This window comes from Mucilaginibacter rubeus (genome assembly GCF_014643835.1).
GTDB classification, from domain to species: domain Bacteria; phylum Bacteroidota; class Bacteroidia; order Sphingobacteriales; family Sphingobacteriaceae; genus Mucilaginibacter; species Mucilaginibacter rubeus.
In genome coordinates, this window is record NZ_BMKD01000009.1 from 1 (window position 1) to 57,671 (window position 57,671).

The following is a 57,671-nucleotide window of genomic DNA, read 5'->3' on the forward strand; positions in this document are numbered from 1 at the left end:
TTTTCAATCTTTTTTTCCTTTACTTTTCTATCCTTTTAATGTACTAACCCGCTAACTCACTTCCTCGTTTGCGGGCTGCAAAGGTAGCCACTTTTACGCCTTCTCCAAATTATTTCTACCTATTTTCTCCTATCTTCCTCTAACTCCCTATTTTTCAATAAGAAAAAGTTTAAAACTCTCGTTTAAAAACTTTCCTACGCTCTTTATTTCTACTCCTACCCGCTTCCAAACTATCGTTTACCATTTGTTTATACTATATATAATAAGCCACTCCGAGCCAAAAACAACTCTAATAGGTATACCCTATCTTTCTATTATTACATAGTGCAACGCTTTTATACTAATAATACACGCTCAAACTATGGATACACTGACATTGGAGCTCCATTACTATATATACATTATTAGTTTGGGTTAGACGGGAAGTAAATATTAACGAAAGCGCGTTACTAACGTAGTATCCACGTTATGGATTGAAGCGGATACCAGCCTGTGAGCGTAATGCCTGCAGGTGTATGAGCGGATAGCACGGCCAAAGGCAAAGCCCAAATCTTATTTAATAGTAAAGCTGAAATCAAGCAACATTCACTACCACCAGCATGATGCTTAACCAAACTGCAGTTGTGTGCCGCCGGCGCACCAAAATATTTTTTTCGCTGCAAACCTTTTGCACCTCTGGTGCAGCCGGCCGATTCTTTAATTTATATACTTTTATTTTCTGTTATTTACTAAAGCTGGCCGTATCACCATCCAATGTCATTATCAAATTACTTAGAGAGATTTATAAGTAAAACCTTTTGTTCTGTATATGGCTTGGTGTCGCCATTTAATATTATTGAAACACGAAGCATTCGCAATCAATCTCACTGAATACATCATTAACATCGCCCAGACCATATAGCTTTCCGCTTAATGAAACTTTCAAAAACCGACCTTCATCATATAAGAAACAACCATTTTAATCCTATTAGTTTAGCAAGTACACCACATCAAAACCCGCAATAGTTAAAAGATGTTAAATACGCTTTATATATAGGCATCGAGCCAAAGCGTCGTTATATATTAGCAGCTAAATAAAAATTGATTGATTTATATTATTAACTATCTTTGCAGAATGTTTAAAAAGCAACTAACGTTATTAGCCAGTGTTTTAGCTATCGTAATTATTACGCTTGGCAGTTGTAAAAGCAAATACGAAAAGTTAAAAGCCAGTAACGATTACGCTAAAAAATACCAGGAAGCTATTAAGTACTATAATAAAAAGGACTATAACAAAGCTTTAGGTTTATTTGAGGTATTGGTGGAGCGATACCGTGGCCGTGAAGGGGCAGAAGACCTCTTTTATTACTACGCGTTTACGTATTACAAACAAAAAGATTATACATCGGCAAGATATCATTTTAAAACGTTCGCCGATACCTATCCTTCAAGCCCAAGGGCTGAGGAATGCCGCTTTTTCTCTGCTTATTGCTACTACCTTGATTCGCCGATATATTCGCTTGACCAGGACAATACGTTAAAAGCTATCGACGCTTTGCAGTTGTTTATTAACCTTTATCCCAAAAGCGACCGTGTAGCCGAGGCCAGCAAGCTGATCCAGAACCTGCGTGACAAACTGGAAACCAAAGCTTATGCCAACGCCAAACTTTATTTAACCATCAGCGATTATCAATCGGCAGTAATTGCGTTCAACAATGCACTGCGCGACTATCCTGATACCAAATATGGCGAAGAAATGGAATACCTTATTGTTAAAGCGCAATATCAGTATGCTTATCATAGCTTTGAAACCAAACAGGAAGACCGTTTTAACCAGGCTATAGCTTATGCCGACCAGTTTGCCGAAAAATATCCGAACAGTAAATACCTGCACGAAACTCAGGCATATGTAAAAGACAGCCAGCAGGGCATAAAACAGGCGCAGCGTTTAATTGCCGAAGCAATGAGCAATGAAAAAACCGCTAAGAAACTTTTAAAGAAAGATACTGTAACAACAACATCGCCATCTGAAAAAAATCAGCCGCAAAAAATACCATATTAATTAAGATATATTAAAGAGTTTAAATTAAGATATGACAGCTAACAACAGTAATAAACCAGCAGCAGCCAGCAGCACTGTAACCCGCGATTTACGCGAGCTGGATACCAAAACAGAGAACATCTATGAGTCGCTTGTGATTATGTCAAAAAGGGCAAACCAGATCTCAAACAACATTAAAGAAGAGCTTCACCAGAAACTTTCTGAATTTGCATCATCAAATGATAACCTTGAAGAAGTGTTTGAGAACCGTGAGCAAATTGAAATTTCAAAATACTACGAAAAATTGCCTAAACCGTCATTAGTTGCCGTTCAGGAATTTTTAGATGGTAAAGTATACTACCGTAACCCAACTAAAGAAGTTTAGTCTCCCGGCTCCTAAAAAAGCAGCTTCGGAAATTTATTTATATCGTGAAAAACTCCCCTATCGGGAGTTTTTTCTATTTTAGCCTATATTTATCCTTTCGCCTATTGGCGGATCTGAGCTTATGCTTAAAGACAAAAACATTGTTTTAGGAGTTTGCGGCAGTATTGCAGCCTACAAATCGGCACTGCTGGTTAGGCTGCTGGTTAAAGCAGGCGCTAACGTTAAAGTGGTGATGACTGCCGATGCCGCCAACTTTATTACACCGCTTACACTCTCAACGCTTTCAAAAAACCCGGCGCTGGTTGATTATTTTAAGGCTGATACCGGCGAATGGAACAACCATGTTGAACTTGGGCTTTGGGCTGATATGATGGTTATTGCCCCCGCCACGGCCAACACCCTTGCTAAAATGGCTAACGGCCTTTGCGATAACCTGCTTAGCGCGGTATATCTTTCGGCCAAGTGCCCTGTTTATTTTGCTCCGGCTATGGACCTGGATATGTGGCTGCACCCGGCGACCCGCCAAAACGTAAGCAGGCTGCAATCATTTGATAACATCATGATTCCGCCCGGTAACGGCGAACTTGCCAGCGGTTTGCATGGTGAAGGCCGGATGGCCGAACCTGAAGAAATTGTTGCTTTCCTGGAAGCTGAATCAAAAAAAAAACTCCGTTTAGCCGGTCATAAAATACTAGTAACCGCCGGGCCAACTTATGAAGCTATAGACCCTGTACGGTTTATCGGCAACCATTCGTCGGGCAAAATGGGGTTTGCTATCGCAGATGAACTGGCCTTGATGGGGGCCGAAGTTACTTTAGTGACCGGTCCTACTGCGCAAATCAGCAAGCAGCAAAATATAAAACGGGTTAATGTTATTTCGGCGGCACAAATGTTAGAGGCCTGCTTAACCGCTTATGGCGATGCGAAGGCTTGCATTATGAGCGCTGCCGTTGCCGATTATACCCCGGCTGATGTTGCCACTCAAAAGATCAAGAAAAGAGACGACGATCTCCGCATAGAATTGAAGAAAACCACTGATATATTAAAAACTCTTGGCGAGGCTAAGCGCGAAGGACAAATATTGGTTGGTTTTGCTTTGGAAACCAACGATGAGGAAATGAACGCGATAACCAAGCTGCAAAAGAAAAATCTCGACTTTATTGTACTAAATTCGCTCAATGACGCGGGTGCCGGTTTTGCAGGCGATACCAATAAAATAACCATTATTGATCGTGAGCTTAAGAAAACTACTTTCGACCTGAAAAGCAAGGAAGCGGTAGCCCGCGATATTTGCAATAGAGTTGCCCAACTGATAAACGGATGAAAAAATTGCTGCTTTGTACTTTGCTGATGTTTCTTTGCTGCCGAACTGTAGCCCAGGACCTGAATGCACGTATACAAGTGTTATCGCCCAAGATACAGGTTGCGAATAAGCGCGTTTTTCAAACGTTGGAAACTGCCATGAAGGATTTCCTGAACGGCCGCAAATGGAGTGCTGATCCAATTTTGCCGCAGGAGAGAATAGATTGCAATTTTGTGCTGAACATTACCAACTGGGATGGCAGCAGTAATTTTACCGGCGAACTGCAGGTACAATCATCCCGGCCGGTTTATGGCACATCATACACCTCCACCCTGTTAAATCTTAATGATAAAGATATTAGCTTTAGTTATACCGAGGGTCAGACCATTGACTATACCGATCAAAATTTTCAGGGAAATTTAAGTTCGATCATGGCTTTTTACGCCAACATTATTATCGGCCTTGATTATGACACGTTTTCAAAGTTTGGAGGCACGCCATATTTTTTAGCTGCACAGACCATCGTAACCAATGCGCAAACATCATCATACGGTGGTTGGAAAGCCTTTGATGGCAATGTAAACCGCTACTGGTTATCCGAAAACCTGAATAATAAACTATATAATCCGCTGCGCAGCTTTTTGTATGATTATCACCGCAACGGCCTCGATCTGATGGCCGATAATGTGAGCAAAGGTCGCAAAGCTATTGATGCCCTGCTACCTTTACTACAGCAAATAGACCGGCAACGTGTGGGCGCGATGCTTCCGCTTATATTTTACACAGCAAAAAGTGATGAACTGGTTTCCATTTATAGCAAGGCCGATAACCAGGAACGGTTAACCGCCATGAACCTATTTTTAAAGCTCGACCCTGCGAATGGGAATAAATATCAAACGTTGCAGAAATAATCCTTACTGTTAGTTTGAAAACAAATAAGAAGTTGAGGAACGGCAAAGTAATCCCTACTTACAAGAGCAGGCTTTTTAGTTTGGCTTATTGATAATTACAATTTGTAAGTCGCTGATTATTGAGCGTGTTATTTCGATTAACTTTATAACATGGGCGTTGCCTGCGGCCCGGGCTTTCCGTTGCAAGTCCTCCCGTTCCCATTGCAAAAGCCTCCGCACACTGCGGGCTTTTCACTGCAATCTAACGCGCCCCCGCACAGGCCCGCAACTGTAAGCAGGACAATCGTTGTCCATGCCCTCCGACAAAGAATCAACAAAATGGATACCCCATTTTGTTACGGCTTAATAATCCGCCAGCACTATCAGCTTATCACAAATAGGCGTAATCCTTTCTTTACCATTCAAAAAACCAAGCCCCACTACAAAGGAAAAACCGGCAACTATACCGCCCATTTCCCTGATAAGCTCGCTGGCCGCAGTTACTGTACCACCGGTAGCCAGCAAATCGTCATGAAGTAATATATGTTGACCGGGTTCAAAGGCATCGGTATGCAGCTCGATGGTGGCGGTGCCGTACTCCAGCTTATAAGCTTTTTGTTTTATAGTGAAAGGCAGCTTACCTGCTTTGCGCACGGGTACAAACGGCACCCCTAATTTGGTTGCAAGCGTAAGCCCAAACAAGAAGCCCCTGCTTTCGATACCGGCCACCGCATCAATCCGGGTTCCCTGCAATTGTTCAACAAAAGCATCGATGATGCTTTCGCATAATCCCGGGTCTTTCAGTATGGGCGTGATATCTTTAAAAACAATTCCCGGTTTCGGGAAATCGGGAATATCCCTTATGGCTGCTTTAATTTGCTGGGCTATCATTTGAAAACTAAATAAGGCCCAATTTTACGCAAAATTCCGTCATTAAGTATTGCAATATTTTTCAGGTCGTTCAGGGCACTATAGTTACCGTGCTCATCGCGATAAGCTACAATAGCATCCATTTGTTTGTAGCTGAGATAGGGGAAGCGCTTAAGTTCATTAAAGGTAGCCGTATTGATGTTCACCTTAATGATATGTTTGCCATCAACCGCAATACCGGTTTCAATCTGGCCGTACTTTTCCTTATCAATGCCATAAACCTCCTTCAACTGTTCTTTATTGTAAAACCCGCCTATCCGCTCCCGGTAATGGACAATACGCCGGGCAAATGCGGGGCCTATTCCCCTGATCATGGTAAGCCTCGCTGAATCAGCCGTGTTGATCTCTATCACTTCGCCTGGTTTGGCTTTATTTGTGTGATAAGCAGGGCCATCGGGCAGGTTAATATACGGCTCAAGGCGTTTGTACGCCGCCGGGCTGATGCTGTACATTTTTTTTACATCGCCTTTAGTTAAAAACCTCCCGCCCTTTTCTTCATAATGCTTAATTACCTGTGCCTGGTGCTCAGTAAGACCAAGTTTTACCCAACCTGCAAGGGGTAAGTTATTGGGATTAAATTGAAAGAGTGTAGCAGAACGGACATTGCGATTACCCGCAAAAACTTCATCCTTTGCCGGGAGATCGCCCGTTTTATCGGAATCGGTTATCGCTTTATTAAAAGCCTTAAAATTTATTATATTATCTTTGTGGTTTGCCTGAAACATATAGGGGGCCAGCAAAACTATTGCAATTAAAATAATCAACACTACCATTCCGTTCCACTCTTTTTTTGTGACAGACAGGTAGTTTTTAATTTGCGGCCTCATTTATGATATGTTCCAGGCGTTAAATTAAATAAAAATTTAGGATATTTATTTGTTAAAACATACTGCTATAAAAAACAATGAAAGTTATAACCACCGAAGAGTTTGCCAAAGCCACCAAACTGGATAAGTTGAAAATGCCGGGCCTGGCCGCTTTATTGATGGAGCTAATGAAAATAAACCAGGTTAATGACCTGTTTGCCCAGGCACAGCCCAAGCAAGGCCCCGACTTTGTTGATGCCATATTAGAAGGTTGTGGTATTGATGTTGAGTTTGATGAGCGTGAGCTCCGCAACATACCTAAAGACGGAGCCTTTATAGCTATTGCCAATCACCCTTACGGAGGTATTGAGGGTATGGTGTTATTAAAAATCCTGTGCATGGCCCGCCCCGATTCAAAGCTGATGGCCAACTTCCTGCTTAAAAAAATCCCCAACCTTGCCGACTATTTTATAGCGGTAAACCCTTTTGAAAATGTTGAACATTCATCAAGCATAAGCGGCCTAAAAAACACCCTTGAGCTGTTAAACCAAGGCACCCCGATAGGTATTTTCCCGGCCGGCGAGGTATCAACCTTTAAGGTAGAACAAAAACAGGTGACCGACCGTATGTGGCACCCGGTTGTAGGTAAGATCATTGCCAAAGCCAAAGTCCCGGTGGTGCCTATTTATTTCCACGGCAATAATGGCCTGTTATTTAACTTTCTTAGCTTGCTGCACCCTACCCTGCGTACGGCAAAATTACCGTCAGAGTTATTTAACAAACATGGGCATACTATTAAGCTGCGCATTGGGAAACCCATTAATGTGACCGATATCCCCGACTATACCAACAGTGCCAAACTGCTCAACTTTTTACGCGCCCGTACCTATGCTTTAGGCACAGGTTTGGAAGAGGAAAAAAAGATCTTCAACCCGCGAAACCTGTTTAAAATTAAACGCGAAGCCGAAGAGGTTTCTCCTGAAATAGATAGCGCCATTCTTGAGAAAGAAATTGAACCGCTGCGCGAAACCTATAAAGTTTGGACTGAGAAGAACTACGAGGTGTTCATCGTTCCGACGTCAACCATCCCTAATGTGATACGGGAAATAGGCAGGCTACGCGAGATCACTTTCCGCGAGGTTGGTGAAGGTACAAACAAAGCTATCGACCTTGATGAATATGATATTTATTATCATCACCTGTTCATCTGGGATTTTGAAGCCAAACGGATTGTAGGCGCTTACCGCATTGGTTTGGGCGACGAGATATTTTACAGCGTAGGCAAAAAGGGCTTTTACGTAAATGAGCTGTTTAAACTTAAAACCCAGTTTATACCAGTGTTACGCCGCAGCCTTGAACTGGGCCGCTCATGGATCCGCAAAGAATACCAGACTAAACCGCTTCCGCTGTTTTTACTTTGGAAAGGCATCCTTAAATTCCTGATAGATAACCCCAGGTACCGCTACCTGATAGGCCCGGTAAGTATCAGTAACTCCTTTTCTAAGTTTTCCAAATCGCTTATTGTCGATTATATTAACCGCAACCACTTTGACCATGAAATGGCGCAGTATGTTAAACCACGCAAAAAATTCAAGGTTGATTTTGCCAAAATTGATACCGACCTGCTTATGGCCGGTGAAGACAGCTTTAAAGGTCTCGACAACCTGATATCGGAAGTAGAAACCCGCAATATGAAAGTACCTGTACTGCTCCGTCAATACATTGCCCTTAACGCTAAGATCATCAGCTTCAACATCGACCCTAAATTTGCCGACTGCCTTGACGGTTTCCTGGTACTCGATCTTGAAAAAGTACCGCAGGATATACTGGATAAGCTTGGTAAAAACTTGTAGTAGCCAAATTTACATCAAACCTATTAATGCCGTTTCAGATTTTGCAGCGGCATTTTTTGTGTTCCAGTGGTAATGCGAGTTATCTGAGGCAACCAAACTGCCATCCCAGTTTACTGTTTACAGGCTAAAGATGTCTTCAGGTAACGAAAAACGAGGGCGCAAAAATAATCCGCATCCTCGTTTCTTTATTTCCAATCGAGATACTGTACCCCATCGTAATCAGCAAGGATTTTATTGTTATCAGGTACGTCATCTTTCAGATAAGTAGCCACTATTTGATGCTTATCCTGATCGTTATCAATACCCCAAAGCAGATACTGCACCTTACTATTATAAACAGGTGTACTATACCGTGAGCTGGTAGCGCCCATTTTTACAGTAGAATAAGCACTTAGCCCATCAAACAAATAAACTTTGTCCAGATCATCAGTTCCGGAATGAAGCTCTCTGAAACCAAGCATCATATCATTACCGTTGGCGGCGAAATTGATATATGCCATCGGGAAATCGTTATTATCGTCTTTAAATATCTTCATTGTACCGCCGTTGGCGGGCTTAATCACAACTTCATATTGGTCAAGCGCCGAAAAGTTGTACTTTTTCAATATATAAGCAAAATCACCTTTATCAGAAATCGCTGCCGATATAAAATCATAGTATCCACCCTCGTAGGTTATGGAAGGCACCTTTAAAGCCGGGCCATAAAAAACTATATCTTCGCCATTTACTATGTATAATGTTTTATCATCTACACTCCAATCAAAATTTCGCACGTCCTTATAATTCGTCAGTGCAGTTATAACCTTACCTGTCCGGTCGATTATTTCTATTACACTTCCGCTGCTTAAGTATGCGAATTTGGTATGATCATGTGAGCTTTTTACAAATTTTTTGCCCCCGCCCGAATTTGTTATGCGCAGCGCCTTACCCGGAAAATCAGCTACAAAATAAACTTCATTATTGTATATAAACGCAACGTTTTGCACCGCGGGGTGCCTCACGCTGTCTATTTGCTTGGCTTGGTCTACAGTAATGTAGGGATAAGGACCTTTTTGGCAGCTGTTAACTGCATACATTGCAAAAAAAACCAGTATATAATATATTTTTTTTAATACTTAAAACTTAAAGATTATGCCCGAACCAATTGTGAATGATGAATAAATCGTGCCCACCCTATCATTCCATCTTTTTTTTCCGGTAGTGGCAAATACGTTATAGGCCCCCTGCAAATTCAATTGAAGATCATCGCTGAGATCAATTGCAAGGCCCAGCTTTGGAGCGATATAGATCTCCTGCTCGCCGTCTATTACCGTTGTGGCGTCGCGCAAAGCATCAACCGAATGCAAGCTGAATTTTGTTATGTACAAACCAAAGTTAAAGCCTCCAAAACATTTAAAACCTTCGGCTACTTCAATATTATAGGCTCCCCCAATGTACCCCATGTAACTCCTGAAATCAGAATAAGTGATCGTTCCATAATCGTTATCCCCAACAGCATAATAAAAAACATCCTGCTTAGGCTTGTAGATGCGGTAACCAATACCAGCGGTGATGGTGAAATCATCTTCAAATTTGTAATAGTTTAAACCATAATTAATTGCCGGTTTATAAGTGTACTGCAAATTACCAACCGGGGCATCATAGGCTATATTAACACCGATGCCACTTGTCGGATCATCATAGTTATCCCTAAAAAAACGCTGTGCTTTTGCATCGCCGCAGCTAATTAACAAAAAAATAAAAGACATGAATACACCGCGACATACCGCCGCGGTAATAGAAAGCCGGGAATCCCCGCTAAGAATAATATACATTACGTTGTGATAAAGTTTGGTGCAAAGAAACAACATTTGCAACTAATTGCATTGCCGCAAATGAATATAATATTTAATAAAAAAAGCGCCCTGCCGGATACCGACAAGGCGCTTTGTAATTTTTTGCTATAACTGTATTTTGTTTTACAATTACCAGCTGTAGCGTACACCAAACTGCATTTGCCAGCGTGAAGCGAACAAATCAACAGAATATGGTATACCAGGGTTAGTGAAGTTGTAAGTTGGGTATGATGCAACATTACCGTTTTTAACAAAAGCAGGGCCGCCGGATGCTCCAGGCAGTTTGCTTACTGGTGTTAAACCAACACTTGCTGAAGAGTTGAATGTGTTTGCTGAGAAGTAATATTGTCCCCAGCTCTTATTCAATAAATTGGTAAGATTGATGATGTCATAAGTAAATGTGATCATCTGTTTGTGTTTACCATTACCAAATTTAAAGTCCTGAGTAAAGCGGAAATCTAATTGATTATTCCAAGGTGTAAAGGCAGCGTTACGTTCAGTGAATTTACCACGACGTGAGCTTAAATATTTATCAGCATCGATGTACGCATCGAAATTGGCTGCTTGTTGAGCAGCTGTTTCGACAACCTGACCTGAGCTAACTTTATCGGCCATTAATTTAATTGTTTCGCCTTTGTTTGGAATGTAAGCTAAGCTTAATTGCTGACCTGTTCCATCGATAGCGCTTGGATATGTATCCCAGGTGTATGGGTTACCGCTTTGCGCACTGAAGAAGAAAGTGAAATTGGCTGTATAATTATGACCGGCATCCCAATCATGCTTAAAGTTTACGTTTGATACGATGCGATGACGAATGTCAAAGTTTGAGTTGGCTAAACCTGGGCTATTAGGATTTAAAGCCTGGTTTAATTGCCAGTTTGATTCCATTGAGTTACGGATACCATTGGTAACATCTTTCGAGTGACCATAAGTATATGCAACCGAGAAGTTTAATGCATTTTGCGGATCAAACTGGGTAAATTTAGCAACCTGTGCAGTTGCGCTGTAACGATAACCTTCGCTGGTGTTTGATAACAAATAAGCGTTGGTGTATTTCGAATTTATTTTTTGATTGATAAATATCGGTTGCAAATGCTGAGTATCGTAAGGATAATAAGTTACACTATCCTTAGTATTTGTCTGCTGAAATTTCAAGTCATGGATAACTTTGGTATAAATACCTTCGGCAGTAAATTTCCATTGGTTATCAGTAGTATAATCAACAGCTAAACTGCTTCTCCATACCTGCGGCATTTTGAAATTGTTATCGATCATATCCACCTGTGTAGCACCAGCAGATGACGGATCAAAATTCTGGAAAGCGGCATTTTGATTTACATAACCTAAACCGCCGTTTGGAGAAGATTTTACAGGGTTTGTAAGAGGTGCCTGGGTTGATTTATCATAAGCACCATAAGTAGCACCGTTATTATAAAACGCGTAGCCAAACCATGCAAACGGGACACGACCGGTAAAGAAACCGCTACCACCGCGCAAAATAACGCTTTGATCGCCGTTGGCGTCATAGTTAAATGATACACGTGGGTTCCACTCTATATTACCCAGGTAATTTTGTTTGATGTCTTTAGGTTTGGTATACGTATATGTGGTACCATAGTTTGGATCAACCGGAGCATTAGTTGTTTTACTGCTCAAAGGTTGTTTATTTGGCACGTCAGCATAATCAGCACGTAAGGCTACAGTTAATTTGAAATTGTCAGTTAACTGGATCTCATCCTGACCATATAAGCTAAACAGGTTAACTTTAAATTTAGCAGATGGATTGTTTAAGATATAATCGCGTGTGTTATCTGTGTAATTATAGTTAACACGTACGCGCGATGGAGCGTTGGCAATAAAATCGTCAATTTTCTTATATGCAACACGACCATTCCAGGCGTTAACAAAATTATAAGTGATATTATAAAATTCGTTGTGCGTACCAAAAGTAAAGGTATGCTTGCCTTTTGTCCAGGTTAAGTTATCAGTAAACTCAGCTGTTTTTTGGTGCATATCAAAAATAGCGGCTTCACGATCTGTACCCATAAATATGGTTGTACCTGGCGTACGGCCGGTAATTTCGATCTGTGGTAATGAAGGATCTCTGTTAGGATCTCGGTAATCATGAACTGCAGAATAACCAAGAACCAAACTATTGCTCAAGTCACCGTTAAACCTTGATTTCAACTCTGCAACAGTTGAAGTTGAGTTGTTATGTGAAGTATAGTCAATACCACTGAAGCGGAAGTTTTGCTGATCACGCTCTAAGTTAGTAGCTTTTGAGCTGATGGTATTGTTACGGATAGTTAACTGGTTGTGATCATCGATATTCCAATCCAAACGGTTAAAGAATTTGTTCGAATTTGAGAAGATCGTAGTGTTGTTATAAGTACCAGGATCAATACCCTTTGGATGCGCGGCATCAGTAGTGTATTTTATGAATGCTTCTGTAAGCTTGTCGCCATCCTCTTTGCTAAGAATATTTGGAGATCCGTTTTTATCCAAACCACGGATAACAGGATCCTGCCTGCGGGCAATTTCTTCGTTAGTGAAGAAGAATAATTTGTTTTTAATGATAGGGAAACCTAAACGGATACCGGCCTGGTAATCATGAAAATCGTTAAGCTTTGATCCGTCGCCACCTAACGCAGCTTTGGCATTGTTAGCGCCAACCATGAATGAGCCACGACCATAACCATAAACAGCACCGCTAAAATCATTTGTACCGCTGCGGGTTACAGCATTGATACTACCGCCTAATACGTTACCGATTTTAATATCATAAGGGGCAACATACACCTGGATGTCCTGGATAGCATCAAGAGAAATAGGACTTGTACGGGTACTGCTGCCTACCTGGCCTGACGCATTGTTCTGACCACCTAATGATGGGCTGAAACCGATCGCGTCGTTATTGATAGCACCGTCAAGTGTTACGTTGTTATAACGGTAGTTGGTACCCTGGAATGAGTTATTGTTACTTTGAGGGGTATTCCTGGTTAAATCCTGCAAGCTGCGGTTAATTGAGGGAGCAGTACGGATTTGGTTTTGACCAATGCGGGTACTTGCACCTGTTTTAGCCGGACCAGCAGATGCTTTTACTTTAACTTCCTGCAGGGTTGTAGTTGCATCCTGCAATACAAAGTTTAAAGTAGCATTACCTAACTGAAGGGTAAGATCGCTTTTTTCGTCTTTTTTATAACCGATAAAAGTAGCGGTTACCGTGTAAGGGCCACCCGGGTTAATGTTATTAACCGAGAAACGGCCCTCGCCGTTGGTTTGTGCACCATACCTGGTACCTGTGCTGGTATTAAGTACAGTAATGGTTACACCCGGAAGAGTGGTACCTTTTTGATCTGTAACTTTACCGGTAAGTACCGAGGTGGTGATCTGAGCGTTTGCAACGCCCCCAACCCCAATAATTATTAGTGTTAAAATAATAAAGTAGAGCTTTTTCATTTGTGAATTTTTATTGCACAAAATTGCCCTACCAATGTTAATTCTACATTAACATCAGATTATTATATTAACAACTACTTAATGATTTCTTCTTTACCTGACACAGACACCCGAAAGCCAATCGAAAAATACTGATTATCAACAAAATACCAAATCAAATGCGCCGAATTATTAAGTTTTTATTTATCCACTATCGGAGATAAATTACACAATTATGTTCGTCACAGCTAAAAAATGTCCCTATTATATAGTATTTAAAGGGCAACGGTAATGAGCATTTTAACAAATACTTAATACGTAAATACTAAAATCAACTTTTGATTCTCAATTTATTAAGCAATTGGTTCAGCAAGTATGCGGGCGCTACGGCTAATGATTTAATGTTGAGTCCGTTTGCTGCAAACTGCGACTCACGGCTATTGCCGATAAGTAACGCGCTTGCAGAAGGAATAAACGCAGAAACACATAATAGCCACATAATGGGCCCTCCCGCTTGCTGCCACGCTACAAGTTCCATTATACCGTAACTAAACCCTAATAAAATAAATAAGATGAAGTAAGATATAATTGGCGATAGCTTTAAATAGAAGTAGATGGCAATAGCTATAACAAAGGAAGCCCAGTTAAAATAGCCATTGTAGACTCCTAAAAAGCCTAAATGAGGAAAAGGAATAGCCCAGATCAACCCAAAGAGACTAAATGCCAATGTTGGGATACAGACATAGTGTATGATTTTGTTAACCCTATCCTGGTGAGCTTCTTCATATTCCCTGAAATAACGATCAACAGGGCGTTCATCAATATTTGCAGTAGTTTTAACTGCTGCCTTCTGTTTGGTATTTGCTTTTGCTGCCACGTTGTAAAAATAAAAAACCCCTTCGGTTTTGTGCCGAAAGGGTTTCGTTTAATTTTTATAATGATTACTTGGCAAATGCTACCGAACGGGTTTCCCTGATAACGGTAACTTTGATTTGACCAGGATAAGTCATTTCTGTCTGGATCCTGTTTGAAATATCAGCAGCCAAAACTTCTGATTGCGCGTCGCTGATCTTTTCGCTCTCTACCACAACACGTAACTCACGGCCGGCCTGTATAGCGAACGTTTTTTCGACACCCGGATATGACAATGCCAGTTCTTCCAGTTCTTTCAAACGTTTGATGTAGCTTTCAACAACCTCGCGGCGTGCACCAGGACGTGCGCCTGATATAGCATCACAAGCCTGGATTATCGGCGATAACATTGAGGTCATCTCAATTTCATCATGGTGGGCACCTATAGCATTGCAAACTTCAGGGTGTTCCTTATATTTTTCGGCCAGTTGCATACCCAAAATAGCGTGCGGCAGTTCAGGGTTATCATCAGGTACTTTACCAATATCATGCAGCAAGCCGGCACGTTTTGCCATTTTAACATTCAAGCCAAGTTCGGCAGCCATGGTAGCACAGAAGTTGGCAACCTCACGTGAGTGCTGTAACAGGTTTTGCCCATAGGATGACCGGTAACGCATACGGCCAACCATCCGGATCAGTTCAGGGTGTAAACCATGAATACCCAAATCAATTACAGTACGCTCACCTATCTCAACAATTTCTTCTTCTATCTGCTTTTTGGTTTTGGCAACTACCTCTTCAATACGTGCCGGGTGGATACGACCATCAGTAACCAAACGATGCATAGCCAAACGGGCAATTTCGCGCCTTACAGGGTCAAAACCTGAAAGGATGATAGCCTCGGGGGTATCATCAACAATGATTTCGATACCTGTTGCGGCTTCCAGTGCACGGATATTACGCCCTTCACGGCCAATGATCCGGCCTTTGATCTCGTCGTTTTCAATATTGAAAATAGACACTGTGTTTTCGATAGCGCTTTCGGTAGCAGTACGCTGAATGGTTTGGATAACTATTTTCTTAGCCTCTTTAGTAGCAGTAAGCTTAGCCTCGTCAACAATATCCTTGATCTGGATCATCGCTTTGGTACGGGCTTCCTCGCGCAGGGTATCAACCAATTGGTTTTTGGCATCTTCGGCTGATAGGCCGGCAATGGTTTCCAACTGTTGAATGTGCTGGTTTTTAAGGTGCTCTACCTCGTCTTGCTTTTTAACAACTATTTCAGTTTGTTTTTCAAGATTTTTGCGGGTGTTATCAAGTTCGCTCTCCTTGCGGTTAACATTTTCCAGGCGCTGATTTAATGATTGCTCTTTTTGTTTAACACTATTTTCGCGCTGATTTACCGCATTGTTTTTATTATTTACTTCCTGCTCATGCTCAGCTTTCATTTGTAAAAACTTCTCTTTAGCTTCAAGCAATTTGTTTTTTTTCAGGATCTCGGCATTGTTTTCAGCGTCTTTTAAGATCTTTTTCACTTTATTCTGAGCCGATGTTTCCTGGTCTTTAAAAAGCTTTAATAATAGGAAGCGACCTATGAGCACGCCAATGATGGCGCCTGCCAGCAGGCCGATGATGACGTATAGTAATATGTCCATTTTAGGTTTGGTGGTGTTATATATGTATGTAAATAAAAAAACCGCAACTAATTTTTAAGTATCATGTATTTAAAACCTCATTCCGGATATTGGGGACCATGGGTTGGTTAACGTTAATCGCAACTAACGCATGCCTCTTGATCCGCTTAATATTGAAGCGTTAAGTTTTTAATAGTGAAACCTAAAATTTAACTGCGGTTAAATCTTAATATGCTCTTGTATATTTATGTAAAGAACGTTTATTACTTCGAAAAAAATTCGGTCAACAAATGATCTAAATGATAAACTTTTTCAGTCACCTCTGTATCCTCAACGGTAACTTTCTTTTCTGCCTTCAATGATGACGTTGCGTAATGCAGCACACACATTGAAAGTAAATCCTGCTTATCCCTAACCGCATAATTTTCCTGATATTCTTTTATCCGGTCGTTGATCAGCTTAGCCGCCCTGCGTATTATTTCTTCTTCCTCCATGTTAACCTTTAAGGGGTAAACACGGTCAGCAATATTTATTTTTATTGAGATTTCTCCCATTTGAGCTTTTCACTTTTTGTACTATTTTTTCAATAATACAATACACTTATCTATTTCTTGCACAAAGTCGTTAATTTTTTGCTTAATGTCAACACTTTTTTCATTTGTTTCAGAAAAAGACTTGGCAACTTTAACAACTTTTAATTTTTCTTCCAGTTCTTTTGTCTTGGCCTTACTGGCGTTCAGAGCTACCGTAAGTGCCTCACTTTCCAGTTTTAAAAGGTCATTTTCCTCCTGCAAAGCAGCGCACAGTTCAATCAGGCGCTCGGTTTTATCTACAATTTTATTTAACTGCTCTGCTAATGAGGCCATGTTTGGTTATTGGTTGATTAAGTTGATTGAGTGAATGGTTAAACTACCAGATCAACCACTCACCCAATCAACCATTCACTATTTTCTAATTTCTGCTCCGGCTTCTTTTCCTAAATTATAAATTAATTTCTGCATAATAGAATCAATTGCCTTATCTGTTAACGTTTTTTCCAGATCCTGGATGATAAAACTCAAAGCATATGATTTTTTACCTGCAGGCAGCTTATCACCCTGGTAAACATCAAACACATCAACTTCCTTCAGCAATTTACGCTCGGTACGCTGGGCAATTTGCTTTAACTGGCCAAATGATACGCTTTGGTCTATTAACATAGAAAGATCGCGCCTAACAGCCGGAAATTTTGAAACCTCCTGGTAAACGATCTTATTTTTACGGATAGCTGCCAGCACAAGGTCGAAATTAAAATCAGCATAAAATACCTCTTTGTCAACATCCGCCTTTTTTAAAGAAGCTGCAGCTACCGACCCAAATTTCACCAATTGCTTACCATTTAACATGTATTGAATGCCAAACGACATTTTTTTACACGTTGCATCCTCAACTGTAAAGTTGCTGATGCCCAGGCGCTGCAAAACACCATCAACCACAGCCTTGATATTATAGAATGATACCGGTTTTGATTTCTGGTTCCATTGCTCGGCAGTATTAGCACCGGTGATCAAAATACTGAAACGCTGGGTTTCGGTGTACTTATCATCTTTAACACTGTACACCTTTCCAAACTCGTAAAATTTCAAATCTGAGCTACGGCGATTCTGATTATAGGCTATAGCTTCCAAACCAGAATACAGCAGGGTTTGACGCATTACATCCAGATCGCTGCTCAGTGGGTTCAGAATCTTAACGGCAGTATCCAGGTTATCCGAATAGGCAGATTTTGTAAGTGAGTTAGCCAGGATCTCGTTAAAACCATTCGCGCTCAGCAAATCAGATAACTGGTTTTGAACGGTATCTTTCTCCGGACGAATGGAGTTATTTAGGGATGCCCTGATCTGTGTAGGGATCTCGATGTTGTTATAACCATAGATCCTCAGGATCTCTTCAACCACATCCACATCGCGGGTAACATCCACACGATATGGAGGCACTTGTAACGATAATGAATCCGCAGTTTCATTCACTATCTTGATATCAAGTGCCGTGATAATACCTTTGATCTCATCATGGCCAATCTTTTTACCAATCAGCTTATCAATGGTATTGTAGGTGATTTCCACAGCAAAGGGAGCAACCGGTGCTGGGTAATGATCGGAGATTTCTGACGATATCTCACCACCTGCCACCTGCTGAATCAACAATGCAGCACGTTTCAATGCAAAAACGGTCATGTCCGGATCGGTACCACGCTCAAACCTGAATGAAGCATCGGTTTTTAAACCATGCCTTTTTGAAGTTTTACGAACAGATACAGAATTGAAATAGGCACTCTCCAGGAAGATATTTTTGGTTGATTCTTTAACACCTGATTTAGCACCGCCAAATACACCTGCTATGCACATTGGCTCTTCGGCATTGCCAATCATCAGGTCATCGGCAGATAGTTTCCTGTCAACATCATCCAAAGTTTTAAATATAGTGCCTTCAGCATAGTTTTTCACCAACACTTTACCGCCGGTTATTTCATCGGCATCAAAAGCATGTAAGGGCTGACCAAGCTCATGCAGTACATAGTTGGTAACATCCACAATGTTATTGATAGCACGGATGCCAATAACAGCCAAACGCTCCTTTAACCATTGTGGCGACTCTTTAACCTCAACACCGCTGATGGTTAAGCCAGAATAGCGCGGTGAAGCTTGCTCGTTCTCCACTACAACCTTTATAGTACGGCTTGTATTATCAACTTTAAACGCACTTACATCGGGCTTATTGATACCAATTTTCAGGAAAGCGGCAATATCCCTTGCAGTACCTAAATGCGAAGCCGCATCGGCACGGTTAGGGGTTAAGCCTATCTCGTACATGTAATCGTCGTTCAGCTTAAAGTATTCGTTAGCAGGAGTACCTACAGGAGCATCATCCGGCAATAGCATAATACCGGCATGACTGGTTCCTAAACCTATCTCATCCTCGGCACAGATCATCCCGTGAGATTCTTCGCCCCTGATCTTTGATTTTTTGATGGCAAAAGGTTCTCCGCTGGTTGGATAAACTGTAGAGCCAACCACCGCCACTACTACTTTTTGCCCGGCGGCTACGTTAGCAGCACCGCAAACAATCTGCAGGTCTTCTGCCCCGCCTATATCAACTTTGGTAACATGCAGGTGATCAGAATTGGCATGATCAACACACTCTTTCACATAGCCAATTACCAGGCCTTCCAGTCCGCCGGGAACAGCCTGTACCTTTTCCAGGCTTTCAACTTCCAAACCGGTACCGGTAAGGATGATGGAAATTTCCTGGGGCGTTTTATCAGTATCAATAAATTCTTTAAGCCAGTTATAAGATATTTTCATTATTCCGAAATGATAATCGGCAAAGATACGATTTAGGCTGAAAGGTTAAAGGCGAAAGGTAAAAGGTATTTTATTTAAAAATTAATCTAATTTGAAGATTTGAAAATGTTAGGTCAATTTCAAATCGCCTCATTTTCAAATCTTAAAATCGAAACTACATCAACCCTTCATCGGCCAAACTTAAGTAGCCGGCATCGGTAATGATTAAATGATCAAACACGCCCATGTCCAGCATCCGGCCGGCGGCGCTTATTTTTTTAGTGAGCTGGATATCTTCGTTACTGGGTTTCAGGTTACCCGATGGGTGGTTATGCACCAGAATGAGCCCGCTGGCCTGGTATTGCAGGGCTGAATAAAAGATGATCTTCGGATCGCATACCGTAGCCGACAAACCTCCTTTACTGATCAGCTCCTTCCCTAATACTTTGTTGGAACGGCCTAATAGTATGATCCAGAATTCCTCGTGGTTCAGGTCCATCAAATGGCGGCGCATAATATTGTACCCATCCCTGCTCGACGTGATCACCTCAATGGCACCTGATTCAAATTCATTACGACGGCGGCCGATCTCCAGCGCAGCAATAATAGATATAGCTTTGGCTTCCCCTATTCCTTTAAACTTGGATAATTCGGCTATGGAAGCCTTACCAAGCTTGTTCAGGTCGTTATCATAATGGCGCAGGATGCGCTTACTCAGTTCAACCGCGGTTTCGGTGCGGCTGCCCGAGCCGATAAGGATGGCGATCAGCTCGGCATCGGTAAGGGCGCGGCGCCCTTGTCCGCTTAGTTTTTCACGCGGGCGATCTTCCTCAGCCCATGATTTAATACTGATCTTGCTTTCGTAGTTTTCCACGGCATTAAAGTATGAAAAAGCGCCAAACAAAAAAAGGGACAGCGTTGGTACACTATCCCCTTCGGTATATTTTAAAAGCTGAGATTAGCTTAAGCCGTTAACAAATTTAGTAAGCTTTGATTTATTGTTCGAAGCTTTGTTTTTGTGAATAACGTTCTTTTTAGCTAAACGGTCAAGCATTGAAATCACTTTACCCAACAGTGCAGAAGCATCGGCTTTGGTAGTAGTGTTTCTTAATTTCTTAATAGCGTTCCTGGTTGTTTTAGCCTGGTACCTGTTGCGCAGACGCTTCGCAGCGTTTGCCCTGATTCTTTTTAATGATGATTTATGATTTGCCATCTCGTATAGCTTGTTATTCTTTTCTACTTATTTTAAGGACTGCAAATATAGAGCGATTAAATTTAATATGCAAGTGGTTTTTTGATTTATATTTCAGGATGATTAGGTTGATAATGTGATTGATTACCTGAACCCTTAAGACGTGAAGACCTCTCAAATTAACAAGCTGTTAACCCCGCATTCACGAAGTGTTTATACAACACAATGATTTTTGCTGCGTTACTATTAATTAAAACTATTGCGTTTATGGTTACCAACAGCACCACCAGGTTCAGCAACCGGGTTGAAGATTATGTAAAATACCGTCCCGGCTATCCCGACGAACTTGTTAAGTTTTTACATGACGCTTACGGCTTAACACAGGATAAGCTCATTGCCGATATTGGTGCAGGTACAGGGATCTCTACCGCATTGTTCCTGAAAAAAGGCTACCGGGTAATTGCCATTGAACCAAATTTGGAGATGCGCGAAAAAGCTATTGAACTGCTCGGCTCATATAACGGTTTTATCCCTCAAAACGGCACTGCAGAAAATACCGGCATCGAGAGTAATAGCATTAATGCCATTATAGCCGGACAGGCTTTTCATTGGTTTGAGGCCGTAAAAACCTGTGCTGAATTTAAAAGGGTCCTGAAACCGGATGGCATTGTTGCCCTCATCTGGAATGAAAGAAAAACAACATCGGCCTTTGAACAGGAATATGATGAACTCATTGTAAAACATGCCCGCGATTACGTAAAGGTTGATCATCGCAATATCGATACCGAACATATCGCTGCTTTCTTTAAGCCGCAACCCATTCAACTGGAAATATTCGCCAATAAACAGGTATTTGATTTTGAAGGATTAAAAGGCAGGCTGCTGTCATCATCATACATGCCTGCACGTGGCGATGAGGGGTACGGGCCAATGATTAACGATTTGCATGCACTTTTTGATAAATTTCAGCAGGATGGCGTTATCGTTATTAATTACGATACGAAGGTTTATTCGGGGAAACTGTAAGATCAACATTATTTCGTATCGGTGAAACAATTGCACGCGGGTATTATCTAATTAGCAAACACAGTGGCTTATTAATACTACTTAAACATGATATACTGGATCATTATTATAATACTGCTGCCTTTTATATTTATTTTAATAAGCCATTTAAAAAGCAAAGCCCAACAAAAAAAGAAACTTACCGAAATAAAAGAACGCTGGGGCAAACCCATAATTACAAGCAGAAATTTCAAACCGATCAGCACCTACCTTACAGCTTATGGCGGCTCAAGCGGGATCTCTGCCGATACGGCCACCGACCTTGACATCGACAGCGTATTTGAATTTATTGACCGTACCAATTCAAAACCCGGGCAACAATATCTATATAAGCAATTAAACTCCCCGCAAATTTCAGAAGCGTATTTTGAAACGCTTGAACAGCGGATCGGCAATGTCACCGTCGATAAAGAATTGAGAGAGGCGGCCGAGCTTAAATTATCTGAGTTAGGGAACAATGATGCCTACTACTTACCGGAGCTTTTTAAGAAACCGCATCATTCCATGTTTCCGGCAATTGGCAATTTTTATATCAGCATAGCGCCGTTTTTGATCATTGGAGTGGCATTTAGCCTTTTTATTGTTCCTAACCAGTTTATGCTCTTGCTATTGCTGATATTAATGATAGCCAATGTAGTAATTCATTACAGCAATAAGACCCAAATGCTGAACTACACACATTCGCTACCGCAGCTGTTGGTTTTATTCAAGGTATCAAATTGGCTTAAGAACCACAACCTGCTCAGGGATAATGAAAATACCCGCCTCAGTATGGTTAATATGGGCAAACTCAAAAATTCGTTAAATTATATCACCCTGCAAAATAAAGCCGCTATTGACCCTACCGATATTTACTACCTGGTTACCGAATGGCTGAAAATGTTCCTGCTTATTGAGCCGCTGGTATTTATAAAATCCATCACCAAGGTAAACAAATACCTTAGTGACATTAAAGTTGTTTATGAAGCGGTGGCTGAGGTTGATGTTGCCATTTCCATCCAATCGGTACGTGATGGCGCGGCTCATTATTGCAAACCTCAACTTACAACCGGCAATACTCATATCATTATTAAAAATCTTTATCACCCGCTTATTGAAAACTGCGTGTCAAATTCTATCGCTATAGATAATACACAAGGCATTTTGGTAACTGGTTCCAACATGTCGGGTAAAACCACTTTTATCAGGGCTATTGCTATAAACGCTTTGCTATCGCAAACCATTAACACCAGTTTTGCTACAGTATACCAGGCTCCTCCGCTCAAAATATTTACCAGCATTGATATGACCGACGATTTGGGCGATAATAAAAGCTATTTCCAGGCCGAGGCATTAGCTGTTAAAAATATAGTGGCACAAACCATTGCCAGCAAACCCATAAACAGCCTCGTAATCATTGATGAAATTTTCAGGGGTACAAATACCATTGAACGGATAGCCGCCGCGAAAGCCGTACTAAGCTACTTTATCCACAATCAAAGCTTCGTTTTTGTATCTACACACGATCTGGAACTGGCCGAATTACTGGGCAGCGATTACAAAGTTTTCTCTTTTGAGGAAGTGATTGGTGATGACCGCTTGGTATTTGATTATAAAATTAAAGAGGGATTGCTCAAAAACCGAAATGGCATCGCTGTTTTAAAAGGCGTCGGCTTCCCGGAGAGTATTATTGATGAAGCCAATAAGGTAAGCAGCCAATTAAGGGAGAAGTATAATTTAAAACTCCCCCTTTAATTGCATCTTTGCCTCATGAACCGCCGCATAATTTTAAGCATAACTGGTACCTGTTTAATCATGTTATGCTCATCATGGGGATTCTTTGCACATTATCGTATTAACCGGCTGGCGGTTTTCACGCTACCTAAGGCCATGGCAGATTTTTACAGATGCAATATCGATTATATAACCGAACATGCCGTTAGCGCCGACAAACGCCGCTATGTTGACTCATCAGAAGCGCCACGCCATTTCTTTGATGCCGACCGTTACGGCAAAAAACCCTTTGAGGCTATGCCTAAAAAATGGAAGGATGCCGTTGCCAAATACTCAAAAGATACCATCATTAAATACGGCACTGTTCCCTGGACCATTCAGTACCAGTATTACAGGCTGGTACGGGCTTTGAAAGCCCATGATACAACGGCTATCCTTAATGCATCTGCCTATTTAGGGCATTATATTGCCGATGCACACGTACCGCTGCACCTAACCCAAAACTACAACGGCCAGCTTACGGGGCAAACCGGCATCCATGCCCTTTGGGAAAGCCGCCTGCCCGAGTTATTTGCCAATCATTATAATTACTACGTTGGCAAGGCCCGGTATATTGAAAACCCGTTGAACGAAGCATTCCGTATATGCAAGGCTACTTACAAAACCGTTGATACGGTTTTACGCTTTGAGCGCATACTGAACAAAACCTACCCGCAGGACAAAAAGTACGCGTTGGTACAGCATGGCAAAAAGCAAATTACCGATTACTCCGTGGCCTATAGCCTGACTTATCACAAAATGCTGAAGGGGATGGTGGCAAGGCAAATGCGGGCATCTATTCTTTCCGTGGGTAGTTTCTGGTACTCGGCCTGGGTTGATGCAGGGCAGCCCGACCTGAACAAGCTTATCGCACAGCCTTTAAGCATCGAACAAAAGGCAAAGCTTCGGCAAGAAGAAATGCTTTACCGATCAGGCAAAGCATTAATAATAAAATAGTTAACGATCAAACCCGGCAGCCTTCCCCTGCCTTCTTTATATTCTCCGTATCAGCTCCACGAAAACAGCGAAAGGGCTAACACCAGTTATCACCTTTCTTATCTGAAACAATCGTAACATGGCAGCATAATCAATCATTAGAAATTGCTGCCTCATCTGCTTCATTTCCCGTTATCATTGGTATTTATACGCAATTTTTCCATTAGGTATTTATACGCTATTACCCGGTTTACAACCCTCCTAACTTAGTTAAATCAATCAGGAAGTTGATTTGACCTCCCCTTTTAGCCACAAGCCCTAAACCTAATAGAGAATTAAATAAACAGGAGGCCATATCGAGTGACTGGCATTTTATATCACTGAATATTTACATCTATAAACTATCATCTTATGGCAAATTTAACTTTAGCACCACGATGGGCATCAAGTGTGCTGCAACTTGGAAACACCGCTTATGTAGATTGCGGTACACCAACCGTACTAAACAATTTAACCTCCTTTACCCTGGAGGCCTGGGTAAACGTGTCGAGCCTTAACGGATTTCAATCCGTAGTTGGCAATGTTGACAATGCGGTTGGCGGACAATACCAATTATTTCTTGAATCGGGTTATGTTTACGCCTATGTAGGCATCGCACCGTATCTGATCAAATCAACTTTACCCATCACTGTCGACGAATGGCACCACCTGGCCTCTGTATTTGATGGTACAACTTCCAGTTTATCGCTTTATGTTGATGGCGTGGCTGTTGCGCAAAGCACCTTTTCGGGAACGCTGCCTGCAAGCGGTACCAATATGCTGCTGGGGGCTGTAATGCAGCAGAGTAGCCCGATCTGGTACCTACAGGGCCAGCTTGGAAGGATTATGATCTGGAATAGCGTGCGCGACGCTGAAGATATCCTTAATGATTCGGTACAAGTAAATAATTATAGCGCTGTCCAAAATCCCAACCTTATATTTTACAGCGACTTTTCGGAAATGCCGGGGGTAGACAGTTCCGGAAATAATATAGCCCTTAATTTCAAAAACAATGTACAATACGCGTTCAATGTTCCATCTGTTGTACTGGGAGCGGATGGTTATGTTGATTGCGGCTCCTTTCCCGAATACAGCATTCCCGGAAACGCCCCTTATACCATTGAAGGCTGGTTCTTCCCGGGCAGCAGCAGCAACGGTATCCTGTTAAGTTATGGCCTGGACGGCGCATGGGAATACAAAGTAAGCTATCAAAACAACCAGGTTATAGGCCAGCGTAACAGCGACAGTATTTCTTTAGCATCAGCAGCCTCGGTTTTGCCGCTAAGCTATTATCATTTTGCACTAAGTTATGATAGCGATGTTAAAGCCCTTAGCTTGTACGTAAACGGTAACCTTCAGGCTATCGATTATTTTCCTTCGCCGGTTACCGCGGTTCCAAACGGGCATGTACTCGTAGGCGCCCAATATGATTCGAACGGAAATATCATCGACAACTTCGGCGGTTCTATCCAAAACCTGCGCATCTGGAATGTATGTTTGGAACAATCAGAAATTGTTCAATGGATGTACAATGACGTGATAACCGATAACCGTTTAATTTCAAATTTTGATTTCACCGTTAACCCGCCGATAGATACAACCGACAAATCAACCCTTGAACTGGATAACGGTGCTGTGCAGCAACTCCAAACCGTAAACGTTTTAACCACCGAGCAGATTGCGCTTTTGGGCATCCCACAATCCATCAACGCTATTTACCTAAATCAAAACGTAGAAACGCCTGTACCGCCGCCTACTGATATCCTATTTGCCAGTCAGCCCAAAGTTTTTACCGAAGATCATAAAGAGGAAAGCTGGGCACAATTCGAAGATTGGTTCGGCAGTAAAAACGGAGGCCCGGCAACAGAAGGCTTTCGCCAGCAGTTTGATAACGCTTATGAAAAAGCCCGGCAAATGTTCGACGAAAATGCCAACCTGTCCCGCGTTTTTACCCGCACCGATACCAATGGCATAACCCGTATTATTTACCATGGTGTAAAGGCAGACATGCTCGTTTACGAAGGGGCTATAGGCGCCGAATCAGACTGTACGCTCTGGTGGATCCAATTCATCTTTGCGCTTACTGTAGGTTTCCTTCAGGCTGTGGGGCTGGCACCTACCACCGGCAATATCGCCACGCGTATTTATAATCTGCTCCGTGCAAATCAAACGGTAATGAATGCCATGAGCTCAATGGCCGGAAAAGCAATCAGCGCCACAGCCGCTATTGGTTTTGTAGGTGTAATATATCAGCAGGGACTCATGTGGACCATTATCAAGTTTGTGCTGACATCCGCAGGATGGTATGCCTTATTCTGGATCCTTCGTAAAGTAATAGCCATAGTAACAGGCCTGGAAGCAGCCGCCATACTTGCCGGTTTTATTGTATGGGCTACTCAGCTTACCATACTTTCACTTAAATACAATACCGCATGCGGTCAGCTTCTCCAATCAACTAATGTTTCACCTTCTTTTAATTCATAAAGCCATGCCAACTTCAACACCTGTTGTCGCTATACCTGTGGTAGACACTTCATATAGCATGACAACTTCAAATTATGTCGCAATCACAGTCATCGATACCAAAGCTTTCCTGAACAATGCGCTCCCTGGCGATTATATTGGCGTGGCATCCTACGACACCAACGGAAGAGTAACCTATAACCTGGCACAGGTTGATCAAAACCTTACCGTACCGGTTACAGCAGCTGCAGCTGTACAAAACCTAAGTTTCACCGGAAGCTGCACCAATATGGGAGGAGGGCTTCAAACCGCTGTAAATATGCTTTCAAGTGCTCCTGCCGGTGTAAATAAAGGCCTGGTGCTGCTTTCTGACGGTTATCAAAACTGCGGCACCAATCCCCTGCCATTACCTGCCGGCACCCCTCCCGTATATTCATGTGCAATGGGGCCGGCGTCTGACCAAAACTTAATGCAGCAAATTGCAACCCAGAGCGGCGGCCAGTATTATTATGCCCCCTATGTTTTCAATATGATGCAAATTTACAACCAGATCAGGGCGCAAACTCCTGATGCACAATTACTTGCAAACGGATACAAAGTAGCCCAGGCCTATGACTACCTGCTGATTCCGGCCACCGTATCTGCAGGCAACGACCTCGGGCAGTTTTCGGTTGTATGGAGTGATCCTAATTATACGTTCACAAACGGCCAGCCCGGACTTAATCAATTAAGTGTAACACTTGTAACGCCGGCCGGCGTGGTAATTACACCAATGCCTACCTTACAGGGAGGGGCCTATGTGGTATTTAACATTCCTAACCCGGCGGTAGGCCTATGGTATATCCAGATCATGTATGGCGGTACAACCCCGCAGGGCCTGACAGGCGGTGCCTTTGAATACGCACCTTCAGGCAATGCCGCTCCGCTTCAGCTTACAGTTGATGCCCCTGCTGTTGTACGCAAAGGACAGCCTATTACTTATCATGCACATTTAACGGATGATGGAAAGCCGATAACCGGACAACAAATACGTGCTTTGGTTACCCGTCCCAAACTAAGTCAGAATAGCGCAATTAAAGCTTATGCATCAGACCTTAAAAACATAAAGCTGCCTGAAGAAACAATGGACACTATACAACATCCCGATTTGGCGAAGCTCGATCTGCTTTACAGGCAGCGGTTGACGGAGGAGGACCTTTTGCCGCACATAAAGGGCGGGAGTATCCTGTCAGCGGCAAAGCAAGGTGGGTACGCCGGTACTATACATGAAACGCACGAGGCCGGAAGTTACACCATCGAACTTGAAGTAACCGGATTTTCAGACAAATCCAAAACGCCGTTTTCCAGAAGTCGTCGCTTTAATGTAGTGGTTACCGATGGCGATTGAATAAACCACCATCCTGTTTAATAAACAAAAAGCCTGTGTCGGAATTATATCCTGCACAGGCTTTTGATATTTGAAAATGCTGAACAGGCTTTTATTGCCCCTCAGAAACTTTGGCGCTACGGCCTTTTATAGCGGCAAAAATGGGTGGCAATATCGAGATGAGAATGATGATCACTCCTACCAGCGAAAAGTTTTTAGCTATCACCGGTACCTGCCCTAATTTGTAACCCGCAAACAGGAACACAATGATCCATGATGCACCGCCGACGATGTTATAAAGGCTATACTTTAAAAAAGGCATCCTGCCAACACCGGCCACAAAAGGTGCGATAGTGCGGATAATAGGCATAAAACGGCTAAAAATCACCGCCTTGCCGCCGTGTTTATCAAAAAAAGCTTTGGTTTTAAGATAGTATTCGAGCTTTAGGATCTTATTTTCCTCTTTAAAAACTTTAGGGCCTAAATAGTTGCCTAAAAGATAATTGACGGTATTGCCGATAAAGGCAGCGGCAATTAATATGATGCCCAGCAGCCAGATATCCAAACCCGAACTACCACTGGCTATTAACGCGCCAGCCGCAAACAACAGTGAATCGCCTGGTAAAAAAGGGGTTACTACAAAACCTGTTTCGGCAAATATGATCAGGAAAAGGATCAGGTAGGTCCATCCCTGGTAAGCGCTGGTTATTTGTACCAGGTGCTTATCAATATGCAGTATAAAGTCGATTATGCTTTTTATTACTTCCACAGGCTAAAATTTTGCCCAAAAATATAAATATTAAACAAAACGCAGCTACTGAAGTGTCTTACTAAGCAGATTATTAGTAAGTACCCCCGCGCCAAAGGCCAATGAGTCGGCGCTGCCAACAATACCTTTAGTATAAATAGTATAGGCGCGGCCGTCCTGTATAGTTACATTTTGCAGGGTTGTTTCAATTGTCGTGGGCGTTCGGGTAGTGGTAATGGTAAAGTTATAATTACCGGCAGTAAGTTCAACGTATTTAGATACCTTGTTAAAGGTAGTACCTCTAACCACAAGGGTGTCATTAGCCCGCAGATCCAGGGCTGATGTATTGGGTGAAGTATGTACAAACCTCACCTTTCCTTTCCCTATGGCTGGCAAACCGGTACTATCAGATAGTATAAATGAACTGACAAACGAACTATCCTTTCTGAAGCCGGTTATAAACATCGTGTATTTCCTGTTGGCTTTAAGCGTAGTATCAAATTGCAGCAAAATAACCGGCGCCGCAGTAGCTGTACGTAACTGTAACGGCGGTTCAAGTGTTGAAAGGTAAAAATATCCCGAACTGTTTGGATAAGTATAGGTAGTGGTATTATACCTGATAAAATGCTGATAAAGGTATACCGGCTGGATATCGGGGCTTAAATTAACGATTTGAAACTGGGTATTGAGGCCTATTGATGATGCATTGCCCCCCTTACCGCACGAAGAAACAGCACAGATGAAAAGTCCGCATAGCATAGCTATAAAAAATGAAACCAGTACCTTGCTTTTATTTTTATTAACCATTAATGTAATCATTGATTGATGAACAAACCGGTTGCCAGGCCTGTACTTTTATTGCCGTAACCGTAATAAGTGTATATCTTACCGGCGCTTAGTGATACCGTATCCCTTACAATGGTACCCGGAAAGGCCGCCGAATGCAACGCCATATTATGCTCCCCGGGCGCTACCAAATAAAAAGTTGAAGTACTTTTAAAACCCAAATCTTTCATTTTTGGGGTATCTAAGGCAGCTGTTGTACCTTCAAAGTGCACGCTTATATTTCCGGCATCTGGCGAAGCATTTACAAACCTGATCTTTGCCTGTTTATTTGTATCGGCAACCAATACATCTGTAGTTTTAAAAACCTGATCGACCGTATTACCAGCTACGTAAAATGAATATACAGAATCCTTACTTAAAGTTAAAGGCAGGCTAAACAGCGGATTGGGATTATTTGGCCCATCTAATTTAACCGAATAGCTTTGTGTACCCGCTTTTACCGAAATATACCCGAGCGTGCCTCCCGGATAAAATGTTGTTGTATTGTTTATTCTTGTACCATTAACATAAATATTAACATTATTAAAACTGGCATTAATAACGTTTAGCGATGACGTTGACGAATCCACGGCATCGGGCTTATCATTATTTTTTTTGCAAGACGTAAGGTAGCCCGTTATGGCTATAATGATCAATAAAGCTTTAACCTTAATATTCATATACAATTATAAGCTATAACTGCTTACTGTAATTTTTGGTATCGGGTGCTGAACAAAAAAAGTCCGGTTTATGATACCGGACTTAGTTTTGGATTTATAATTTAAGTTTACACTTAAGCATAACTATTGAGCATCACCGGCATAACCAGCATCAGCACATCTTCATTCTCATCACCTCCCTGCGGCAGTAATAAACCGGCACGGTTTGGAGTTGACATCTCCAAAGATACTTCTTCACAGCTTAAATTCTTCAACATTTCTATTAAAAATCTTGCATTGAAGCCAATTTCCATGTCTTCGCCCTCATATTGGCAGCTTAAACGCTCGTGTGCCTCGTTAGCAAAATCAATATCTTCTGAAGAGATATTTAACTCGCTGCCATTTATTTTAAGCCTTACCTGGTGCGTGGTCTTGTTAGCATAAATAGCCACACGGTTTAACGAACCCAGGAAGGTAAGCCTGTCGATATTTAATTTATTAGGGTTATTTTGAGGGATAACCGCCTCGTAATCAGGGTAACGCTCGTCAATTAAACGACACACCAGGTTGATATTGCCAAACTTGAAGAAAGCACTGGTGGAATTATACTCAACAGATACATTTACATCATCGCTTGGTAATGATGATTTAAGCAGGGTTAACGCCTTTTTAGGCAGGATGAATGATGTAGTGCTTGCAGCCTTTGCATCTTTACGGCGGTAACGAACCAGTTTATGTGCGTCTGTAGCAACAAAAGTAAGGGCCGATGTTGTTAGCTGGCAGTAAACGCCTGTCATAGCCGGGCGCAACTCGTCATTACTTACCGCGAAAATGGTTTTGTTGATAGCTTCGGCTAAAACTGAAGCAGGCAGATTTACTGATGAAGCGTTTTCAACAACCGGGATCTTTGGAAAATCCTCACCGTTTTCGCCGCTCAGTTTGTATTTACCGTCGCCGGCGTTAATTTCAATGGCGAAGGTTTTATCATCAACCGAAAAAGCAACAGGTTGCTCCGGTAATGATTTCAGGGTCTCTAACAATATACGCGACGGGATAGCAATCCTGCCGTTCTCTTTAGCCTCAACAGGCAAAGAGGTGGTCATGCTGGTTTGCAGGTCGGTAGCAGAAATGGTCAAGTTCCCATCCTTTATCTCGAACAAAAAGTTTTCCAGTATCGGCAGCACAGTACTGCTGCTTAACGCGCCACTTACCGATTGCAGTTGTTTGAGTAATGTTGAGGTAGAAACAATAAATCTCATATGGTTGTAATTAATCTATCAAAAATAGAAAATTTAACGGGCATACTTTTGCCTGCGTAAATAATGTTGAAAAATAGCACATATTAACACTAAAATCAGCGGTGCAACAGTATTAACCAGCTGCCAGTACAATTTTTCGCCGCGGATACGTGCCCTGTCCAGCAGGCGGATCTTAATTTCCTTGGTACGCAGGGCTATCAGCCCCGAGTCGTCGGTCATGTAATCGGCTATGTTAAGCAGCAGGTTTTTATTACCGTAGGTTTGATGGGTATAATGATCATAACCCAGCGGATAAGGCGAACCATCGCTGCCTACCTGATTCTTTAAAATATCACCATCGCTAATCACTATCATTTTGGTAGGCTCGCTTTGTTGCTTTATGGCAACTTGCTCTTTAAGCCCTTCGGGCAGCGGACGGTTTTGCCAGTCGCTTACAAAACTGCCTTCCAATAATACACCCGTTATTTTAGGTGTACTTTGAAATTCTTTAGGGTTTGGCTCCTGCTCCAAAGCCTGCAATGATAATATGTGCGGAGCTGTTAACTTTTTATTATAGGGCGATGAGGTTAGCAACACCGTTTTATTTACATTTTTGGTATCGAGGATATCAATAGTGCTTGCAAACTCGCTGCCGATGCCGTCCAAATTTTTCACCACCGGGTGTTTGCTTAGCGGAATAAATACCGGGTAATACAGCCATGGCAGCATCTGGATCTGCGCCTGCCCGCCAACATTGCCGGTGCTGATGGGAATTTGCGAGCAGTTCATATCAGCAATCAGATCATAATTGATACGGATGCCGTAACGGAAAAGCTGATCATCCAGGTTAAGCTGTTTTGGGAAAGCAAGCTGCTCGCCGCCATGCCCGCGAAGGCTATCCAATTCGGCGCTAACCTGGTCAATAGTCCACAATACCCGGCCTCCGTGCATGATATACTGATCAAGCTTAAATTTCTCTATTTCCGAAAACTTTTGATCTGGTTTAGCTATCACCAGCAATTTGATCTTTTGCAGATCGGCAAAGGAAATTGCATTCAAATCAACCCGGCCTACCTGGAAACCATCGGCAAGGGTTTTCATGGCATCGTTCAGTTGTAAATCGGTTAGTTCATGATGGCCTTCGGTAAAGCCGATTTGCGGCCTGCCCCCGTTAACCGCTTTTTTTATGGCCGATGAAAATGCATATTCCAGGTTTTGGATAGAGTTATTCAGTACTTCATCGGGCGAGAGGCCTATCCTGCTCAGCAATAGCTTTACCGGGATATCCTTACCATCTGCCGATACCAACGCCGACGGAAATATAAGCTTTTGGCTTACGCCATTATCAGTTTTAACGCTCAGGTTGGTTGGCTCAACACCTTCGGCAGCCATGTTTTGGATCACTTCGTTCTGCTGATCGTTGTTTAAACCTTTCAATGGGTCACGAAACTCGAACTGAATTTTACCTTTACTGTAAGCTTGCAAATCGCTCAGCATATCGCGTGTAGCGCTTTGCAGGCGTTTAAAGCCGCCCGGCAGGTTATCGCCCTGTAAATACACCACCACTTTTACTTTTTTAGGCAGCTTATCCATGATTTGCCTACTGATGGACGATATGGTATAACGCTTTTCGGCAGTAAAATCAAAACGGGTAAAAGTAAATGATGACAGGATCCCCAGAAAAAACAAAACTCCTAAAACGCCGATCATCACAGTACCGCCTACCCCCTTTTGGCGCTGCTTTGCCAGCACAAACAGGGTAAGCCATATAAATATACCGGTGGTGATGATGAAATAAACCAGGTCGCGGGTATCCAGCACACCACGGCTTACCGAATCATAGTGCTGGGTGATACCTAAATTCTGCAATCCCAGGTCCTGCAATGAGAGCAACTGACTAATTGAATCAAACCCACTGTAAAAAAAGAAACACAGAAAAACGGATATCGTAAAGGCAATGATCTGATTTTTAGTGATGGATGAGGTAAACAAACCTATCCCCACAAATACTGCTCCCAATAAAAACAAACCGATGTATGAGCCTATCACTGCGCCGGTATCAATATTGCCCTGCGGCATGCCCAATGCACTTACCGAATAATAGTAAACCAATGTGGGCAGTAAAGCAAAAAGTACTATTAACAAACAGGCAAGGTATTTGCCCAGTACTATTTCCCAATCTTTTAAAGGGCGGGTAAACAGCAGTTCAAAAGTGCCTTCCTTACGCTCTTCGGCAAGGGAGCGCATGGTAATGGCCGGGATCAGGAACATGAACAGGTACGGCGCAGTGCTGAACAAGCTTTCGAGCCCGGCATACCCGTACTCCAGTATACTTGAATCAGGGAATACCCACAAAAACAGGCCAAGCACCAGTAAAAATACACCGATGGTAACATAGGCCACCAGCGAACTGAGGTAGGATACTATTTCTTTTTTAAGGATACTCAGCACGTTATATTATATTGTATTAAGCGCCGAAATTACAACAATAATGCGCCAAAGCAAAGTGTGCTCGGATATCGGGGAGAGATATCGGATTTAATTATTTTAAAACCCCTTTGCGGGTTTAAGCGTGGACGCTCCTTTTAAAGCGTAGTTCAAGCGAAGGACGCTTGAACTTGCCGGGGGACTTTTGAGCTTGTGGGGCAACACTACTGCAACTGCCACTTTAATATCTGCTACTAAAACCTCTGTCCGTCCGTTTCCAGGACCCAACCACCTGTGGCCAAAAGCCGGACAACTACCCAATCCTAAAACCTATACTTATAAGCCACATTTAACACCAACTGATTAATAGCATGGTCGTAATCGGTATTCTTGTATCCCCTTTCAAATTGCAAACCAAAATCGAGCCCGTGATGAGGGCCAATAGGCGCAACAGCTCCTGCCCCTCCTGCGTAAATAAATGAGGTACGTGCTCTACTATTGATGCTGAAAGCGCTGCCTGTTTCGGCATTTACATAAAGGTATTTTGTAAAGTAATATTTCAAACCCGCGGTTAGCGGCAGGTAAGCATACAGATCATGATAGTGGTCATCGTAGAAAACGTTTGACGAGTTGCTTGAAAATAAATACTGCGGGGTTGATGCGGTAAAAACAAAGCCGGTGCCGACTGTAAAATGCAGGGTTTCGGTGATCGGCTTTTCCAGCTTCAGGTTAACGCTAAAGCCGGCATCTACATTAAAATCGGTACCGTTATCATTGCGGTAATTCATGTTAAGCGGAGCTATTATTCCAGACCCTGCACTTAACGATGTTTGTTCGCCACGCTGCGCTTTGGCTACAAATGAAAATACAGTAAACAATAAAATGAATGTGATGTGGATAGGTTTATAAGTCATGTTATGTAAGATTACAGGTGCTATTTAACGAAAATACGCCCTTCTGCAATATATCGGCTAAAAATAAAATATTTACCTGCCAAATCTGTAAGCAAATCTGATAGCTGTTTGCTGCAAGGTATGGGCCGACCAGCTTTCATACCTCAAGCCCAATTCAAAATTGCGGCTATCGGTACCGGTAGGGATCATGATTGCCGGGCCAATGGAAAAGGCGAACAATTTACGCTCGTCATAATTAAGTTCGATGGCGCTACCTGCTTCGGCCTCAAAAAACACGCCCGAACCTACATTATACCGTACACCTGCTTTTATCGGTACAAAGACATCACCGCCCGAATGGCCGTAGTTAAAAGGCGAATCTTTGCGAAAGAAACTGCTGAACCCCGCTGTGAGCGTTAGGCTTACCGGGCTTACAACAGGTTGCTCTAACTTTAGCGATGCACCAACACCTACATTGTACAAACTGCGCGATGGAATACCAAATTCAACCCCGGCACTAAAAGCGGTAGAAGGTTTCGGTACATCCTGGGCATAGGTTTTAAAAGCAGGGAGGATAAGGAACAGCAATAACAGTTTTTTCATATCGGGCCGAAAATACAATATTGCCCGGCTAATAATTATGAAGAAAAACAATAAGCCCGGAAAACATTTCCCGGGCTTATTCTAAAGGTTGACAGTAGTTTAATTAAAACCTAAAAGCTACGCGCAATGCAACCTGGCTTGTAGTGCCGTTTTTTGACCAGGCTTCGTAACGTACACCAGCTTCCAGTCCACCTGCAAAGCTATAGCCTACACCAGGTGAGTAAGCAAACGCGGTGCCGGCACCACTTTCTGTACCGAATACCGCACCCAACTGACCTTCGGCAAAAAAGGCATCGTCAAAATAATATTTAACGCCTGCTTTAACCGGGATAAAACCCGCTCCTGATTTACCAAAAAAATCTTTGATCTCTTTTTTATATAGGAAACGTGTATAACCTGCCGAACCTGTTAAAAATAACTGATCGGCAATTGGATGATCATACTTCAATGAGCCGCCAATAGCGAAGTTTGAAATCTTGTGGGCGTCACCAACAGGCAAACCTGCATCAACACCAATACTGAATTTTCCGCCGTCTGAATTTGCTGATTGAGCGTGGGCCGCGATAGCGGTAAAGCCTAAAAAGGCTAATGATAATAATAGTTTTTTCATATAACAATAATGTAATAAAGTTTGGCATGGCGGGGTACCTCCGCCTTGCCGGTTCGCCTATATAGATGTTACAAACCAGCAATTCGTTACAAAAAATGTTAAAAAAATATTAAATGGGTAATAGTTATAGATAATAATTACTCCACTACGTCCTTTCGGATACGGAGCGATGATTTGTTTTTTAATTATTGGTAAGGCTGATAAACACCTCCTCCAACGATTTGCCGCCGTTGTTTTTCCGGAGTTGCTGCAGCGTATCATTGGCTACGATAATTCCTTTATTAATGATAATCACCTGGCTGCAAACGGCTTCAACCTCCTGCATAATGTGGGTTGATAGTACAATGGTTTTGCTTTTACCCAAATCGAGGATCAGCTGGCGGATCCCTATCAGTTGGTTTGGATCGAGGCCGGAAGTTGGCTCATCCAGTATCAGTACTTCCGGGTCATGCAGCATGGCCTGTGCCAGCCCTACCCTTTGACGATAGCCTTTGGATAGCTGCCCTATCTTTTTATGCTGCTCGGGGCCGAGGCCTGTTTGTTCAATAATATCGGCCATACGTTTGGCAGGTTCATGAATTTTATGGATGCCCGCAACAAAGCCCAGCGATTCTTTAACATACATATCCGTATACAGCGGGTTACTTTCAGGCAGGTAACCGATACGGCGTTTAACCTCAAGTGGCTGCTTAGCCACATCAAACCCACACACAGATGCCATACCCGATGTTTGCGGGATAAAGCCGGTAAGGATTTTCATGGTGGTTGATTTACCTGCACCATTAGGCCCTAAAAAACCTAATACACCCGGCTGGGCAGTAAAACTGATGCCATCAACAGCCTTTTGTACACCATAAACCTTGGTTAATGCCTCAACACTGATACTCATGGCTGTAAAAATATGCTTTAGATATGAGATTTGAGACGGGAGATTTGAGATTCATGCAAAGCGGAGAGTTCTTTTGTGGTGTCCGTCCGTCTAGAGGAGCCGGTTCGCTGCAAACCATTCCGGATGGTAGTTTACAGCCTAAAAATCAGAAGATTGTTATGTACCTCAAAGGTTAAAAAGTTCATGTGAATGTCATTCTGAAAACCTTTTGAGGCGATAAGGCAACATATACTTTGTAAAAAACGTATTACAATTCAATAGTTTATAAAGCTTGTCTGCTTTTGTCCTTCGGAGTATGATCCCCGGGGCGGACGGACAACAGTACAGCTTTATAAATGCCAACCAATAATAAAGGTGTTTTGCAGAGGCGCACCACATGTGTCTGTAATATGCAGGGATAACATGCAAGACAAAGCATAGAAGACCTCACGTGATGCGTCTCCGCATAAACTACCTTTCAAATACCACGGAGTCACTATCAGCTCCGAGTTGCCCTAATATGTCACTGAGCTCAGTAACCATCGCGTCAGGGCCGCATATATAAAAATGCTTTGAGAAATCTTTTATTTCAGCTTTCAGAAATTTGGCATCTATGCGCCGTTGATCATACATACTGTCCTTTTGGCCGGTAATAGTAAAATGCGCGTTTGCACCAAGGATGCTTTTCAGTTCATCCCTCAAAATGATATCCTTATCAGTTTTATTGGAAAAGAAAAGCTTGTTATCGGCAATTGAACCATCTCTATTTAATTGCCTTAGTATAGCCAAAAAAGGGGTAATACCTGCACCACCTGCAATAAAGTAACCGGGTCCTTTATATTCAATAGCCCCCCAAACGTCGCGAATAATAAGCTCATCACCTTCATTAACCTTGCTTAGCCTATTGGTAACACCATCATGGTCGGTATAAGTTTTTATGGTAAACTCAAGATAATTATCATCGTTAAGGCAAGTAAAAGTAAAGGGACGTGTTTCATTACGCCAGCCCTCCATATTGATTGATAATTCGGTAGCCTGACCCGGAATAAAGCTGTAACCGGCAGGTTTTTCAAGCCTGAATTGCCTCACATTGTGGGTAACATATTTTGCGGAAAGTATTTTTACGATTTGTTCCATTTGTGATCGGTATCGCAGGCTTAATACAATAATAATGCAAAACAGCCAATAGTTTATAACTATTGACAATAATTGTAGATGGTTTACAAATTATGAGAAATGGCTGACTGAATATGCGGAATATATGAAGGTAAGGTTTCTCAAAAGTTAACACCCCTTAAAGCATCGTTTGATAACAAACAATGAATGCAATCCTATTTACTGGACTGGTTTGTATAGTTATGAATGCTCTCTCCATACGCGTTCAGAAAAAAAGATACCTGGAAATAAGGTTTTATTAGAAGCAGCTTTTAAGAAAACGATATTTTTAGGTAACACTTATCTCAAAGTAAATCCGAAATCGAAATTCCCAAATCCGAAATCAAAAATTATCTTTGCAGCTATTATGAGCAAATCAACCGACGAACTTTTTAAAAATGTTATATCGCACGCCAAGGAATATGGCTTTGTTTTCCCTTCCAGCGAGATTTATGATGGCTTAAGCGCAGTTTATGATTATGGCCAAAATGGCGCCGAACTCAAAAACAACATCAAAACCTACTGGTGGAAAGCCATGGTGCAAATGAATGATAACATTGTAGGCATTGATTCGGCCATATTTATGCACCCTAAGATCTGGAAAGCAAGCGGTCACGTTGATGGCTTCAGCGACCCGATGATCGACAACAAAGACTCCAAAAAACGCTACCGCGCCGACCAATTGCTGGAAGACAAGATAGCTAAATACGACAGCGAAGGCAAAACCGATAAAGCTGAACAACTGCAGCATGACATGGATGAGGCCCTGAAAGCCGAAGACCTGACCCGCCTGCGCGATCTGATCATTGAGCATGAAATTGCCTGCCCGGTAAGCGGCACCCGCAACTGGACAGAAGTGCGCCAGTTTAACCTGATGTTCAGCACCCAGATGGGCGCTGTGGCTGATGATGCCGATACCATTTACCTTCGTCCTGAAACCGCGCAGGGGATCTTTGTAAACTACCTTAACGTGCAAAAATCGGGCAGGATGAAAATCCCTTTCGGTATTGCGCAAATAGGTAAAGCTTTCCGTAACGAGGTTATTGCCCGCCAGTTCATTATCCGCATGCGCGAGTTTGAACAAATGGAGATGCAGTTCTTTGTTCGCCCCGGCACACAAAAAGAGTGGTTTGACCGGTGGAAAGAAGCCCGCTTAAAATGGCACCTTGCACTGGGTACCGATGCTGCCAAATACCGTTACCATGAGCACACCAAACTGGCCCACTACGCTGATGCCGCTTATGATATTGAGTTTGAGTTTCCGTTTGGTTTTAAAGAGGTTGAAGGGATCCACAGTCGTACCAATTTCGATTTAAGCCAGCACGAAAAATTTTCGGGCAAAAAACTTCAATACTTTGACCCCGAGGTTGATCCTGAAACAGGTAAGCCTTTTGGCAACTATGTACCTTACGTAATTGAAACATCGATAGGTTTAGACAGGATGTTCCTGCTTACCATGATCAATGCTTACGAAGAGGAAGACCTAAGCACCGAAGATAAACAGGACAGCCGCACTGTGTTACGCCTGCACCCTTGCCTGGCACCGGTTAAAGCCGCTATTTTCCCGCTTACTAAAAAAGATGGCCTGCCCGAAAAAGCACGCGAGATCATGGATAAACTAAAACTCGACTTCAATATCCAGTACGAAGAAAAAGACGCTATCGGTAAACGCTATCGCAGGCAGGATGCTATCGGCACGCCTTTCTGCATCACGGTAGATCATCAAACCTTAGAAGATAACACCGTAACTATCCGCCACCGCGACAGCATGGCCCAGGAACGCGTTCCTGCCGATCAGTTGGATAAGATCATCGGCGATTTGGTTAGCTGGCGGAATGTGTTGAGTTAGTAGAGTTAATAGATTAACAAGTAATCATAATATGTCCAAAGCCTGCATTAACCGTGCAGGCTTTTTTGCAATTCCCGACAAGCTGTTTCGTTCACAAAACGGACGGACACCATACCAACCCAATCTGCATCCCTCCGGGCTAATTATCGGCGAAGCAAACAATTGTTTGTCTTGTTCCTTTCAGTGTAAAATCCTGCGTCTATGCCTGCTGTTAAAGAATACCCCTTTTACCTTAAAAGTACTGTTATACTTTTTGGATTGATATTATTGGTTTACGTGTTTGCCCAACTGGCAGATGTGATGATCCCGCTTGCCTTTTCGGCTTTTATTGCTATTTTGCTTAACCCTGTTAGCAACTGGCTGCAGGAACATAAAGTGCCCAAAATTTTGTCTATATGCCTGGCTATGCTGCTTGGCGCTATTTTACTGACAGGGTTGTTCTATTTTCTTTCTACCCAGATCATCCAGTTTGGAGATTCGCTGCCCACGCTTAAAAAGAAGTTTGGTGAAATGTTCATCACCTTTAAAGACTGGGTAGCTACCACATTTAACTACTCAGTTCAAAAGCAGGATAAGCTTATCAAAGACGCTATGGATAACAGCCAGGCGCTGGTAGGCCGCACACTTGGCAATGTGTTAAGCACGTTTGGGTTGATATTTGTGGTACCCGTATATGTTTTCCTGGTATTGTTTTACAAAACCCTGCTCCTGAATTTTATTTACGAAGTATTTTCTGAAGAAAACTCCAAACAGGTTGCCGATGTTTTGAAAGAAACCAAATCGGCCATCCAAAGCTATATCCAGGGTTTATTGATTGAGATGGTGATAGTTGCTGTCATGAATTCGCTGGCCCTGATATTACTGGGTGTTAAGTATGGCATCCTGATAGGTGTAATAGGCGCTATCCTTAACCTGCTGCCCTACCTGGGCGGCATTATAGCCATCTCACTTCCCGTGCTGATGGCAACGGTTACCAAAGACGGTTACACAACGCAGTTAGGAGTGATCATAGCTTATCTTGTTATCCAGTTTATTGATAATAATATCCTGGTACCGCGCATTGTGTCATCAAAAGTGCAGATCAACGCGCTTATCTCCATTGTGGTTGTGTTGTTAGGCAATTTACTTTGGGGCTTATCGGGCATGTTTCTTTCCATTCCATTTGTAGCAGTCCTCAAAATCATCTTCGACAGGATTGACACCCTGAAACCCTGGGGCAAACTCCTCGGCGATACTGTACCCACCAGACCTAAAGGGGCCGGCTGGACTAAAACCAGGAAAAAAGCGGTGCTGCCGGAGGATGAGGTGAAAGGCAAAAGCTGAAAGGCGAAAGGCCAAAAACAAAAGGCGAAAGGTTAAAGATGAGCACAGATACAGCTACCTTTAACCTTTCGCCTTTAACCTTTTACCTAAATTAGTGCATCACCGGATTATCTCCATTATGCAGTGTACCGTTAATATACAGCAATTGATTTACCTTTTTAGGATCGCCCTGGTATACCCATACAATATTGTTGATATACTTACGGAATGCATTGCTCACATCATCGGGAGTGAGTTTCTTTACATCATCAACCAGGGTTAATGAACGTTTCCAGTTATCATGCAATACTTCATTTGCTGCTATTGATGATGCCTGGGCGCTGTTGGTTTCGTTTTTATAGTAAAAACCGGTAAGGTAAGTAACCTTCATATCGGCTACATCTTCAGGTTTAAAACCTTCGCGTTTAATTTTATCAACCAGCTTATCAAACACAGCTATGTATTTATCAGGCTCGGTTGTTGAAACAGAGAACTTGGCAGTTGAGGTTTGACCCGCGCTAAACCATGCCTGTGGGGCATATGACAAACCGTTATTAGTACGTACCTCTAAAAAGTGCATGTTCGAGAAGATGCGCATGGCTACATTAAAAGCGTTAAAATCGGGCGTACCGGCGGCAGGACCACTGGCGATACCTTCTACATAATTGGTAGCCAAATCACGTTTTTCAACATTGATGCTGTTTTTGTCGGCCCTGAAAGTCGATTTTTTAAACGCGAAAGCCGGGCCTTGTTTAATACCGCTCAGCATACCCTTTACTTTAGCTTCAATAGCAGCCTGGTCAAGATCGGCAACCACAACAATTACCATGCGAGATTTGGTCAGTATCGACTGATAATAAGCCTTTGTTTCGGCAGGGGTTAAGGCTGTAACAATAGCTACGGTCCCGCTTGGGTCTTTAGCGTAGTTGGTGCCAGCAAAGGCTACCTTATCGGCATACTTATCAATGGCATTATCGGGCTGTGAATCTTCTTGCTTAATGTTATTGATGGCATCCTGCTTAATGCGCGCAAACTCCTTTTCGTCAAACTTCGGCTGGGTTATAGCCTCCACATATAAAGGCCAAACCACGTCAAAGTCGCCTTTAATACAGTTCATGCGCACTACCGAATAGTTTTTGTTGCTGCTGCCGTAAACGGTGGCGCTTACTTTATCCAGCTCATCTTTAAAGCTGTTTTTATCGTGCTTTAAAGTACCGCATTCGGTAAGGGCGCTCATTGCCAGCGACTCAATACCCGCTTTGGTAGCCGGGTAGTTTTGCACGCCGCCTTTTATGATGGTTTGTACTTCAACAATATCGTTGCCGCTTGGCTGTACAATAACCTTTACGCCATCTACCGTGGTTTCATAGGCCTGTTTTTGCGCCTTGGCTGTATTCCCTATAGCCGCTGCTACCAGCAGGGCAATTATATATTTTTTCATCATGATGAGGTAGTTTTAAATTACTTGGCTGCAAAAAATGAAGCCGCGTTTACTGTTTTATTTAACTCGGGCGCTATGATCATACCGGCAGCATATGGCTTGCCAATTACGTAAGTCTCCAGGTACTTTTTAATATCGGCACGGGTAACTTTCTGATAGTTGGCATCAAGGTCGGTATAAAAATTAAACGAGGTGCTGCACCACTGGTAGCTGATCTGGCTTGGCAATGATGAAGGTTTTTCTTTAGCTTTAATGTCATTACGGTGCAGGATAGCTTTAGCAGTAGCCATTTGCTCGTCGGTAAAATAGTCGTCCTTGTTCCACATATTTACCTGGTTCATTAACTCGGTATAGCATTCTTTAAGCTTGTTAGGGTTAGGCACCACGAAAATATCGATAGGGCCTACATAACGGCTGGTAGTGTAGTTTACATAGACACCGCTGGCCAAACCTTTATCAACCAATGCCTGCTGCAGTTTTGATGAGTTTAAGCCCACAATGGTCGAAAACACATCGGCAGCAACAGTTGAAGCTGAATCCGTTGGATATGAAGGCCCCTGCCAGGTAAACTCCATATAAGGTGTTTGGGCAATGGTGGCTTCCTTTACAAAATACTCAGGTTTGGTTAAAGGCTTAAATGCGGGTATAGGGAATTTGGTTTGCGGGTCGAAACCACTGTTGGCCCAGTCGCCAAAAATGCTTTCGGCAAGGGCAAAAGCGTTATCATGCTTAACATCGCCGCAAATAGTCAGCAAGCTATTGTTAGGAAAATAATATTTATCCTTAATGATCATCATTTTTTCGGGAGTAGCCGTGTTGATCACTTCGTGCACTCCGATAGGGTTTTTGCGGGTAATGAGATCACCCCAAAGCTTTTGCTGCATGCCATACCAAAGCTGGAAACCAGGATCGCTTTCGGCTCGCTGAAATTCGCCGTCAACCACCGGGCGCTCTTTTTTCATATCCTCCTCGCGGTAAATTGGGAAACGGATAGCCGCGTTCATGAACTTTAACCCTGCTTTAAGACTGTCCCTGTCAAAAGTGAAGTAGTAATTTACGCGCTCAGTATTAGTGGTACCGTTCCAGATAGCGCCGAGCTCCTGCGTACGTTTTAAAAACTTCTCCTGGGTTGGATAATCTTTATTGGCTTTGAAAAACATGTGCTCAAACAGGTGCGACAGGCCGCTGAACTCCGGCCCCTCTGTGTAAGCACCGTTTTTTACAGCTATTTCAATGGTAGTTAAAGGTACTTTGCTGTTTTCAATCACCAGCACATCCAGGCCGTTTGGCAATGTTTTAAGGAAGTAGCCTTCCGGCAACCTCACCTGGGCATTAGCAATGCCGGCGCTAAAAACCGCGGCCATGCCTAATGCAAAAATTTTGATAAAATTTCGGTTCATATATTTACAATATTTTTAACACTATAAATATATCGGTATAATCTTAAACAAGTGAAATGATTTAACCGCTTATCCCTGATTTTTCAAGACGAAATTAAGCCTGTGGTGATTTTGGCATATTTACAAAGCAGCAATTAAATACCGGCTTTAATACTATTATAAGGCAAACCCATGTCATGAGCAGCATATTGGGTAAGCACACTGTCTTTTATAATAATATAATCGCCGGCCTGACTGACATGGAGTTTTTCAATGCCATCGCGGTTATCCATGAGGGGAATGGTACGGGATACTACTGTACCCGTGGTATCAAGCTCAATAATATAAGTTTCTTTTTTACCCCCTGCCATATCAGTAAACGGAACAATAACAGTATGGTTATTATCGTCAATAAACCTGCCTATGATATTTTTCCCGTCGAGGTCGGCAGGGTTTAAACCAAGCAGGTATTTTGCTTTTTCGGGCGACAGTCCCAGTATGTTTAATCTAACGGTATTGCCATCAGCATCCTTAGTGGTATCCTGTATGGTAACTTTATCCCCTTGCGGATAGCGGGCTACGGCATAAAAGGTATTAGCACCGGTACTTTTATCACTATGACCGGGAAGCAAAAAGTTAAGCTGCAGGTTGCTCAACTTAGCGCTGTCGGCTTTAATTTGCGAGGTGATGCTTAGCAGTTCGGCCCATTTAAGCCTGCCATCTATTTTAACGGTTAACTGGGTGGCTGTATCTGATTTGGTAACCCTTGATATGGTGTAATGCGGCACATTTTTTTTAGTGCAGCCAAAAGCTACAAGCATGATTATTAAGCAAGCGAAGATATTCTTGATCATGTGGCAAAGTTAAACCGTTGGTTTGAATTTGATGACGTTGATTTCGCTGATTTTTTTGCCGCGGTTATAATATCCATTTGCAGCAACACTGATCATGGAAAAACAGACTAAGCCTGTCATTTAGCTCGCCTATTGTAAACAAACACATTTAAGCTACCTCAGCAAGGTTACATGTCCCTTTTGAACCTCAACCTGTCCATCGCCCATGGTATAGTTGCATAACCAGTAGTAAACACCCGTAGGCACAGGTTTCCCATTATAATTGCCATTCCAACCATCATATATACTTTCCGACTCAAATAGCCGCTGACCCAGGCGGTTAAAAACCGTAAGTTTATACGCTATGGGATTACTGCTTTGATTGGGCCTGAATAAGTCGTTTACGCCATCGCCGTTGGGTGTAAAAGTATTGAAAAACGTAACCGGCTCACATGAATCCTGCGTTATCGTTATATCCAATTCGGTAATGATACAACCTTGCTTGTCCAGCAGGACAAAGTGGTTGGTGCCGGCGCTGAGGCCCCTTATTGTTTCATCGGGTGTATAATTTTGGTCGCCATGCTTAATAGTGCCGATAGCTACCCCTTCTACATAGGTGTTAAACTTTACCTGTCCCGCTAATGTACAAATCGCGTTTTTAGCGGTATATGATACGTAGGGTTTGGTCAAGGTAAAATCAGGTACAGTAACTTGTTTTTCAACCGGGGACCCGCCAGATGAAGTGATTACTAATTGATAGGTACCCGGTAGCATCCTGTTAAAAACGCCGGTAGTATTGCTTATACCGTTTAAGCTATATGTATAATTATCCGGATGAACTGCTGTGAGCACTGTAACACTTGCTTCGCCGTAAAAGTCGCATTCGGGCTTGATGACAATATCATTTACAACAATTGGCGGGCATACTTCCTGTACGAGGGTGCAATCTTTTTCGTACAGCAAACAGCCATTTGGTGTTATAATTGAAAAGTGATAAAAACCCGGGATTAAATTTGCAAAAACATGGTCAATGGGGTAAACCGCGTTGTTATATTGTACCCGGTATAACGCTTTATCGGCGTTTGTTTCCAATTTAATCGAACCCGCGATATCACAAACCGGATCCGTTTTATTAAAAGTAACAACGGGGTCTTGTAGTGAAAAATCAGGAATAGTGAATGGAAATATTTTAGGCTCTTCACCACCAAATGAGGTAATAGTAACCTGGTAATTACCAGGAGGCAGGTTATCAAAAATACCCGTTGTGTTACTTTCTCCGGTATTAAGTTTGTAAGTGTATTGATTTCCGTGTGGGGCGCAAATAATTTCGGCCCGCCCTTTATTCACCACATTGCACTCCCGGGTCACATTAATGCTTTGAAGCTTAATTACCGGTATTTCACCTGTTTCAACAGTACTGCCGGCATCATAAACTATATAGGGCAGTGAACCGGCAATACCTTTTATATGCATATTTTTCAGGTCGAGCTCTATAAGCTCCGACTTGCTATTGTTTACATCAATAGCATATACCGTTACAGCCCCCCTGGAAGCTACCGATGTTAAACCATATACAAACCCATCTGTAATAGGTATAACTAATTTACTTTGGGAGAGATCATCGAGGGAGACTTCGACAATGCCACTATAACTTGCCATATATAGCTTATCGTTATAGAACACAAGATCGCCTGAAGCTCCGTACGGCATGATTCCCAGGTTAACAAGCACGGGATTTTTAGGATCGAGTTTGTACAGCGAATTGAAGTTGGCCATGTACAGAATGCCATTTTTATCAACCGTCATTGAATTCACGAAGGATACCGATGTTAAATACTGGCAATTAGTTACCTGGGGGGTATTACCTCCGGTTATATCAGCTACACTCAATTCACCAGAAGCCTGGGTATAATAAATTTTATTACCCCAAAGTGCAATGGAAAGATACCCCGACCCACAACCGTTAACATTTTTTGAAACCGGGCCGTTAGGGGTAATGGTTACCTGTTGTAAAATTCCCTCTTGAGTAGCGGCATAAAACTGCTGTCCATACACTTTAACAAAAGTTAAAAGTATAACACCAAACAGCAATGCAGCTCTTTTTAGTAAAAGGTTCAAGTTGATGATATGTTCAGGCACAATAGTTTGAGCCAAATATACAGTATTACTAATATCTACACCATATTAAGTGCAATTAATAATTAGCATATTACAAGCTTATCCCAAGCCTTATTGCCGATTTTGCCTCAGTACCTCCATTGTATGATACGCCATACATCAAACGGATATTAAGATATTGCAATCCAAAACCCAGTTCGGTATAGTTTTTAAGCGTGGGAGTGTACAGGTAATTTACGTCCACGATCTCCTGCAGTTTAAACTTGCGGATCAGCGGGATCTTATTGGTGATGAAACCAGAAAAGTTGTGTTCAAAATGCCCTTCAAGATATTTATCAGGCGTACTGAAATCGTAGTAATCCAGTAAGAGAAATCGGTTTAACCTCGGCTTGTATGAAAGCACCTCGTTGCCTGCAAAGTGGAAATAATCGGGGAAGAATACGCTCTTAGCATTCAGGAATTTACCGGCTCCTATAAAAAATGAGCTACTGCCATAAAAACCCATGCTAATATCTGCCCTTGAAATCTCCGCGCTGATTTTATCATAATTAACATCTGAACCCAATACATTGCTGATGCCTTTAGTGTAGTTTAAACTGATGGTTGGATATTTGGATGGCAGATAGCGCCTACCTGAAGGATAGGTTTCGTATTTATTGCTGAAATCATAACTGGCCTGCAGGTTTACGGTGATCGACTGATTTTCGGCGAACAACTGCGTATTATGATCAGGATCCAACGGGTTATTGGACGTAAACTGATGGGCGTGCGGATCAAAAACACTGAATGAAGCCGTGTTTAACAACGATTTACGGTTAGCCCACTCAACCGATGCGCTGCCGCGCAAACCGCCGGTCACCCTGCCCGAAAGTGAAGCCAAAGCAAACTGCTTCTGATACAATTTCTTAAAATTCTGTTGTGCCAACAGGCTGTGAACTGTATTCACAAAGGTAGACATGGGAGCCTGGTTATTCAGGTCAGCTATATCCGAACCACCGCTTAAACCCAGCGTAAACCGTTGCATTACCGGGATAGTCGCACCTGCCGAAGCATTGAACAAATGGTTGGAGAAGCCATACCGAACTTTGCCATTCAGCATAAAATAGCGGTTGTTTACGGTATCAATCAGCTTGCTGTACGATGCGCCGTAATCAAAAGCCAAACCTTCTACTGTGTTATAAAGCAGGGAGCCGATGATTGGATCGTAATGAAAATATTCTTTTTTATAGCGGTTACGGGTGTCAATGCCGGTGAAAAGCAGGTTTACCGGTTTAAATTTATTGTTGGCTTTATCCAGTGAGTCGAGGTACTCTTTTGATTCCCGCTTTTTGGCCAGCTTATCCTTGTTGGTGTAGTCGGTAACCTCTTCGCCGGTAAGCGGAATAGGCCGGGCCTGGTTCCAATAGATTGAATCTTTGCTGATACCCTTGGTGATCCGGAGCACTTCGTTAAAATCGGCTTTGTTTAATGCAGGGTCGAGGTTGTAGTTTTTATAGATCGAAATAAAGTAACCTCCTAATTTAAATCCGAACAAACCTCCTGTAAATTCAAATTTAACAGAGGACGTCATCCATACCTTTTCGCTAACAGGGAAAAACTGCTGGTTAATTTTAAGGGTATCAACAAAATTGATGTTAGCCTTTTTGGTGATGTAAAGCTGCAACCCGTAAATGCGCCAGCTATCATCCAAAATATAAATATACCCCTCAAAACATGGGTCATGTGCCCGTTTAGGGCTCACCTGGATCTTGTTAATAGTTTCGCCATTCTCAACTGAAGTACCTATGTACCTATAGTTATAATAAAACATGGCGTTATCAGCCACCGGCGATACCAGAGGGCGGTTACTCATGCCCTGCCAGGTTTCATAGTTCTGGTAAAAATTAACCGCCATATCCGATGCCCGGTTAAAGCTGAACGCCCTGTTACGGCCCGACACTTTTGACGACACCTGTTCCTCATGCACCTTATCGGGCCTGATAAAGCTGTATTTTGATTCCGACTCAGAAAGGTAAACTATCCCGCGGCGGTTTGAATCAAGGCCGGCTTCACTGGTAGCTTTTTGCACATCAAAACCCATGAAAGTTTTTGGAGCGGCCAATAGTTTTTGTAAGCCTTTGATGTAGATATCGCAGGTATAGGCTTTAACTTCGTTAAGATAGGTTTTGCGTTTTTTAATGGCCTTACGCATAATAGCATAGGCTGGATCTTCAGCTCCTGCATGCACAGTAACATCCTTAAGCTGGTAAGTTTCTGTTTGCAGGCTGATGTTAATAACCTGGTTAGCCGCAAGGTCAACAATTTTGCTTTGCTGGGCATAGCCAACTGCTTTATATTGAATTTCCCGCATGCCGCCATTTAAACGCAGCAGGTAGGTTCCTTCGCTGTTGGCAGATACTCCTATAGTAGTATTTTTTATAAAAACGGATGCAAAGGGGACGGGCTTACCTTCCTGGTTGGTTATTTTACCGCTAATGCTGAATTGCTGGGCATATGAAGAAAAATTGAATATTAAAAATAACGCAACTAAGGCTGGCTTCATTAAGCAGATGTTTATGCTAAGATGAAACTTATTAATTGATTGTTACAGCGCCAAATTGTTAAATAATGTGAAAAGGCACCCGGTTAGGATGCCTTTTTCTTTGATATATCTTTGTTGCCAAGAGGCGGATGTGGCTTATTTTTGATGTTCCAATCCTTAATATCAACCAGGCCTGGCTTTGTTTGATAATGCGATTTGCTTTTGGGGCACCTCACAATAAATTTACCTTTAACCTGCTCTATAACCGGCCTTTCGCCGCATTCCTTACAGGGCTCACAAAAAATATTTTCTTGTATAGGTATAAATTTTTCCATAGTAAATTACTCGAACATTAGTACGTTTAAATTAATTATGGGAGCCCATTCGGCGGTACAAATAACGTAATTTCTGAGGTTAAAAAAATAAAAATTCAGCATAAGTGAACAACCAATACAGGAGTGCTTATTTTATCAGTGCAAGTAAATCGTCATCGCTGATAATGGGTATATTAAGTTTATTAGCTTTTTCCAATTTTGCAGGGCCCATATTTTCGCCTGCGACCAGGTAATTGAGTTTAGCCGATATACTGCTCAGGATCTTGCCACCGTTTTGTTCAATGATATCTTTCAGCTCATCACGCGAAAAGTTGCCAAATGTTCCCGATATAATAAAGTTCATCCCGGCAAGCTTTTCACTGGCCAGTACAACTTCTTTTTCTTCGGCAATAAATTGCAGACCCTGCTCCCTTAGTTTTTGGATCTCCTGCCGGTGGACTTCGCTTGCAAAATATTCGGTTATGCTTTGGGCTATCCGTTCGCCTATCTCTTCGGCAGCCGTAAGTTCTTCAACCGACGCTCCCATTAATCTATCTATCGATTTAAAATGGAAAGCCAGCTTGCGGGCAACTGTTTCGCCCACATAACGGATGCCCAAACCAAACAGCACTTTTTCGAAAGGCATTTTTTTGGATGCCTCAATACCATCAAGCATATTATTGATCGATTTTTCGCCAAAGCGGCCCAACTGTTTCAATTCGGCAGCATGAGTATGCAGCTCATAGATATCGCTGATGTGGCTTATAAAGCCCTTGCTGTATAAGGTTTCGATAGTTTCATCACCCAGCCCATCAATATTCATTGCTTTACGGCCAATGAAATGCTGCATCTTTCCAATAATCTGCGGCGGGCAGCCTTCATCATTGGGGCAATAAAACGCAGCCTCGCCCTCCTTGCGCTCAAGCGGAGTATCGCAGGCCGGGCAGGTAACGCGGTAAACAACAGGCACAGCGTTGGCCTTACGTTTTTCAGGGTTTACACTAATGATCTTTGGGATGATTTCACCGCCCTTTTCAACAAAAACGGTATCACCCTCATGCAGGTCAAGCCGGATGATCTCATTGGCGTTATGCAGCGTCGCGCGTTTTACCGTAGTGCCTGCAAGCAGTACAGGCTTTAAATTGGCCACCGGGGTTACAGCACCTGTACGGCCTACCTGGTAAGTCACTTCAAGGAGCTCGGTCTCCACCCTTTCGGCCTTAAACTTGTAAGATATAGCCCAGCGCGGCGATTTGGCGGTAAAGCCAAGCTCCTGCTGCTGCGAGTAATTATTTACTTTAATAACAATGCCGTCAATATCATAGCTCAGGTTAAAACGTTCCTTATCCCATTTATTAATAAATGCCAAAACGCAATTAATATCCCCGCAAAGCTCACTATGCTCATTGGTATGAAACCCCCAGGTTTTAACAGCCTGTAGGCTTTCCCAATGGGTTTTAAATACTGTTTTTTCGGTGTACAAAAAGTACAGGAAGCAATCAAGCGGGCGTTTGGCTACTTCGGCCGAATCCTGCATTTTTACTGTGCCTGAGGCAAAGTTACGGGGATTAGCATAAGGAACCTCCCCACTTTCGATACGTTCATTATTCAACCTGTCAAAAGCTTTGCGGTGCATGAACACTTCACCGCGGATGTCAAAATAGCCGGGATAGCCTTCGCCATGCAGGCGCTTAGGTATGGTATGAATGGTTTTAATATTGGTGGTAACCTCGTCACCCTGTACACCATCACCGCGGGTAACGGCCCGCACCAGTTTGCCGTCTTCATAAGTGAGGCTCATGCTCAAACCATCAAACTTAAGCTCACATACGTACTCAAAGTTATCACCAATGGCTTTGCGGATCCGCTGATCAAAATCAAATAGCTCCTGTTCATTATAGGTATTGCCCAACGATAACATCGGCCAGCGGTGCCTAACGGTTACAAATTCCTTGGTTATATCACCGCCTACCTTTTGTGTTGGCGAATCAGGGTCAGCAAACTCCGGGTATTCTTTTTCGAGTTTATTAAGCAACTCCAGTTTTTTATCAAAATCAAAATCAGAAATGGTTGGCATAGCCAGCACATAGTAGTTGTAATTGTGCTGTTTAAGTTCGGCGGTTAATACCTCTATTTGTTTTTTTGTTTCAGCTGATGACATAGGTACGAAGGTAATAATTTCCTTTATTTCATCCTTTTCACCACGGTAAATACCGGCTTTTGGCAATAATGTTTTTTTGGCATGCAATAACAATAATTAGCATATGATATTGCATATAATACCAATAAAATAAATATGATAAATCTCTTTCATAAACGCGGAGCACATAGTAGATTTATCAAACAAAAAACTACATCGAATGAAAACACTAAAAATCCTGATCCTGTCAGTATGGTTGATGCCTTTTTTGGCAACCGCGCAAACAAAACCACTAAAACATGCCCACAACCCTGCTGCAAACCATCACAAACTGCCGGTACGGGGCATTACTTATGATGACTTTAAAAGCTCGGTTGCTGATTTTGCCGACACCAGCAGTAAAAAAGCCCTTGCCGATTCGGCCTGGCTGCTCTGGAAAACCGAAAAATGGGACGCGCTTGAAAAATTCTTTACCGCCAACAACCTTAATGGCGGCTGGCCTCCAAATCGTGGCGCAGTAAATCTTATCATCATTACTCTAAAAAAGGGTGTGTTGATTGACCGCTATGGCGGTTATAGCGATTCTACCGGCACTTTTCAGGATAAAGGCACTTTTGTATCGCCAAAAGGCGTACCTTTCCCAATGCGTGCTTTGCCGGACAATACTCTTAGCAAGCCGTACAAAATTTACAAGATCCTGAAGCCTATAGCCAAAGTTAGGGAGGGTAAAATTATTCCATGGTTTGGCAAACCGGGCTTGGGTATCCAGTATGAAGTACCAGCCACTGTTAACGACCTGAAAGCAGGCGGTTACATTGAAGAGGTAAAACAATAAAAACGCGATATATTAAAATATGATCACAAAATATGAAGTAACAAAATCATTGTTGTTTGATGGAGACGAAGCCGAGGTAATACATAAAACATTTAAACTGCCTGCCGGTGATATAAAGTTCGGTGATTTTGCCAATAATAATTTTGAAGATCTGCATAAGGTAATTACACCCGACGACTTTAAAACCATTGTAAAAACAGGCGGCTTTAATGCCGACTTTCTTAATTTATACAAGGGCAGCGAAAGGCTCAGGCTATATTATACTAAAAAGGGGAACTCTATTGCTGTTTTCGCATATGGCGAGTTTCAGCCAACAAGGTATAAACTTTATTTTGAAGGCTTTTGGATATTGTAATACCACTGTTTATACAATAAAAAAACCTGCCGTAACCGGCAGGTTTTTTTATTACTATCTGTTTTAATTAATGGTCGGTACTTGATGTTTCGCTGGTAACACTCATAGGGAATGTTAAACCGCCCGGAACTTGCGGGTTATCTTTTATTTCGACAGTACCGTCAATGTTTTGCTTTAATTTTGAACTGGAGATCCAGCCGGTAGCCTTGTCAACAACAACATCAGCTACCATAGTACCTTTCATATTGTATTTCATGGGCATATTACTAACGGTTTTATAACCGGCAGTATTATCTGTTTCAAGTGTGGCATTTCCGTGTATCAGGTAGCTCTGCGGAGTGATATCAACCAGTTGATAAACAGATATGACCTTCGCGCTCATAGCACCTTCCAGGTTATTTTTAATTGTCCATTTATCATTTTTTGCCACCGCCGTTTCGGGCAGCACCGACATGGCCATTTCCAGGTTGCTTTTAAGCGCCCCTGATCCAAAAGATTGGGTTAGCTGCGTTTTCAATTGCTCTTTCTTTTCGGCCGGCACCTCCTTAAAGCCATCTATCATAGATGTGATCATATTCTCGGCGTTCTCTATCGACCTAATCCGGCCGCTTTTGGTTAGCGTTGCCGTAAATGGTTTATTGGTTATGCCCGACATGATTCTGGCCATAATATTTGTGGTATCCTTATTATCAGAATCAAAAGTTACATTACCCGTAGGCAGCTGCATTTTCATACCCACTTTGGTATAGTTAACCTCCATATAATAAAGAGAATCATTAGCATTTAATACTTTGAATGACATTTTGCCGTCAATCGTCATATCGATATTATTAACCTGCCCATTTATAGTTTGCTTTACAACAGAGTGTGCCGTAGTAGATAAGTAATAACTATTGCCTTTAATTAGTTTTAAAGCCGGTTTTACCTTCTGCGCATAACCGGTTACCGCTCCTATAACCAGTAAACCGGCCATCAAAACTTTCTTCATGATTGGTAATATGTAAGCGCTAAATATATTATAATATCTCTTACAAAAAACTTAAAATTCCTAACAATTAATTAAAAACAAATTCGTTAACTTTATACTGCGCTCGGCTCTTTAATTTTTCACACACCTAATTTAGCGGAAAGAGAGGTTTTTATGTTACAGCAGATAGCATTTATACCACAGCACCAGTTTCATGTGCTGATCAATTTTTCGGGAGAAGATGAACGTATTTTGGCAATTTTACCCAACGAAGCAGGAAATTTCCGCGTGATTTACCAGGGTAAGACAATTGCCGAACTTAACCTGGATAAGGACGGCTGTACCTGCTATAAGGGTAAGCTAAAGAAAAACGTCATGGCCCAGCTTGAGCACCAGATAAAAAATCATTACGCGTAAGCTGTTAATAAAAAAGAATTTGATAGTTCATGGGAGATAAACCCATGGTTCATAGTCCATGAGTTTATACCCGTGGACTATCAATTAATTTCCGCTGGTTTTAGCCAGCATGGCTTCTCTGATAAATTTAACCGGTGCACTGCCGTAACTCAGGAACTTTTCGTTAAACTCTTTCAGTTTATATTTATCAACCATTTTTTGTTTATAGGCATCCCTCAAATCTATGATTTCTTTATAGCCAGTATAATAACTGGTAAGCTGAACACTGGTTACGCTAACGCGCTTCCATTTGCCATCAGCTTCGGCCTGTTGTTGGAAAGCTTCGCGGGTTAATAACTTAATTGCTTCATCTTTGGTCATACTGCCGCTATGAACACTATAATCCAAAATGGTGTTACATACCGAACGCAGGTTCCATTTATACCACATTAGCATCATTTCGGGCTCGTTATTGCCAAAGCCGTTCTCCAGCATCATTTGCTCGGTGTATACGGCCCAGCCTTCGGCCATGGCACCATTGCCAAATACAGCTTTGATGATACTTGGGGCTTTATTGGAGTATACGCCCTGTACATAATGCCCCGGCACAGCTTCATGAATGCTCAGGATCTGTAAAATATAATTGTTGTACTCGCGCAGGTAGCTTTCGGCCTTTTCCTTGCTCCAGCCGGCCAGGCTGCCTACGTTATAGTACGAATTACCATTTTTATCGTACGGGCCAGGGCCGCTCATAGATGCGCCTGCCACACCCGCCATATAACCAGGCTCTTTACGAATGATCAATGGTTTTGACGGATCGAGCGTTAACAGGTCTTTAGCTTTAACAAAGGCATTAAGCTTTGGTATGATTTGTTCAATTGATGACTGAAAATCTTCAGGCTTTACATGCTTTGATGATAGGGTATCTATCAGCTGGCTTATCATCAGCAGGCTATCGGCTGGTGCAGCCTGTTTACCAAAGTATTTTGGCCAAAGTTGCTTGCTGATCTTAGTCATCTCACGGTGAATGTATTTTTTACGTTCAACGGCAGCATTGTAGATTTTCTCGGCAGTGTTGGTAGCTACAATTTCGTATTTAAACTTATCCTCATATAAATCCTTACCCAGCCTGAAACTTCTTGGGTGATCATTTTTAAGTGCTTTAAGCCAATCGGCATAGGCTTTAATGGCAACCACGCTCTGCGCAGCCCTGTCGGCCATTAGCTTTTGCTCAGCTTTGGGGATATTGGTTTTCTTAAGCGAATCGGCAAAGTCTTTTCCTATTACATCAAGCCCACCCAGGTTTTGCTCAATAGCCAGGCTGGTAAGTTCGGCCACCGGGTTTTTAATCTGTTTTTGGGCGTCTTTGTAATACTGCGGAATAAACGACATACGCTGATAAAAATGACGCAGACGTTTAGGCAAAGGCTCATAGTGCTCGTTCAGGATGTAAGCAAAGGTGCCGATAACGTTATATGACGATGGGTCCCACTCATATTGTTTTAACTGGCGCACCTGCCATTGCAGGTATTCAAGCTGATTTTGCAGAATCTTGTAATCTATCTTATTGGCTTCAGAGAGAGTGTTTACCTCAAAGCGGCTTAACGAATCAACCTGGTATTTGGCAAAGGTTACCAGCTTATCGCGGCTTTGCTCATTAGGCAACACCATCAGACTATCGTATTTATGATATCCTGCCGAGGTGGCCCAATCAGGATTCAGTTTCCAGAAGTTATCCAGAAATGTGTTCTCGTATTTAATAAAAGCTTCATCATCCTTCCCTAACAACGGGCCGGTGCCGCTGCTCCCATCTTTTTTACAGCCTGTAAAGGCAACCATGAATAAAACAACGGCGAGTGCTAATTTTAAGAATATGTTTCTGACCACAACTGATGAGTTTTACAATGAAGCATAAACTTAAAACTTTTAAGCCAAATAAATCAAACCGGCGACGAATTTGTTACTTTAAGCCCCCGGCCTCCTAAGGGGGGGCGAGAATTAGTCGTTATAATTTGGATTACCTATGAATAATGAACATAAAGTTTTAGTAAATGAAATTATGCATTTGCTGCAAGGCGGCAACGCCCATGCCGATCTGAAAAAAGCGCTCGATGGTTTACCGCCCAATCTTCGTGGGGTTAAAGTTGATAAACTCCCTTATACTATATGGCAACTGGTTGAACATATCCGGATAGCCCAGTGGGATATGCTTGAATTTAGCAAAGACGGCAGCCACGAATCACCAAACTGGCCCGATGATTACTGGCCAAAAGAGCTTGCACCCAAAGATGATGCAGCCTGGGATAATAGCCTTGAACAGATTGACAGCGATTTGGAAGAGCTAATAGAACTGGTGAAAAGCGGGGATATCTATAAAAAAATTCCGCATGGCGACGGGCAAACTATACTTCGGGAAGCGTTACAAGCTGCCGATCACAATGCTTACCACGTTGCCGAGATCATCGTGATCAGGAGGTTATTGGGGGCTTGGTGATATGTAAGATAACCATATACAACCGTCATTGCGAGGAACGAAGCAATCCCCAATTAGCAGAGCGGCTATGTAAAGTTTCTTTGTACAGTTTGGGATTGCTTCGTTCCTCGCAATGACGTATGTCTAATAAGGTTACCTCGTTGTCTTCAGCACAAAGTTTGTTATCGCCGTTACAAACTCCGGTTTAAGCGGTAAATCAGGCTCATTATAAGTTGCCTTGTTCTTTTCCTTATCGGCCGGGGCTTCTTTCAACACATGATTCATGTTGGGGATAATATCAAGTATAGCATCTGACTTTGCTTTTTTCAGCTTTTCGGCGTCACCAACAGTTACCTGTAAATCGGTGGTTCCCTGGATGATCAATACCGGGGCTTTTACCTTCCTGATCTCGCGTTGCGGGTTATACCTAAACCACGACATCAGGTATTTTTGAATACTTGGCCTGGCTATAAAGTATAATGCAGGATCGATATTATCGGTTGTTTTTCCCCGCTTCAGGCTATCCAGCATACGGTTAAAGCCATCTGATATAAAAGCAGGCTGCGATTTCATTTGCTCGGTAAGGATCTTATCTGCCGAATCACCGGCACCGGCCACTGATATGAAGCCTTTTATCGGC

Annotated in this window: 48 protein-coding genes (1 of these 48 running past the window's edge); 16 read left to right on the plus strand and 32 right to left on the minus strand. The window is 42.4% G+C overall.

The window, feature by feature from the left end; all coding sequences use genetic code 11:
* The first annotated feature begins 1,114 nt into the window (after positions 1-1,114).
* The 4 genes from IEX80_RS23835 to porD all read left to right on the plus strand — a co-directional run bounded on the left by IEX80_RS23835 (position 1,115) and on the right by porD (position 4,619).
* On the plus strand, positions 1,115-2,041 hold the full coding sequence (locus IEX80_RS23835) for an outer membrane protein assembly factor BamD (RefSeq protein ID WP_090529732.1): 927 nt from the start codon (positions 1,115-1,117) through the stop codon (positions 2,039-2,041).
* A 31-nt stretch (positions 2,042-2,072) separates the two neighbouring features.
* Positions 2,073-2,405: a DNA-directed RNA polymerase subunit omega gene (locus tag IEX80_RS23840; protein ID WP_090529735.1), complete on the plus strand. Its 333-nt coding sequence runs from the start codon at positions 2,073-2,075 to the stop codon at positions 2,403-2,405.
* Between the two features lie 121 nt (positions 2,406-2,526).
* A complete protein-coding gene (gene coaBC, locus IEX80_RS23845; protein ID WP_090529738.1) occupies positions 2,527-3,729 on the plus strand; it encodes a bifunctional phosphopantothenoylcysteine decarboxylase/phosphopantothenate--cysteine ligase CoaBC in 1,203 nt (400 codons plus the stop codon).
* The gene (porD, locus tag IEX80_RS23850) at positions 3,726-4,619 is read left to right on the plus strand and encodes a type IX secretion system protein PorD (protein WP_090529741.1); all 894 of its coding nucleotides are present in this window, start codon (positions 3,726-3,728) and stop codon (positions 4,617-4,619) included. Before coaBC ends, porD begins: the two co-directional genes overlap by 4 nt.
* Before the next feature lie 342 nt (positions 4,620-4,961).
* Here the strand turns inward: porD and IEX80_RS23855 are convergent, their stop codons facing one another.
* Both IEX80_RS23855 and IEX80_RS23860 read right to left on the minus strand, forming a co-directional pair.
* The gene (locus tag IEX80_RS23855) at positions 4,962-5,489 is read right to left on the minus strand and encodes an adenine phosphoribosyltransferase (protein ID WP_188834381.1); all 528 of its coding nucleotides are present in this window, start codon (positions 5,487-5,489) and stop codon (positions 4,962-4,964) included.
* On the minus strand, positions 5,486-6,355 hold the full coding sequence (locus IEX80_RS23860; RefSeq protein ID WP_188834382.1) for a ComEA family DNA-binding protein: 870 nt from the start codon (positions 6,353-6,355) through the stop codon (positions 5,486-5,488). Before IEX80_RS23860 ends, IEX80_RS23855 begins: the two co-directional genes overlap by 4 nt.
* Positions 6,356-6,432: 77 nt before the next feature.
* On the opposite strand from IEX80_RS23860, the gene IEX80_RS23865 reads away from it, so the two are divergent.
* Positions 6,433-8,187, plus strand: a complete 1,755-nt coding sequence (locus IEX80_RS23865) for a bifunctional lysophospholipid acyltransferase family protein/GNAT family N-acetyltransferase (protein WP_188834383.1) — start codon at positions 6,433-6,435, stop codon at positions 8,185-8,187.
* Between the two features lie 185 nt (positions 8,188-8,372).
* Here IEX80_RS23865 and IEX80_RS23870 read toward each other — a convergent pair whose 3' ends face one another.
* From IEX80_RS23870 to rpsT, 10 genes are all read right to left on the minus strand, one after another.
* The gene (locus IEX80_RS23870) at positions 8,373-9,263 is read right to left on the minus strand and encodes a hypothetical protein (RefSeq protein ID WP_188834384.1); all 891 of its coding nucleotides are present in this window, start codon (positions 9,261-9,263) and stop codon (positions 8,373-8,375) included.
* Positions 9,264-9,302: 39 nt separating this feature from the next.
* Positions 9,303-10,001, minus strand: coding sequence for a hypothetical protein (locus IEX80_RS23875; protein WP_188834385.1), 699 nt, complete (start codon positions 9,999-10,001; stop codon positions 9,303-9,305).
* A gap of 150 nt (positions 10,002-10,151) precedes the next feature.
* Positions 10,152-13,481, minus strand: coding sequence for a TonB-dependent receptor (locus IEX80_RS23880; protein WP_176625013.1), 3,330 nt, complete (start codon positions 13,479-13,481; stop codon positions 10,152-10,154).
* 310 nt (positions 13,482-13,791) lie between these two features.
* Complete coding sequence (locus tag IEX80_RS23885) at positions 13,792-14,337, minus strand: Mpo1-like protein (protein ID WP_188834386.1); 546 nt, start codon at positions 14,335-14,337, stop codon at positions 13,792-13,794.
* 64 nt (positions 14,338-14,401) lie between these two features.
* Positions 14,402-15,967 (minus strand): ribonuclease Y, encoded by a 1,566-nt coding sequence (gene rny / locus IEX80_RS23890; protein WP_090529759.1) that lies wholly within the window; start codon positions 15,965-15,967, stop codon positions 14,402-14,404.
* Positions 15,968-16,209: 242 nt separating this feature from the next.
* A complete protein-coding gene (locus IEX80_RS23895; protein ID WP_090529762.1) occupies positions 16,210-16,500 on the minus strand; it encodes a cell division protein ZapA in 291 nt (96 codons plus the stop codon).
* Positions 16,501-16,521: 21 nt separating this feature from the next.
* Entirely contained in the window at positions 16,522-16,812 is a 291-nt protein-coding gene (locus IEX80_RS23900; protein ID WP_090529765.1) for a hypothetical protein, read from the minus strand.
* Positions 16,813-16,890: 78 nt separating this feature from the next.
* On the minus strand, positions 16,891-19,290 hold the full coding sequence (pheT, locus tag IEX80_RS23905; protein ID WP_188834387.1) for a phenylalanine--tRNA ligase subunit beta: 2,400 nt from the start codon (positions 19,288-19,290) through the stop codon (positions 16,891-16,893).
* 154 nt (positions 19,291-19,444) lie between these two features.
* Positions 19,445-20,143: a RadC family protein gene (radC, locus tag IEX80_RS23910; RefSeq protein ID WP_129571679.1), complete on the minus strand. Its 699-nt coding sequence runs from the start codon at positions 20,141-20,143 to the stop codon at positions 19,445-19,447.
* Positions 20,144-20,227: 84 nt separating this feature from the next.
* On the minus strand, positions 20,228-20,482 hold the full coding sequence (gene rpsT, locus IEX80_RS23915) for a 30S ribosomal protein S20 (RefSeq protein ID WP_090529771.1): 255 nt from the start codon (positions 20,480-20,482) through the stop codon (positions 20,228-20,230).
* A gap of 246 nt (positions 20,483-20,728) precedes the next feature.
* Here rpsT and IEX80_RS23920 point away from each other — a divergent pair, with 246 nt between their 5' ends.
* The 5 genes from IEX80_RS23920 to IEX80_RS23940 all read left to right on the plus strand — a co-directional run bounded on the left by IEX80_RS23920 (position 20,729) and on the right by IEX80_RS23940 (position 28,103).
* On the plus strand, positions 20,729-21,487 hold the full coding sequence (locus IEX80_RS23920; protein WP_188834388.1) for a class I SAM-dependent methyltransferase: 759 nt from the start codon (positions 20,729-20,731) through the stop codon (positions 21,485-21,487).
* An 87-nt stretch (positions 21,488-21,574) separates the two neighbouring features.
* Complete coding sequence (locus tag IEX80_RS23925) at positions 21,575-23,260, plus strand: MutS-related protein (RefSeq protein WP_188834389.1); 1,686 nt, start codon at positions 21,575-21,577, stop codon at positions 23,258-23,260.
* Between the two features lie 15 nt (positions 23,261-23,275).
* Positions 23,276-24,235 carry a zinc dependent phospholipase C family protein gene (locus IEX80_RS23930; protein ID WP_188834390.1) on the plus strand — a complete coding sequence of 320 codons (960 nt, stop codon included), beginning with the start codon at positions 23,276-23,278 and terminating at the stop codon, positions 24,233-24,235.
* 390 nt (positions 24,236-24,625) lie between these two features.
* Positions 24,626-26,737 (plus strand): LamG domain-containing protein, encoded by a 2,112-nt coding sequence (locus IEX80_RS23935; protein ID WP_188834391.1) that lies wholly within the window; start codon positions 24,626-24,628, stop codon positions 26,735-26,737.
* 4 nt (positions 26,738-26,741) lie between these two features.
* A complete protein-coding gene (locus IEX80_RS23940) occupies positions 26,742-28,103 on the plus strand; it encodes a vWA domain-containing protein (RefSeq protein WP_188834392.1) in 1,362 nt (453 codons plus the stop codon).
* A gap of 91 nt (positions 28,104-28,194) precedes the next feature.
* On the opposite strand, the gene IEX80_RS23945 is transcribed toward IEX80_RS23940, so the two are convergent.
* From IEX80_RS23945 to IEX80_RS23990, 10 genes are all read right to left on the minus strand, one after another.
* Positions 28,195-28,851, minus strand: a complete 657-nt coding sequence (locus IEX80_RS23945; protein ID WP_090529785.1) for a DedA family protein — start codon at positions 28,849-28,851, stop codon at positions 28,195-28,197.
* Positions 28,852-28,896: 45 nt separating this feature from the next.
* Positions 28,897-29,637 (minus strand): DUF4397 domain-containing protein, encoded by a 741-nt coding sequence (locus IEX80_RS23950; RefSeq protein ID WP_188834393.1) that lies wholly within the window; start codon positions 29,635-29,637, stop codon positions 28,897-28,899.
* 8 nt (positions 29,638-29,645) lie between these two features.
* Positions 29,646-30,335, minus strand: coding sequence for a DUF4397 domain-containing protein (locus IEX80_RS23955; protein WP_188834394.1), 690 nt, complete (start codon positions 30,333-30,335; stop codon positions 29,646-29,648).
* A 113-nt stretch (positions 30,336-30,448) separates the two neighbouring features.
* A complete protein-coding gene (dnaN, locus tag IEX80_RS23960) occupies positions 30,449-31,573 on the minus strand; it encodes a DNA polymerase III subunit beta (protein WP_090529793.1) in 1,125 nt (374 codons plus the stop codon).
* Between the two features lie 33 nt (positions 31,574-31,606).
* On the minus strand, positions 31,607-34,003 hold the full coding sequence (gene gldG, locus IEX80_RS23965; RefSeq protein WP_188834395.1) for a gliding motility-associated ABC transporter substrate-binding protein GldG: 2,397 nt from the start codon (positions 34,001-34,003) through the stop codon (positions 31,607-31,609).
* Positions 34,004-34,302: 299 nt separating this feature from the next.
* Complete coding sequence (locus IEX80_RS23970; RefSeq protein ID WP_188834396.1) at positions 34,303-34,893, minus strand: hypothetical protein; 591 nt, start codon at positions 34,891-34,893, stop codon at positions 34,303-34,305.
* Between the two features lie 72 nt (positions 34,894-34,965).
* Complete coding sequence (locus IEX80_RS23975; protein ID WP_176625038.1) at positions 34,966-35,475, minus strand: hypothetical protein; 510 nt, start codon at positions 35,473-35,475, stop codon at positions 34,966-34,968.
* Positions 35,476-35,578: 103 nt separating this feature from the next.
* On the minus strand, positions 35,579-36,085 hold the full coding sequence (locus IEX80_RS23980; protein WP_112654104.1) for an outer membrane beta-barrel protein: 507 nt from the start codon (positions 36,083-36,085) through the stop codon (positions 35,579-35,581).
* A 181-nt stretch (positions 36,086-36,266) separates the two neighbouring features.
* Entirely contained in the window at positions 36,267-36,974 is a 708-nt protein-coding gene (locus tag IEX80_RS23985; RefSeq protein WP_188834397.1) for an ATP-binding cassette domain-containing protein, read from the minus strand.
* A 450-nt stretch (positions 36,975-37,424) separates the two neighbouring features.
* Complete coding sequence (locus IEX80_RS23990; protein ID WP_188834398.1) at positions 37,425-38,090, minus strand: FAD-binding oxidoreductase; 666 nt, start codon at positions 38,088-38,090, stop codon at positions 37,425-37,427.
* Between the two features lie 385 nt (positions 38,091-38,475).
* Here IEX80_RS23990 and IEX80_RS23995 point away from each other — a divergent pair, with 385 nt between their 5' ends.
* Entirely contained in the window at positions 38,476-39,957 is a 1,482-nt protein-coding gene (locus IEX80_RS23995; protein ID WP_188834399.1) for a glycine--tRNA ligase, read from the plus strand.
* A 201-nt stretch (positions 39,958-40,158) separates the two neighbouring features.
* Complete coding sequence (locus IEX80_RS24000; RefSeq protein ID WP_090529820.1) at positions 40,159-41,280, plus strand: AI-2E family transporter; 1,122 nt, start codon at positions 40,159-40,161, stop codon at positions 41,278-41,280.
* 91 nt (positions 41,281-41,371) lie between these two features.
* Here the strand turns inward: IEX80_RS24000 and IEX80_RS24005 are convergent, their stop codons facing one another.
* The 7 genes from IEX80_RS24005 to ligA all read right to left on the minus strand — a co-directional run bounded on the left by IEX80_RS24005 (position 41,372) and on the right by ligA (position 52,026).
* Positions 41,372-42,700, minus strand: a complete 1,329-nt coding sequence (locus IEX80_RS24005; RefSeq protein WP_229701743.1) for a M16 family metallopeptidase — start codon at positions 42,698-42,700, stop codon at positions 41,372-41,374.
* Between the two features lie 20 nt (positions 42,701-42,720).
* The gene (locus IEX80_RS24010; RefSeq protein WP_229701744.1) at positions 42,721-44,100 is read right to left on the minus strand and encodes a M16 family metallopeptidase; all 1,380 of its coding nucleotides are present in this window, start codon (positions 44,098-44,100) and stop codon (positions 42,721-42,723) included.
* A gap of 134 nt (positions 44,101-44,234) precedes the next feature.
* Positions 44,235-44,933: a hypothetical protein gene (locus IEX80_RS24015; RefSeq protein ID WP_188834401.1), complete on the minus strand. Its 699-nt coding sequence runs from the start codon at positions 44,931-44,933 to the stop codon at positions 44,235-44,237.
* Between the two features lie 153 nt (positions 44,934-45,086).
* On the minus strand, positions 45,087-47,066 hold the full coding sequence (locus IEX80_RS24020) for a T9SS type B sorting domain-containing protein (protein WP_188834402.1): 1,980 nt from the start codon (positions 47,064-47,066) through the stop codon (positions 45,087-45,089).
* 55 nt (positions 47,067-47,121) lie between these two features.
* Positions 47,122-49,572 carry a DUF5686 and carboxypeptidase regulatory-like domain-containing protein gene (locus IEX80_RS24025; protein WP_188834403.1) on the minus strand — a complete coding sequence of 817 codons (2,451 nt, stop codon included), beginning with the start codon at positions 49,570-49,572 and terminating at the stop codon, positions 47,122-47,124.
* Positions 49,573-49,655: 83 nt separating this feature from the next.
* Complete coding sequence (locus tag IEX80_RS24030) at positions 49,656-49,886, minus strand: hypothetical protein (protein WP_188834404.1); 231 nt, start codon at positions 49,884-49,886, stop codon at positions 49,656-49,658.
* A gap of 127 nt (positions 49,887-50,013) precedes the next feature.
* Positions 50,014-52,026: an NAD-dependent DNA ligase LigA gene (gene ligA / locus IEX80_RS24035; RefSeq protein WP_188834539.1), complete on the minus strand. Its 2,013-nt coding sequence runs from the start codon at positions 52,024-52,026 to the stop codon at positions 50,014-50,016.
* A 199-nt stretch (positions 52,027-52,225) separates the two neighbouring features.
* Here ligA and IEX80_RS24040 point away from each other — a divergent pair, with 199 nt between their 5' ends.
* Both IEX80_RS24040 and IEX80_RS24045 read left to right on the plus strand, forming a co-directional pair.
* A complete protein-coding gene (locus IEX80_RS24040; protein WP_090529841.1) occupies positions 52,226-52,840 on the plus strand; it encodes a TNT domain-containing protein in 615 nt (204 codons plus the stop codon).
* A gap of 19 nt (positions 52,841-52,859) precedes the next feature.
* Positions 52,860-53,195, plus strand: coding sequence for a hypothetical protein (locus IEX80_RS24045; RefSeq protein WP_090529844.1), 336 nt, complete (start codon positions 52,860-52,862; stop codon positions 53,193-53,195).
* Between the two features lie 67 nt (positions 53,196-53,262).
* Here IEX80_RS24045 and IEX80_RS24050 read toward each other — a convergent pair whose 3' ends face one another.
* Positions 53,263-54,183: a DUF6263 family protein gene (locus IEX80_RS24050; protein ID WP_188834405.1), complete on the minus strand. Its 921-nt coding sequence runs from the start codon at positions 54,181-54,183 to the stop codon at positions 53,263-53,265.
* A gap of 153 nt (positions 54,184-54,336) precedes the next feature.
* On the opposite strand from IEX80_RS24050, the gene IEX80_RS24055 reads away from it, so the two are divergent.
* A complete protein-coding gene (locus IEX80_RS24055) occupies positions 54,337-54,579 on the plus strand; it encodes a hypothetical protein (protein WP_090529851.1) in 243 nt (80 codons plus the stop codon).
* Positions 54,580-54,663: 84 nt separating this feature from the next.
* Here the strand turns inward: IEX80_RS24055 and IEX80_RS24060 are convergent, their stop codons facing one another.
* Positions 54,664-56,445: a DUF885 domain-containing protein gene (locus tag IEX80_RS24060; protein ID WP_229701745.1), complete on the minus strand. Its 1,782-nt coding sequence runs from the start codon at positions 56,443-56,445 to the stop codon at positions 54,664-54,666.
* 136 nt (positions 56,446-56,581) lie between these two features.
* Between IEX80_RS24060 and IEX80_RS24065 the strand changes: the two genes are divergently transcribed.
* On the plus strand, positions 56,582-57,052 hold the full coding sequence (locus tag IEX80_RS24065) for a DinB family protein (RefSeq protein WP_188834406.1): 471 nt from the start codon (positions 56,582-56,584) through the stop codon (positions 57,050-57,052).
* A 132-nt stretch (positions 57,053-57,184) separates the two neighbouring features.
* On the opposite strand, the gene IEX80_RS24070 is transcribed toward IEX80_RS24065, so the two are convergent.
* On the minus strand, positions 57,185-57,671 hold the 3' end of the coding sequence (locus IEX80_RS24070; protein ID WP_188834407.1) for a serine aminopeptidase domain-containing protein. 830 nt of this gene lie beyond the right edge of the window; only the last 487 of its 1,317 coding nucleotides appear in the window; the start codon falls outside the window, past its right edge; it ends in the stop codon at positions 57,185-57,187.

What these genes read in the sequence shown, in the direction of transcription:
- IEX80_RS23835 (WP_090529732.1), top strand. Translation starts at nt 1,115, where the DNA reads ATGTTTAAAAAGCAACTAACGTTATTAGCCAGTGTTTTAGCTATCGTA.
- IEX80_RS23840 (WP_090529735.1), top strand. Translation starts at nt 2,073, where the DNA reads ATGACAGCTAACAACAGTAATAAACCAGCAGCAGCCAGCAGCACTGTA.
- coaBC (WP_090529738.1), top strand. Translation starts at nt 2,527, where the DNA reads ATGCTTAAAGACAAAAACATTGTTTTAGGAGTTTGCGGCAGTATTGCA.
- porD (WP_090529741.1), top strand. Translation starts at nt 3,726, where the DNA reads ATGAAAAAATTGCTGCTTTGTACTTTGCTGATGTTTCTTTGCTGCCGA.
- IEX80_RS23855 (WP_188834381.1), bottom strand. Translation starts at nt 5,489, where the DNA reads ATGATAGCCCAGCAAATTAAAGCAGCCATAAGGGATATTCCCGATTTC.
- IEX80_RS23860 (WP_188834382.1), bottom strand. Translation starts at nt 6,355, where the DNA reads ATGAGGCCGCAAATTAAAAACTACCTGTCTGTCACAAAAAAAGAGTGG.
- IEX80_RS23865 (WP_188834383.1), top strand. Translation starts at nt 6,433, where the DNA reads ATGAAAGTTATAACCACCGAAGAGTTTGCCAAAGCCACCAAACTGGAT.
- IEX80_RS23870 (WP_188834384.1), bottom strand. Translation starts at nt 9,263, where the DNA reads ATGTATGCAGTTAACAGCTGCCAAAAAGGTCCTTATCCCTACATTACT.
- IEX80_RS23875 (WP_188834385.1), bottom strand. Translation starts at nt 10,001, where the DNA reads ATGTATATTATTCTTAGCGGGGATTCCCGGCTTTCTATTACCGCGGCG.
- IEX80_RS23880 (WP_176625013.1), bottom strand. Translation starts at nt 13,481, where the DNA reads ATGAAAAAGCTCTACTTTATTATTTTAACACTAATAATTATTGGGGTT.
- rny (WP_090529759.1), bottom strand. Translation starts at nt 15,967, where the DNA reads ATGGACATATTACTATACGTCATCATCGGCCTGCTGGCAGGCGCCATC.
- IEX80_RS23895 (WP_090529762.1), bottom strand. Translation starts at nt 16,500, where the DNA reads ATGGGAGAAATCTCAATAAAAATAAATATTGCTGACCGTGTTTACCCC.
- IEX80_RS23900 (WP_090529765.1), bottom strand. Translation starts at nt 16,812, where the DNA reads ATGGCCTCATTAGCAGAGCAGTTAAATAAAATTGTAGATAAAACCGAG.
- pheT (WP_188834387.1), bottom strand. Translation starts at nt 19,290, where the DNA reads ATGAAAATATCTTATAACTGGCTTAAAGAATTTATTGATACTGATAAA.
- rpsT (WP_090529771.1), bottom strand. Translation starts at nt 20,482, where the DNA reads ATGGCAAATCATAAATCATCATTAAAAAGAATCAGGGCAAACGCTGCG.
- IEX80_RS23920 (WP_188834388.1), top strand. Translation starts at nt 20,729, where the DNA reads ATGGTTACCAACAGCACCACCAGGTTCAGCAACCGGGTTGAAGATTAT.
- IEX80_RS23925 (WP_188834389.1), top strand. Translation starts at nt 21,575, where the DNA reads ATGATATACTGGATCATTATTATAATACTGCTGCCTTTTATATTTATT.
- IEX80_RS23930 (WP_188834390.1), top strand. Translation starts at nt 23,276, where the DNA reads ATGAACCGCCGCATAATTTTAAGCATAACTGGTACCTGTTTAATCATG.
- IEX80_RS23935 (WP_188834391.1), top strand. Translation starts at nt 24,626, where the DNA reads ATGGCAAATTTAACTTTAGCACCACGATGGGCATCAAGTGTGCTGCAA.
- IEX80_RS23940 (WP_188834392.1), top strand. Translation starts at nt 26,742, where the DNA reads ATGCCAACTTCAACACCTGTTGTCGCTATACCTGTGGTAGACACTTCA.
- IEX80_RS23950 (WP_188834393.1), bottom strand. Translation starts at nt 29,637, where the DNA reads ATGGTTAATAAAAATAAAAGCAAGGTACTGGTTTCATTTTTTATAGCT.
- IEX80_RS23955 (WP_188834394.1), bottom strand. Translation starts at nt 30,335, where the DNA reads ATGAATATTAAGGTTAAAGCTTTATTGATCATTATAGCCATAACGGGC.
- dnaN (WP_090529793.1), bottom strand. Translation starts at nt 31,573, where the DNA reads ATGAGATTTATTGTTTCTACCTCAACATTACTCAAACAACTGCAATCG.
- IEX80_RS23970 (WP_188834396.1), bottom strand. Translation starts at nt 34,893, where the DNA reads ATGACTTATAAACCTATCCACATCACATTCATTTTATTGTTTACTGTA.
- IEX80_RS23975 (WP_176625038.1), bottom strand. Translation starts at nt 35,475, where the DNA reads ATGAAAAAACTGTTATTGCTGTTCCTTATCCTCCCTGCTTTTAAAACC.
- IEX80_RS23980 (WP_112654104.1), bottom strand. Translation starts at nt 36,085, where the DNA reads ATGAAAAAACTATTATTATCATTAGCCTTTTTAGGCTTTACCGCTATC.
- IEX80_RS23985 (WP_188834397.1), bottom strand. Translation starts at nt 36,974, where the DNA reads ATGAGTATCAGTGTTGAGGCATTAACCAAGGTTTATGGTGTACAAAAG.
- IEX80_RS23990 (WP_188834398.1), bottom strand. Translation starts at nt 38,090, where the DNA reads ATGGAACAAATCGTAAAAATACTTTCCGCAAAATATGTTACCCACAAT.
- IEX80_RS23995 (WP_188834399.1), top strand. Translation starts at nt 38,476, where the DNA reads ATGAGCAAATCAACCGACGAACTTTTTAAAAATGTTATATCGCACGCC.
- IEX80_RS24000 (WP_090529820.1), top strand. Translation starts at nt 40,159, where the DNA reads ATGCCTGCTGTTAAAGAATACCCCTTTTACCTTAAAAGTACTGTTATA.
- IEX80_RS24005 (WP_229701743.1), bottom strand. Translation starts at nt 42,700, where the DNA reads ATGAAAAAATATATAATTGCCCTGCTGGTAGCAGCGGCTATAGGGAAT.
- IEX80_RS24010 (WP_229701744.1), bottom strand. Translation starts at nt 44,100, where the DNA reads ATGAACCGAAATTTTATCAAAATTTTTGCATTAGGCATGGCCGCGGTT.
- IEX80_RS24015 (WP_188834401.1), bottom strand. Translation starts at nt 44,933, where the DNA reads ATGATCAAGAATATCTTCGCTTGCTTAATAATCATGCTTGTAGCTTTT.
- IEX80_RS24025 (WP_188834403.1), bottom strand. Translation starts at nt 49,572, where the DNA reads ATGAAGCCAGCCTTAGTTGCGTTATTTTTAATATTCAATTTTTCTTCA.
- IEX80_RS24030 (WP_188834404.1), bottom strand. Translation starts at nt 49,886, where the DNA reads ATGGAAAAATTTATACCTATACAAGAAAATATTTTTTGTGAGCCCTGT.
- ligA (WP_188834539.1), bottom strand. Translation starts at nt 52,026, where the DNA reads ATGTCATCAGCTGAAACAAAAAAACAAATAGAGGTATTAACCGCCGAA.
- IEX80_RS24040 (WP_090529841.1), top strand. Translation starts at nt 52,226, where the DNA reads ATGAAAACACTAAAAATCCTGATCCTGTCAGTATGGTTGATGCCTTTT.
- IEX80_RS24045 (WP_090529844.1), top strand. Translation starts at nt 52,860, where the DNA reads ATGATCACAAAATATGAAGTAACAAAATCATTGTTGTTTGATGGAGAC.
- IEX80_RS24050 (WP_188834405.1), bottom strand. Translation starts at nt 54,183, where the DNA reads ATGAAGAAAGTTTTGATGGCCGGTTTACTGGTTATAGGAGCGGTAACC.
- IEX80_RS24055 (WP_090529851.1), top strand. Translation starts at nt 54,337, where the DNA reads ATGTTACAGCAGATAGCATTTATACCACAGCACCAGTTTCATGTGCTG.
- IEX80_RS24065 (WP_188834406.1), top strand. Translation starts at nt 56,582, where the DNA reads ATGAATAATGAACATAAAGTTTTAGTAAATGAAATTATGCATTTGCTG.